Source organism: Thalassospira sp., assembly GCF_002709775.1.
In the GTDB taxonomy this organism is placed as follows: domain Bacteria; phylum Pseudomonadota; class Alphaproteobacteria; order Rhodospirillales; family Thalassospiraceae; genus Thalassospira.
In genome coordinates this window covers 1-43093 of the sequence record NZ_PAQR01000056.1, presented here as the reverse complement: position 1 = coordinate 43093, position 43093 = coordinate 1, and the positions used below count along the sequence as shown (strand labels likewise).

42 protein-coding genes and 1 tRNA gene are annotated in these 43093 nt (G+C 53.9%); 15 read left to right on the top strand and 28 right to left on the bottom strand.

Annotation, left to right across the window (positions count from 1 at the left end; translation table 11 throughout):
- The 3 genes from CMO10_RS17735 to CMO10_RS17725 form a co-directional block, all read right to left on the bottom strand.
- Positions 1–368: Gfo/Idh/MocA family oxidoreductase (locus tag CMO10_RS17735; protein WP_297024674.1), on the bottom strand; the 368-nt coding region annotated here is incomplete at its 3' end.
- A gap of 122 nt (positions 369–490) precedes the next feature.
- A complete protein-coding gene (locus CMO10_RS17730; protein WP_297024673.1) occupies positions 491–1732 on the bottom strand; it encodes an LL-diaminopimelate aminotransferase in 1242 nt (413 codons plus the stop codon).
- 330 nt (positions 1733–2062) lie between these two features.
- On the bottom strand, positions 2063–3307 hold the full coding sequence (locus tag CMO10_RS17725) for an OmpA family protein (RefSeq protein ID WP_297024672.1): 1245 nt from the start codon (positions 3305–3307) through the stop codon (positions 2063–2065).
- A 331-nt stretch (positions 3308–3638) separates the two neighbouring features.
- Here CMO10_RS17725 and CMO10_RS17720 point away from each other — a divergent pair, with 331 nt between their 5' ends.
- Positions 3639–5441 (top strand): PHA/PHB synthase family protein, encoded by a 1803-nt coding sequence (locus CMO10_RS17720; RefSeq protein ID WP_297024671.1) that lies wholly within the window; start codon positions 3639–3641, stop codon positions 5439–5441.
- 86 nt (positions 5442–5527) lie between these two features.
- Here CMO10_RS17720 and CMO10_RS17715 read toward each other — a convergent pair whose 3' ends face one another.
- Positions 5528–6370, bottom strand: a complete 843-nt coding sequence (locus CMO10_RS17715) for a hypothetical protein (RefSeq protein WP_297024670.1) — start codon at positions 6368–6370, stop codon at positions 5528–5530.
- 133 nt (positions 6371–6503) lie between these two features.
- Here CMO10_RS17715 and CMO10_RS17710 point away from each other — a divergent pair, with 133 nt between their 5' ends.
- Positions 6504–7376, top strand: coding sequence for an NAD(P)-dependent oxidoreductase (locus CMO10_RS17710; RefSeq protein WP_297024669.1), 873 nt, complete (start codon positions 6504–6506; stop codon positions 7374–7376).
- Between the two features lie 3 nt (positions 7377–7379).
- On the opposite strand, the gene CMO10_RS17705 is transcribed toward CMO10_RS17710, so the two are convergent.
- From CMO10_RS17705 to CMO10_RS17695, 3 genes are all read right to left on the bottom strand, one after another.
- Complete coding sequence (locus CMO10_RS17705; protein ID WP_297024668.1) at positions 7380–8660, bottom strand: cytochrome-c peroxidase; 1281 nt, start codon at positions 8658–8660, stop codon at positions 7380–7382.
- A gap of 150 nt (positions 8661–8810) precedes the next feature.
- A complete protein-coding gene (locus CMO10_RS17700; RefSeq protein ID WP_297024667.1) occupies positions 8811–9617 on the bottom strand; it encodes a substrate-binding periplasmic protein in 807 nt (268 codons plus the stop codon).
- A 220-nt stretch (positions 9618–9837) separates the two neighbouring features.
- Entirely contained in the window at positions 9838–10365 is a 528-nt protein-coding gene (locus CMO10_RS17695) for a gamma carbonic anhydrase family protein (RefSeq protein WP_083952754.1), read from the bottom strand.
- A 128-nt stretch (positions 10366–10493) separates the two neighbouring features.
- Between CMO10_RS17695 and CMO10_RS17690 the strand changes: the two genes are divergently transcribed.
- The gene (locus CMO10_RS17690; protein ID WP_297024666.1) at positions 10494–11363 is read left to right on the top strand and encodes a substrate-binding periplasmic protein; all 870 of its coding nucleotides are present in this window, start codon (positions 10494–10496) and stop codon (positions 11361–11363) included.
- Positions 11364–11457: 94 nt separating this feature from the next.
- On the opposite strand, the gene argC is transcribed toward CMO10_RS17690, so the two are convergent.
- The 9 genes from argC to CMO10_RS17645 form a co-directional block, all read right to left on the bottom strand.
- A complete protein-coding gene (argC, locus tag CMO10_RS17685) occupies positions 11458–12504 on the bottom strand; it encodes an N-acetyl-gamma-glutamyl-phosphate reductase (RefSeq protein WP_297024665.1) in 1047 nt (348 codons plus the stop codon).
- 162 nt (positions 12505–12666) lie between these two features.
- Positions 12667–14013, bottom strand: a complete 1347-nt coding sequence (locus tag CMO10_RS17680) for a hypothetical protein (protein ID WP_297024664.1) — start codon at positions 14011–14013, stop codon at positions 12667–12669.
- A gap of 11 nt (positions 14014–14024) precedes the next feature.
- Positions 14025–14876, bottom strand: a complete 852-nt coding sequence (locus CMO10_RS17675) for a CgeB family protein (RefSeq protein ID WP_297024663.1) — start codon at positions 14874–14876, stop codon at positions 14025–14027.
- Between the two features lie 51 nt (positions 14877–14927).
- Entirely contained in the window at positions 14928–15581 is a 654-nt protein-coding gene (locus CMO10_RS17670) for a sulfotransferase family 2 domain-containing protein (RefSeq protein ID WP_297024662.1), read from the bottom strand.
- A gap of 109 nt (positions 15582–15690) precedes the next feature.
- Positions 15691–17040, bottom strand: coding sequence for a hypothetical protein (locus tag CMO10_RS17665; RefSeq protein ID WP_297024661.1), 1350 nt, complete (start codon positions 17038–17040; stop codon positions 15691–15693).
- Between the two features lie 47 nt (positions 17041–17087).
- Positions 17088–17819, bottom strand: coding sequence for a WbqC family protein (locus tag CMO10_RS17660; protein ID WP_297024660.1), 732 nt, complete (start codon positions 17817–17819; stop codon positions 17088–17090).
- Positions 17816–19039 (bottom strand): DegT/DnrJ/EryC1/StrS family aminotransferase, encoded by a 1224-nt coding sequence (locus CMO10_RS17655; protein ID WP_297024659.1) that lies wholly within the window; start codon positions 19037–19039, stop codon positions 17816–17818. The genes CMO10_RS17660 and CMO10_RS17655 overlap by 4 nt, the downstream gene beginning before the upstream one ends.
- On the bottom strand, positions 19039–21237 hold the full coding sequence (locus CMO10_RS17650; RefSeq protein ID WP_297024658.1) for an aminotransferase class I/II-fold pyridoxal phosphate-dependent enzyme: 2199 nt from the start codon (positions 21235–21237) through the stop codon (positions 19039–19041). Before CMO10_RS17650 ends, CMO10_RS17655 begins: the two co-directional genes overlap by 1 nt.
- Complete coding sequence (locus tag CMO10_RS17645) at positions 21237–21935, bottom strand: methyltransferase domain-containing protein (RefSeq protein WP_297024657.1); 699 nt, start codon at positions 21933–21935, stop codon at positions 21237–21239. Before CMO10_RS17645 ends, CMO10_RS17650 begins: the two co-directional genes overlap by 1 nt.
- 128 nt (positions 21936–22063) lie before the next feature.
- On the opposite strand from CMO10_RS17645, the gene CMO10_RS17640 reads away from it, so the two are divergent.
- The gene (locus CMO10_RS17640) at positions 22064–23062 is read left to right on the top strand and encodes a hypothetical protein (RefSeq protein ID WP_297024656.1); all 999 of its coding nucleotides are present in this window, start codon (positions 22064–22066) and stop codon (positions 23060–23062) included.
- Between the two features lie 56 nt (positions 23063–23118).
- Here CMO10_RS17640 and CMO10_RS17635 read toward each other — a convergent pair whose 3' ends face one another.
- The gene (locus tag CMO10_RS17635; RefSeq protein ID WP_297024655.1) at positions 23119–24000 is read right to left on the bottom strand and encodes a GNAT family N-acetyltransferase; all 882 of its coding nucleotides are present in this window, start codon (positions 23998–24000) and stop codon (positions 23119–23121) included.
- A 381-nt stretch (positions 24001–24381) separates the two neighbouring features.
- Between CMO10_RS17635 and CMO10_RS17630 the strand changes: the two genes are divergently transcribed.
- Entirely contained in the window at positions 24382–25545 is a 1164-nt protein-coding gene (locus tag CMO10_RS17630; RefSeq protein ID WP_297024654.1) for an alpha-hydroxy acid oxidase, read from the top strand.
- Between the two features lie 168 nt (positions 25546–25713).
- Here the strand turns inward: CMO10_RS17630 and rpsI are convergent, their stop codons facing one another.
- The 5 genes from rpsI to CMO10_RS17605 form a co-directional block, all read right to left on the bottom strand.
- On the bottom strand, positions 25714–26202 hold the full coding sequence (gene rpsI, locus CMO10_RS17625; protein ID WP_044828688.1) for a 30S ribosomal protein S9: 489 nt from the start codon (positions 26200–26202) through the stop codon (positions 25714–25716).
- Positions 26202–26669, bottom strand: a complete 468-nt coding sequence (gene rplM / locus CMO10_RS17620; protein ID WP_008890948.1) for a 50S ribosomal protein L13 — start codon at positions 26667–26669, stop codon at positions 26202–26204. The genes rpsI and rplM overlap by 1 nt, the downstream gene beginning before the upstream one ends.
- 155 nt (positions 26670–26824) lie before the next feature.
- Complete coding sequence (locus tag CMO10_RS17615) at positions 26825–27265, bottom strand: PaaI family thioesterase (RefSeq protein ID WP_297024653.1); 441 nt, start codon at positions 27263–27265, stop codon at positions 26825–26827.
- Between the two features lie 134 nt (positions 27266–27399).
- Positions 27400–27687 carry a hypothetical protein gene (locus CMO10_RS17610; RefSeq protein ID WP_297024652.1) on the bottom strand — a complete coding sequence of 96 codons (288 nt, stop codon included), beginning with the start codon at positions 27685–27687 and terminating at the stop codon, positions 27400–27402.
- A gap of 251 nt (positions 27688–27938) precedes the next feature.
- On the bottom strand, positions 27939–28910 hold the full coding sequence (locus CMO10_RS17605; protein WP_044828684.1) for a hypothetical protein: 972 nt from the start codon (positions 28908–28910) through the stop codon (positions 27939–27941).
- Positions 28911–29078: 168 nt separating this feature from the next.
- Between CMO10_RS17605 and CMO10_RS17600 the strand changes: the two genes are divergently transcribed.
- Both CMO10_RS17600 and CMO10_RS17595 read left to right on the top strand, forming a co-directional pair.
- Positions 29079–29873: an enoyl-CoA hydratase gene (locus tag CMO10_RS17600; protein WP_297024651.1), complete on the top strand. Its 795-nt coding sequence runs from the start codon at positions 29079–29081 to the stop codon at positions 29871–29873.
- Positions 29874–29969: 96 nt separating this feature from the next.
- Positions 29970–30605, top strand: coding sequence for a LysE family translocator (locus CMO10_RS17595; RefSeq protein WP_297024650.1), 636 nt, complete (start codon positions 29970–29972; stop codon positions 30603–30605).
- Here CMO10_RS17595 and CMO10_RS17590 read toward each other — a convergent pair.
- Entirely contained in the window at positions 30577–31455 is an 879-nt protein-coding gene (locus CMO10_RS17590; protein ID WP_297024649.1) for a protein-methionine-sulfoxide reductase heme-binding subunit MsrQ, read from the bottom strand. The two genes, CMO10_RS17595 and CMO10_RS17590, sit on opposite strands and share 29 nt — an antisense overlap.
- A 213-nt stretch (positions 31456–31668) precedes the next feature.
- Here CMO10_RS17590 and CMO10_RS17585 point away from each other — a divergent pair, with 213 nt between their 5' ends.
- Complete coding sequence (locus CMO10_RS17585; protein ID WP_297024648.1) at positions 31669–32091, top strand: CoA-binding protein; 423 nt, start codon at positions 31669–31671, stop codon at positions 32089–32091.
- Between the two features lie 80 nt (positions 32092–32171).
- Here CMO10_RS17585 and CMO10_RS17580 read toward each other — a convergent pair whose 3' ends face one another.
- Positions 32172–32825, bottom strand: coding sequence for a hypothetical protein (locus CMO10_RS17580; protein WP_297024647.1), 654 nt, complete (start codon positions 32823–32825; stop codon positions 32172–32174).
- A gap of 170 nt (positions 32826–32995) precedes the next feature.
- Complete coding sequence (locus CMO10_RS17575; RefSeq protein WP_297024646.1) at positions 32996–33892, bottom strand: OmpA family protein; 897 nt, start codon at positions 33890–33892, stop codon at positions 32996–32998.
- 225 nt (positions 33893–34117) lie between these two features.
- On the opposite strand from CMO10_RS17575, the gene CMO10_RS17570 reads away from it, so the two are divergent.
- From CMO10_RS17570 to CMO10_RS17560, 3 genes are all read left to right on the top strand, one after another.
- On the top strand, positions 34118–35101 hold the full coding sequence (locus CMO10_RS17570; RefSeq protein ID WP_297024645.1) for a mechanosensitive ion channel family protein: 984 nt from the start codon (positions 34118–34120) through the stop codon (positions 35099–35101).
- Positions 35102–35290: 189 nt separating this feature from the next.
- The gene (locus CMO10_RS17565; RefSeq protein WP_297024643.1) at positions 35291–35872 is read left to right on the top strand and encodes a DJ-1/PfpI family protein; all 582 of its coding nucleotides are present in this window, start codon (positions 35291–35293) and stop codon (positions 35870–35872) included.
- Positions 35873–35990: 118 nt separating this feature from the next.
- Positions 35991–36305, top strand: coding sequence for a ribbon-helix-helix domain-containing protein (locus tag CMO10_RS17560; protein WP_297024641.1), 315 nt, complete (start codon positions 35991–35993; stop codon positions 36303–36305).
- Between the two features lie 37 nt (positions 36306–36342).
- Here CMO10_RS17560 and CMO10_RS17555 read toward each other — a convergent pair whose 3' ends face one another.
- The 3 genes from CMO10_RS17555 to pyk all read right to left on the bottom strand — a co-directional run bounded on the left by CMO10_RS17555 (position 36343) and on the right by pyk (position 40645).
- Positions 36343–37326 carry a hypothetical protein gene (locus tag CMO10_RS17555; protein WP_297024639.1) on the bottom strand — a complete coding sequence of 328 codons (984 nt, stop codon included), beginning with the start codon at positions 37324–37326 and terminating at the stop codon, positions 36343–36345.
- Between the two features lie 5 nt (positions 37327–37331).
- Positions 37332–38861, bottom strand: a complete 1530-nt coding sequence (locus tag CMO10_RS17550; protein ID WP_297024637.1) for a DUF2336 domain-containing protein — start codon at positions 38859–38861, stop codon at positions 37332–37334.
- A gap of 362 nt (positions 38862–39223) precedes the next feature.
- The gene (pyk, locus tag CMO10_RS17545) at positions 39224–40645 is read right to left on the bottom strand and encodes a pyruvate kinase (protein WP_297024636.1); all 1422 of its coding nucleotides are present in this window, start codon (positions 40643–40645) and stop codon (positions 39224–39226) included.
- Positions 40646–40931: 286 nt separating this feature from the next.
- On the opposite strand from pyk, the gene CMO10_RS17540 reads away from it, so the two are divergent.
- The 4 genes from CMO10_RS17540 to CMO10_RS17525 all read left to right on the top strand — a co-directional run bounded on the left by CMO10_RS17540 (position 40932) and on the right by CMO10_RS17525 (position 43093).
- Entirely contained in the window at positions 40932–41405 is a 474-nt protein-coding gene (locus tag CMO10_RS17540; protein WP_297024635.1) for a deoxycytidylate deaminase, read from the top strand.
- A 285-nt stretch (positions 41406–41690) separates the two neighbouring features.
- A complete protein-coding gene (locus tag CMO10_RS17535) occupies positions 41691–42185 on the top strand; it encodes a response regulator (protein ID WP_297024634.1) in 495 nt (164 codons plus the stop codon).
- Positions 42182–42736, top strand: a complete 555-nt coding sequence (locus CMO10_RS17530; protein WP_297024633.1) for a transcriptional regulator — start codon at positions 42182–42184, stop codon at positions 42734–42736. The genes CMO10_RS17535 and CMO10_RS17530 overlap by 4 nt, the downstream gene beginning before the upstream one ends.
- Before the next feature lie 283 nt (positions 42737–43019).
- Positions 43020–43093: transfer RNA gene (locus CMO10_RS17525), tRNA-Asp, on the top strand.

The following is a 43093-nucleotide window of genomic DNA, read 5'->3' as shown; positions in this document are numbered from 1 at the left end:
GCATCGGCAACCTGGGCCAGTTCCGCGCCCTTAAGTGCGATCAGCGCCTTGTTGGCGGTCACAACATGCTTGCCGTTTTCAAGGGCCGCCTTGCAGGTGTCATAGGCAATGCCATCCGATCCACCAATCAGCTCGACAAGAATGTCGATATCCTTGTCCGCAGCAAGATCACGGGCATCGTCGTACCAGGTCAGACCTTCGGTCGAAAAACCACGGTCCCGAGTTCGATCACGCGCCGATACCGCTGTGACGACGATCTGGCGACCCGAACGGTCGGTCAGAAGGTCGCGATGTTCACTCAGCAGTTTAACGGTTCCGGCACCGACCGTACCAAGGCCTGCCACACCGATTTTGACGACGTCTTTCACGATAACTCCTTGTCGCGTGGTTACATCTTACGCTTCGCCCGTGGTCAAAAAAGGCCACAGCGTCCTGATAACAGAACGCCCGGGACATGTCCCGGGCGAAACACAGAATGCTTTATGAGATATCAGACGGATTTCTTCAACAGTTCACGTGCAGATTCTGCATCAGGACATTTGGCAAAGAACTGTTTGATGTTGCGGTTGGCCTGACGGATGCGGTGTTTGTTTTCCACCAGCGCAATACGCACATGGCGATCACCATACTCGCCAAAGCCAAGACCCGGCGCGACGGCAACGCCTGCTTCCTGCAAAAGAAGCTTTGAGAAATCAAGCGACCCCAGTTCGGCAAAGGCATCGGGGATCGGTGCCCAGGCAAACATGGTTGCCGCCGGGCTCGGGATTTCCCAACCGGCACTTTGCGCGCCTTCGATAAAGATATCGCGGCGTTCGCGGTACAGGTTGCGGAATTCCTCCACACAATCCTGCGGGCCATTAAGGGCGGCTGTTGCCGCCACCTGGACCGGGGTAAAGGCGCCGTAGTCAAGGTATGACTTGATCCGGGTCAGCGCATTGATCAGCTTCTTGTTGCCCGTGGCAAAGCCGATGCGCCAGCCCGCCATCGAATAGGTTTTTGACAGCGAATAGAATTCAACGGCGATATGCTTTGCCCCCTTGCACTGCAGGATCGAGGGCGGCGGGTTGCCATCAAAATAGATCTCGGAATAGGCGATATCCGACAGCACATAAATCTCATGCTTGCGGCAGAAATCGACGACTTCCTGATAAAACGCCAGATCGACCACAAGGGCAGTCGGGTTGGCCGGGAAGTTCAGCACCACGGCACTTGGCTTCGGTACCGAGTGTTTCACCGCGCGATGGAGCTGCTCCATAAAGCTTTCGGTATTGAACGCGCCCTGATCATCATGGCCAATCGGAATATGGCGGAGTGCCGCGCCTGCGATGATGAAACCAAATGCATGGATCGGATAGGACGGGTTGGGCACCAAAAAGATATCGCCGGGGCTGGTGATGGCGGCCGCCAGGTTTGCTAAACCTTCCTTAGAGCCGAGCGTGACGACGGTTTCGGTTTCCGGATCAATATCCACGCCAAAACGACGATCGTAATAAGCAGCCAGCGCCTTACGCAGGCCCGGAATGCCGCGCGACATAGAATAACCATGGGTGCGCGGGTTCTGCACCGTTTCAACCAGCTTGTCGACGATATGCTGTGGGGTCGCCGGGTCCGGGTTTCCCATGCCGAAGTCGATAATGTCCTCCCCCGCTCGACGCGCTGCCGCCTTCATCGCATTTACTTCTGCGAATACATAAGGCGGAAGACGTTTTATGCGGTGGAACTCCTGAGACATTATCCTGTTTCCTCGTCAAATTGCCGAAATTCGAATTTTATGCGAAAAGCACATCCTTGAATTTCCAAAAGTTGCGTTAAGGCCCGATATTCAGGCCATTAATAGCGTACAATTCGAATGATCTACCGTTTCTTGAAATCGGACACAACGAATTAATGTGCGGAAACTACGCATAAACGCGATTTGCGGCATCCGCGGGACCGAGTGACGACAGATTGACGGCACAAACCGGGTCTTTTCCGCACACGCTCGGCCCCAAACGCAAAAACGCGGAAGGAGAAATCCTTCCGCGTTTTGCTGTAAGGCCCTGAATTCGTCTGATCGAGGTGATCAGTAATCCAGATAAATCTCGACACGGCGGTTACCGGCTTCACCGGCAGGAACGCCTTCATAGTAGCGCGGATCGGCCGAGCCATCGGCACCGACAAAGATCGCATCCGGGCTGACACCCAGCGACAGCAGGCGCGATACCACAGCCGCAGCACGACCTTCGGACACGCGACGGTTAACCGCCAGATGCTGTTCAAGCGACATATTGCCAGTGCGCATCGACGCATGACCGATCACGCGGATAAAGCCGCTGGTCTGCTGCCAGGTCGCGGCAACCTGTTCAAGAACATTGTAATCCGCACCGCCAAGGTTGGTCGAACCATGACCGAACTGGATCTGTGCGATCTGCACTTCACTGACAGCCGGGCCAGCCTGATCGATCGAGTGCACACCAAGGCGCGATGCCAGCGCATCATTGGTGACCGTCATGTCATAGGATGCGGAGTCGCCATACATCGGCTCTGCACCGCCAAACTGGCTTTCATCGACAATCACGGCGCCATTGTCGGAATACACGGAATAATCAAATTCCTGTGCCGATGGGGTTGCCGGTTCGTTGGCAAATACGCCCTGACCTTCGGCCAGACGGCGCTGATACTGATCCATGACCGGATCACCAGACGGCGTTACATCGGCCCCTTGGGCTGCTTCATAAACGGCAAGCTGCTGCGCGCGTGCATCACCCTGTGCTGCGCTCGGTGCGGCAGGCGGGGCTTCCGGTGTCGGAACCGGGCCGCTTGCAGCCGACTTGGCATTCCATTCATCGGCAATCGAAGAACCGCTTGGTGCAGAGGTTACAGCACTGGTGGTTGCCGTCGCAGCGGCAGCGGTTCCGGCATCGGCCATCGCACTGCTTGTGACCGGTGTGGTCGGGGCCGGATTGATCACGGGCTGCGACGCCGGTGCAGCAGGTGCGGTCTGAAGCGCATTGACAGGCGGGCTGCTTTGACGGCGGCCACCCTGTTCATACTGGGCATTCTGGCGGTCGGCTGCCAGACCGGCAACCAGCGCATCACGTTCGGCATCGCCGGTGACAACCGGTTTGGCTGGCGTGTCTGAAAGGCTTGGGTATTCCCCGTCTTCCCCCGGGATCGCTTCGTCGGATTTGACGGCGGCTTCTTCGTCTTCGCCATCAAACATGTCACCGACGGATTTGCCCCACTCAACCGGGTTGATCGCATCAGGAACAGAAGAACAGGCGCCAAGTGTCAGCACCACAGCCAGGGCAGACCCCGTCTGCAGCAATGCCCGCAGCTTTCCCCTTGCAGTCTCCTGCCACGACCCCTGCCCGGTCGTTGATTTCAGAACGCCCATTTGTTTTCGCTGCTCCAAATTCAGTTGGACGACGCCTGCATCAAAATATTCCGCAAAAACGTCACCTTATAATTCTTGTACTACCCCTAAACGACGCGCTAGGCTAAGGCCATGATAAGCTTGGGATCAAGCAAAGTTTCAACCCGGAACGTCAATCGGATACCCGGAACATAAAACGTCAAAAGTCTTGCGATATTGCAAAGACGCCAAAACGTTCTGAAGTTACGAAGTATCCTGCGGCGGTATCATAAGGGAATGCCCCATGAGCGATCAACAGGCCATCGAAACTGAAAACAAACATCCGGATCCCGAAAAGCTCTCTGCAGCAATGGCAGAAATTGCCGAAAGAAGTCAACGACTTGTCTCTGACTTCCTTGCAAAACAGGCAGAAGACCCGGAAATCTCGGACCCGGATCCGCTTAATATCGGCTCCGCCTTCGCTGAATTGACCACGCATATGATGCAAAATCCGGTCAAGCTCGTCGAAGCGCAGATGGAACTCTGGCAGCAATATTATACGCTTTGGCACAACACGACGCTGCGTATGCTGGGCGAAGAAGCCGAACCGGTCGTCTCCCCGCAAAAGGGCGATCGTCGATTCCGTGACGAGGCATGGGAAAACAACGAGCTGTTTGATTTCATCAAGCAGTCATATTTGCTGTCCTCTCAATGGATGCAAAACGTTGTCCATGACGTCGACGGGCTTGATGACAAAACCGCCCAGAAGGTCGAATTCTATCCCCGCCAATTCGTCGATGCGATTTCGCCAACCAACTTCCTGATGACCAACCCGGAAGTGCTGCGCACCACGATTGAAACCGGTGGTGAAAACCTGCTGAAGGGTTTGCAGAACCTGCTGGGTGATCTTGAACGCGGCAAGGGCAAGCTTCAGATCCGCATGACCGACCTTGATGCTTTCAAGGTTGGCGAAAACGTCGCCACCACCGAAGGATCGGTGATCGGCAAGACGCCGTTGATGGAGCTTCTGCAATACACGCCCAGCACCGACAAGGTCGCCAAACGCCCTCTTGTGATCGTTCCGCCATGGATCAACAAATATTACATTCTTGATCTGCGCCCGGAAAACTCCTTCATCAAATGGGCCGTTGATCAGGGCCACACGGTGTTTGTGCTCTCCTGGGTCAACCCGGACAGCAAACTGGCCGAAAAATCATTCGAAGATTACGCCAAGGAGGGCATCCTTGCCGCCCTTGATATGATCGAAAAGGCCACCGGCGAGAAGGAAGTCAACGCGATTGGCTATTGCCTTGGCGGTACGTTGCTCAGCTCGACCCTTGCCTATATGGCCAAAGTCGGGGATGAACGGATCAAGTCGGCAACCTTCCTGACCACGCTGACAGACTTTGAAAAACCGGGCGAGCTTTCTGTCTTTGTTGATGATGAACAGATCGAAAGCCTGGAACGCAACATGTCGAAGGAAGGCTATCTGGATGGCCGCGACATGGCGATGTCGTTTAACATGCTGCGCGCCAATGACCTGATCTGGTCGTTCGTGGTGTCCAACTACATGCTGGGCAAGGATCCGTTCCCGTTTGATCTGTTGTACTGGAATTCCGATTCCACCCGCATGCCCAAGGCGATGCACAGCTTCTATCTGCGCAACATGTACAACAAGAACCTGCTGCGCGAACCGGGCGGCATCAAGATGTTCGGCGAGCCGATTGATCTGCGCGATATCAAGGTACCGGTCTATTTCCTGTCCACCCGCGAAGACCATATCGCGCCATGGCAGGCGACCTATGCCGGCACCCAGTTGATGTCGGGCCAGGTCAAATTCGTCCTGTCGGCATCGGGCCATATCGCCGGTGTCGTCAATCCGCCGGCCGCCAAGAAATATTGCTACTGGACCTATAACCGCAATCCGGCCAACCCCGAAGACTGGATGGCCAAGGCCGCCCAGCATGACGGGTCCTGGTGGACCGACTGGCAAAATTGGGTCGGCCGCCGTGCCGGTGGCAAGGTCGATGCCCGCAAACCGGGCGATGGAAAGCTCAAGGTGCTTGGTCCGGCACCGGGCGAGTATGTCAAGGTGACCCTGTCGTAACGACAATTGGCCACCGCACCGGACAAACCAAAAAGACGCGCAGCGATCAAACTGCGCGTCTTTGTTTTGTAGCGGGCTTTTCCGCCCTATGGCACCCAATAGGTGCTGCAGTCGTCAGCCGGAATGTCGATCTGATAGGTCCGCGCATCGCTATCAAAACCCAACACCCGATCAAAGCTGCAATCCGGGTCCGGGGCTGCGACCAGATCCTGTGCCTCAAGTGGTGGCATGGTCGTTGAGTCTTTCGTCAGATCAGCCCATCGCGGGAATTTCGATGCGCGTGCCTGATACTGCAGGGCTGGCAAGTCATCCATCCCTTCCCCATCGCCCAGCCGGATCGGCGTGATATCGGCATCAAACTCATAGACATCATGGCAGTGTTCCTGGCGGTCCAGCACGTCCTGCTCGCTAAAACAGGCGCGGATCATTTTCGATGACTGGATCGGCAGCATCCCGACCACGTCAAAGCTTGGCGGGCGCTGTGTTTTCGCGTCCATGGCACCGGGATCAACCCGGACAAGGGACAGCATCGAAACAGATGCCCCACCACCGGAATATCCAACCGAGGTGGTCCGCGTGATGCCAATCAGAAAAGGTGCGCTCTGCGCGGGACCGGAAATCCATGCTTGCCAGATGGCGGTTTTCTGCCAACCAAAAACTTCCTCCTCGCTGGCATCGGCAAGAACAATTTTCTGCCGGGCAATTTCGTTGCCTTCATGTATGACGACCAGAACAGGCGCGCTTTTGCCCTCCGCATCTTCTTGCACGGACGCCAGCCCGAAACACCAGTTCTTCGCAGCCTCGCAATAGAACTGGCCACTGTCATCGGCGGTTAGTGCGCCGCGCATATAATCCGCCGACGCGCCTTGGGACCACAATGACATGCCCGCCATCATGATTGCGGCATAAACAACCTTGCTTCTCTTCACATGCTTTCCCTGTTTTCAATCGCGGCACCATAATCCCTTTAATTCAGGACAGGACAATGGTGTATTGATGGCAAACTGCTGCTTTAATCAAACACCACATTATCAGACACCAGACATCGGAAACGAATTCGGCATGCAACAGACAATCGGTTTTCTCGGCGCGGGGCGTATGGCATCAGCAATGATCAAGCGCCTGCTTTCACATGGCTTCACAGTCAAAGTCTGGAACAGAAACCCGGTCAAGATTGATCCGCTTGTTGCACTGGGCGCCACTGCCTGCGCAAGCCCGGCCGAGGTCGCCAGAAACTGCGATACCGTGATTTCCTTTATGGCCGATGACACCGCTGCCGAAGCTGTCTGGCTGGGTAATGAGGGTGCGTTGGCAGCAATGGATAAAGGCGCGCTGGCGATTGAATGCTCGACCCTTTCGCATGCGTTTGTTTTGGAACTATCCAAGCAGATCGAAGCCGCCGGCTGCCGATATATCGATGCACCCGTGATCGGCGTTCCCGCCGACGTCGAGTTGGGCAACACCATTTTCCTGATTGGTGCGGCCAATGATGACCTCGAACGTGCCCACCCGCTTATGGAAGCAACCGGCCGGAAGATCGTTCATTTCGGCCCGGTTGGTGCGGGGACGGTTTACAAACTGATGCACAACCTTTTGGGCGCTGTTCATATCGCCGCTGCCGCAGAGCTGGTCGCGGTTGCGCAAAAAGCCGGACTGGATGGCAACAAAGTCGCAGAAACCTTTGAAATTGGCGCCAATGCCAGCCCGACCGGCCTTATGGTCATGCCCGGCCTGCTCAGTGGCAACCACAACGAAGGCATTCACTTCACCACGGGCCTGCGCAGCAAGGATGCCAGCTACGCCATGAAACTGGTCGAGGAATACGGCCTTTCCCTTCCGGTCGGAAAGGCCGCCAGTGGCGTATTTGAAACAGCCACCAAAGAAGGCTTCGGCGATCTGGCACAAAGTGCGGTGATCGAAACCCTGAAACGCTAGGACCTAGTTGCTGCTTGCGGTTTCCTGCTTGTCCAGCAGCGGCTCATAACGCGCATCGGTCAGTGTTTTCAGGAAGGCCACAATCGCATCAATTCGCTGGCTATCAAGCGCATCGCCCTTTTCAAGCTCGGTCAGCGATATGGTTTCCAAAACTTCCGGCTCACCCCACGGCGCGCCCGTTTCCGGGTTGGTCTGATTGATCTCGGCCTTGCTGTTATATTTGTTATAGAACCTGACAACTGTCTCAAGATCGGCAAAGACGCCGTTATGCATATAAGGCCCGGTCACCGCGACGTTGCGCAGTGACGGGGTTTTGTATTTGCCGCGATAGGCCGGGTCTTCTATGGCAGCATTATCAAGCAAGCCGTTATCGGTAAATGCGACGTCCTTCTTCAAAACATCACGCGTCGCAACGTTGCGCGGCACCCCGATATTGTGGAACTCGTAATTGGTGAAGGTTTCGCCTTCTGCCGTCGGGCTGGTTTTAAGCATGTGGCAGGTGTTGCAGTTGGTGAATTGCTGCGAAAAGAACAGGACACGGCCAAGCTCTTCCTGCGGCGTCATTTTGTATTCACCGCGCAGGAACCAGTCATATTTGCTATCGAATGGTGCGAACTGATCGTCTTCCTCGAAGGCGGCAATTGCCTTGGTCATAGCGGCATAGGCCTGATCGCTATCCGACCAGACATCTTCGCCAAACAGCGCCTTGAAGCCTGCAACATAATCGTCGTCCTCGCGCAGGCGCTCAACCACGCTGGCCTTATCAGGCATGCCCATTTCAATCGGGTTAAGCGGCGGCCCACCGGCTTGCTCGGCCAGATCCATCGCCCGCCCGTCCCAGAACTGCCCGCCTACGGCAACGCCATCTTCACGGACATGGAATGACGGGGAAAACTTGGCGTAGGCCGCTGTCGGCGCATTCCGGTCCCCAAGGCTTTTGCCGTCATCACCCAATGAAAACGCGCCGCCTGCGACATCAATCCGCGGATCACGAAACGCCAGTGACGGATCGTGGCAGGTCGCGCACGACATGGTGCGATTAGCCGACAGGTTGGTATCGAAATAAAGCGCCTCGCCAAGCTGTGCCTTGGTCGCAAACGGTGTCTCGGCATCTGATGCGGCGGCGATTTCCGATATTCCGGCTTTCGCCAACTCATTCGCATGCGCAAGACGCTGCAGCATTGCCGATGCATCTTCGGCCATGGCAGGACTGCCTGCGCCCGCCCCCAAAAGGACGGTCAGAACGGCAAAACGAATTCGGGTACGGCTTAGTTGGTAAGGCATCGGAAAAACTTTGATCTGGTCATGCGCGCGAAAAATGTGACAGCAACATTCACGACAGCACTGCAATCGCGAACGCTATGCATTTACACCCACACAGTTGCGCTTCGCCTTGATAAAAGTCAATGCCAAGCTGCCCGTCCGCGCACCGCCCTAGTTCAGGTCGACACCCTGATTACCGTAAATCTTTTTGTATTCGGCGGTTTTGGTTTCTTTCCAGATCGCCTCACTGATCTTGCGCGCCAGTTCCGGGGCAATGGTCTTTGCCGAAAACATAAGGCGCACGGGTTCTCGTGCCAGAATAAAGGGATGTTCTTCGACGGTGCTGCCAAGGCCCTGCTGTTCGGCCTGCGCAACATAGGCCGCCGGAATGCCGAGCAGCAAATCCACCCGGTTGGCCAACAGCAACTGCAAGCCGTGCGGGCCGACCGAGACGTCGCTGACATGTTTGGAACCTTCGGGGCTGTTCTTGAATTCCTCAAACGCTTCACCGCGATAGGCACTGCGCACATGCCCGATCACAAGGTTCTGGGCAATCACATCATCCAGACTGGAAAGCCCGATCCGCCCGGCATCGCCATTGCGCACGACAAAACCGATCACGTCATTGCGGTAAGGTACTGAAAACAGACCGTACTTTGCCCGCTCCTCGGTGTAGGAAGCCGATGGCAGGATGTCGACATCGCCGTGCTTTACGGCATAAAGAGAGCGTTTCCAAGGCATGAACATAAAACGAATGTCGCAGCCGAGTGATTTCAAAACCTTGGAAATAAAGACATTGTCGATGCCAACCGCGAAGCCGTTCTCATCCTTCATGCTAAACGGACTATAGGTTTCCGAAGCACGAACAAGCAGCGGTCGCGAACAATCGCTAATCGGCTCTGCCTGCCCTGTTTGCATACCCCCGGCAAACAGAACGAGCATCACGACCATGCATGGCAATAATCGCCAGGCCGTCATATGTTTAACCCCACTCCAAGTCTGGATCAGCACACCTATTTTTGTCGCGTTTTGCCGCGCTTATCGGTGGTGTGTCTGATGATCTTCATACGTCAGAAACGACGCTTCATACCCTCATATCATAAGATGATGCGTAAAATTGCCCCGCTGTCAAAGAGTTCCGCGAGCGCGCCTCGGTCATTTCGCCATGGCGATGGGCGTTTGAAAGCGCTTTCGCGCCTCAGGCCAGATCCTCGGGGATGGATTTGACATATTCCTGTGCCAGATCGGCATAGCGATCAGCCGATACCTTGAAGAACTCGATTTCTTCCTGCGTCAGGTCGCGCACCTTGCGCGCCGGTACACCGGCCCAAAGCTCTCCCGCCGGAATGCGTTTGCCCGGTGCGAGAAGCGCATTGGCGCCCAGCATACCGCCCTGCTCGATCACGCAGCCATCCATGACAGTCGCCCCCATGCCGACAAAGCTTCGATCTTCAAGCGTGCAGGCATGAATGATGGCGGAATGGCCAATGGTGACATCATCGCCGATGTAGGTGCCAAACTTGCCCTTGGCGACATGCACCATGGTCAGATCCTGAATATTGGTGCGCGACCCGATGCGGATTTCATGCACATCGCCACGAATGACACAACCAAACCAGATGCCGGTCTCCGCCCCGATTTCGACATCGCCAATGATGGTCGCATTGGGGGCAATGAAGGCAGTTTCATCGATGGTGGGCTTCACCCCGCGATAGGACAGGCGCATGGTTCGGGACCTTTCAAATTCAGCAATTCCGCGATGCGCCCCCGAAACCCGAGGGCGTCGCGCATCTTGATTTTCAAGTTTAAGTTCTAACATGTCAAAAAGGAAACCCATCAAAAAGAAAGATGCTCATGCCTTCCCCTGCAACGGCACGCATCCCTTTCAGACGACATAAAACCTGCTGGCTGTCACTTCTTGCAGCAGCAATCCTTTACGCTGGCTTCCTCGTCTCCCCATCGAGTTCGCGCAGCCACACACTTGATATGGCGCATGATCATGTTCGCAGCACGCTGCGCGTGACCTTTTCCATCTGGGAACCGTTTGCCATCGAAGGTCGGAATGGCAAACAGCACGGCATTGACCGCGCCATCATGACCGAAGTCGCCAAACGACTTGATCTGGAACTCCAACCAGTGACCTGCCCCTGGCGGCGCTGCCTGAGGATGCTTGAAACCGGCGATATTGATATCATGACCAGCATCGCCTACACGCCGGAGCGTGCCGAATATGCGCATTACATCAAACCACCCTATAGCCGCGTCACACCGGTCTTTTACTATAACCGCAATAACCCGGTGACGATTTCCGACTATGGCAATTTGACCGGCCTGACGGTCGGGGCTGTGGTTGATTCACGTTATTTCGAACCGTTCGACAGCGATGATCGCCTTGAAAAGGTCGAAGCCAACAGCGAAGTTCTTTTGATCCGAATGCTGGCCGCCCAGCGGGTCGATGCCATTGTCGGCTCTGACGCCAATGCGGATTATCAGATCCGGCGTGCCGGTCTTGGTAATATCATCGCCAAGGCACCCTATCGGAGCAGCAACCGCAACGATATCCATCTTGCAGTATCGCGGCGCTCCCCGTTGATGGATAGACGCGATTATATCAGCCAGATCATGACCGACCTTCACGCCGAGGGCTTCATTGCGCGCGTCCACAAGGAATACTGGCCGGCAGCCGATCTTTACGACATCAATCCGTCGAGTGAGCTCAACTAGAACCGATTGAACGGTTTTGGCGAGTTGGCCTTGCAAACGAAAAAGGGCACCATCACGAAATGGCGCCCTTTTTGAATGATGTATTCTTTGGCTGTTACGGGAACAGCGGTTCGATCTCAAGCCCCATGGTTTCGGGCAGACCCAGCATGACGTTCATGTTCTGAACCGCCTGACCGGATGCGCCTTTGACAAGGTTGTCTTCGACCGCAACGATGATCACCCGGCCCGGCACACGGTCCTTGACCACCCCCATCAGAACATAGTTCGAGCCACGCACGTGGCGGGTCTGCGGCGTGACGCCAAATGGCAGAACACGGACAAACGGCTCATCCGCGAAACGTTTTTCAAGGGCTGCCTGAATGTCTTCAGCCGTGGTGCCATCGGTCATTTTGACATAGATGGATTCAAGGATGCCGCGGCTCATCGGCATCAGATGCGGGGAAAAGTTCACCACAACATCACTGCCGCAGGCCCAGGCAAGACCCTGCTCAATCTCGGGTGCGTGGCGGTGCCCACCGGTGCCATAGGCATGAATGCCTTCGGTCACTTCGGCATACAGCGTCATTTCCTTGGGCGCACGACCAGCTCCGGTCACACCGGATTTGGCATCAATGATGATATCTTCCGCATGCACCATCTTGCTTTCAAGAAGCGGTGTCAGCGCCAGTTGCACCGGCGTCGGATAGCAGCCCGGATTGGCAACCACACGGGCCGACTTGATTTTTTCACGATGCAGCTCGGTCAGGCCATAGACGACCTCTTTCTGAAGGTCCTGGGCTGCGTGTTCTGCGCCATACCATTCCTTATAGGTCGCAGCATCAAACAGGCGGAAGTCAGCCGACAGGTCGACGACCTTCACATGTTCCGGCAGCCCGGCAATGACCTCCTGGGTCGTGCCATGCGGTAGCGCGCAGAAAATCAGATCGACGGTCGACCAGTCTGCGTCCTCGATCTTGATCATGGTCGGCAGATCAATATGGGCAAGATGCGGGAAAACTTCCCCGAACGGACGTCCGGCGCGTCGGTCTGCGGTCAACAGGGTAATTTCCGCGGCGTTATGATGCGCAAGAATGCGAACCAGTTCCGCCCCGGTATAGCCACTGGCACCGAGAATTCCGACTTTGACCTTAACGTCGCTCATTTCAATTCCTACTCCATATTAGACACCTGCTCATAAGCAGGCAGTGATAACGCGCGGATGTTGGCAAACAAGCCCCGGAGATGCAAGCAATTAGGCGGCAAATATCCCTGATAATCTGCAACTTCCCCATGCGCTTTGCTCATGGGTTCAGATCATCATAGCCTATTTTTTGCGGGCACGGCGCACTGTGTCGGGGCAGGCGCGCTTATCCTCGGGCAAAACGGTATAGAATTTCTCGATCTTCTCGTACCCGGTCGGTGGGGCCACCGGATAACTCGCGACATGCCGGCTGTCAGAAAGGCCAAAGTCACTCGCCTTCAAACCGGACCGTTGCAACCACATGCGGTGATGGGCGTCCGACACGACCACATCGGGATCATCAACCAGAAAAATCGCATCGCGTGCGAGCCGATCATTGTATTTGTGGTGGGTCGGCAGCCAGGCCGCCAGTTGTTTGCGAAGCTCCCCCGGGCTTGGCACATCACGCGTTCGCGTGGCGAACTTCGTCATGCGATCGACAAGGTCGCTGATATTGCCCGGCGGCACCGATCCGTGGGTTGCGCGGTCGATGAAAAACGCCAGATCAATCTCGGTCGGATCACGCTTTATCACCGGCTTTAAGGAGTTATATAGTTTGAAAAATCGCGCAATCTTGCCGCCATCGGCATTGGCCGCGTCATAGACCCGGTGATAGGCGGCCTGTACTTCCGGCCGCGCGCCATAGGCAGCAAACCGCTTTTCAAAGGCGTTCCGTTTCGCATCATCAACCCAGATCGCACATAGCACATCAAAGGCCGCATCGTTATTGCCAAGTGCCAGACGGTGCATATCTTCGGTAAACGGTCCGAACGCGTTTTGCAGCAAGCCGGGATTGGCGCGCTCGGCCGCAAAAAGGATCTGCTGGATCTCCGCCCCTGCCCCGGCGGTCGCTCCGCGTGGCCCCCATGTCAGATAGGCACGTGGATCATTGGTATGGCAATAAGGATCACCTTCAAGAAAGGTCTTGCCGCTCCGCGGATTTTTCGACTGACAGAAATTAAACTGGATGACGTCATAGTCCGTGCCCTCCAGTGCAAAGGTCAGGTGGTTGGCGCGTGTGGTCGCATCGGGCGGCGGCAGCTGGGCAGGCATCAACAACCGCCAAATCCCGATAGTGATTGCCCCATAGCTCTCAGTCCCGACAGCGGCGCGCACGGACGCGTTCAGACAGGGTTGAAGATCAACAATCGCCTGCCGCGTCTTCGCCCCGACAATCCCGTCAGGCGGGCCGTAGGTGCTGCCCGATTTCCCTGCACAATTCGCCGCCTTTGCAAACAGCCGCTCCTGAAATACTGCCACCGCGCCATAGCGACCCAGTGTCAGCGCCCGGTTTTCAAAGCGATATAGAACTTGCGAGAGATCCTGCGCAAATGCAGGATGAACTGATGTAAACGCGATGACGCAGACAAGCACAGCCATTGCACCGGCACGGCACGCAGCAAATTTCAAACGCGTGTGTGCTCGGGCCATGTCGGTCAGCCTTAATGCGTGTATTCCAGAAGCGGTCTGGTGAAGTCGACCTGCGGATATTTGATGATGCTGTTGAGCGCGCGACGCTGCTGCGCCTTGCGTTTGGTGGTATCTCCCACCAGATCACACACTGCATCGACCAAGCCGGCATAGGGTACGTCAACCACCCCTTTGCGGAAGCGGTCATCAATAACGGTTTCCGGATTAACCTCGGCCACCACGGCCTTGGCATTGGTCAAAAGGTAGGAAACGCGCACGATTTCGAAAATCTGGCTTTCGTAGTAATGGTGGTTCAGGACGACTTTCGATCGCGCAATCCACTGATCACGATCCTTGCCATAAACCCCCATCAGAACCTTAAGATTCAGGCCTTTGGCTTCGATCTGATTGAAAATCTCGCGCCGGCGTTCATTGAGCGAACCGTAAAACAGAACATCAATATCCTGCTCGACCGTAATGTCGATGCGCTGAAGTTCCTTCTGATAACCGATAGGAAGATAGCGCACATTTTCGACGCCAAGGGCCTTGATGACCTCGATATTGGCCGGGCTGTAATCCCAGACCTCCAGACCGGACTGGAACCACCCGGTGAGCTGCTCGCGCCAGTTCTCACCAACGCCTGTGAGCTGCTCGGTATTGAGGACCACAGTCCCTTCCGGCACCGCACGCAACGCCGAAACATCAAGCAAATGCGCCCCGACAATGACGTTGACGCCACCTTGCACAAACTGATTGGTCTGGATCTGCGCCGGATGCCCCGCCTCCCGGATAGAATACATCAAAAGCTCAGCCAGTTCTGCAAACGCCAGAGAATGAATATAGCCCGGAGGTTGGACGATGCAGATGTTGTAAGGCGTATTCATTAAACTAATGGTCCTGTTAAATTGATATACGGATCAACCAAGGTTGAATGATTAGAGCCCCGTCTCATAGCCGAACAACTCGAAGTCCAGTTTGTATAGCTTAGAGACAACTTCACGCATCTCAGGATCCCAAGACAGATCCTCATCAACTTTGATGCCTCGCTTGGAAAAGTCATTAACAACCCCAATTTCATACGGTTGTTCTTCACCGAAAAGGTGGAGATCCAGCCATTTTTTTACAGGTTCCAGACCTTCTTCCAATTTGAACACCATGTACGGTGCCTTCGGATAGAATAACCTGTATTGCGGCAAGAAATGGTTATCATTCAGACCGATGGTATTAATCGCCCCCTCATCAAGTGACAAAACGAACTTTTTGAAGTCCACGTCCGCGGTAATTTTACGCTCGACATATTTTTGAAACTTGTATGCGCTTTTCAAACGATCATATGGATTGCGTATTACCGCAAAAAACAAATCAAAGAATGATGCTGACGGAAACAGCCGTGCCAAAGACACCCCATCCACATGCTGCGGAGAAGACTTTGTCCATAGAGTTTGAGGCTGATGAGACAAAAAACGGTTATCCAAAAAAGAAAGCTGAGCTTTGCCAGATTTATGTATATAGGCCTCAATTGCCGATCCAGCACATTTAGGAATGTGTGAAAAATAAGCGACTTTATTTCCCGAACGAATGATTGGCATTCATAGTATCCTCAATTAACAGACATGAATCGACTTTTCCTAAAATCAACTGTGCTCCGACTTGCCTTAACAAATAACAGTATAACTGAAAATTCAATCGATCCCGGTATTAATCAAGCACAGCGGCCGGATCGAATTTTTGAAGCACATCTGCATGACCTAGCGCTTTGTAGTAAGCGCCAAGCCCACAATTTCGAACAATTGATTCTGCATATATTTTAAGCCACGGCATCGGTCCCTGACGGTCCAGAACCCAGATATTCAATGCCTGCCCCATATCCATGAAGGTCGCTTCAGGAAACTGACGCTGTAAACGCGTAAGCAACCAAAATGCAAAAGAGCCACCCGCCTGAGAAATAACCACAGGCGAACTGTCAAAACGTTGCTTCATGCCCTCGATTGCTTGACAAAGGTGGTTGAACACTTCGTATCTGTGGCTGTGGATATTGCTTGGCGGGATCTTGTAGTGCCCCATCAGCGGCATATTCAACCGCTGGGGCAAAACATCGAGCTTTTGTGACGCGATAAGGATTGATGGGCGTTTTCTGACCGCGTCCATAATCGCCGGAAGACTGCCGCTGATTGCGTAACGCTTGAAAAGCGTCCCGTCCCAAAACCGGTATCCATCCTCAAAATATTGACTAATTGAAGAAAATCTCGCCGCGAGTTTATCCTGATGGTCTCCTGGAATGTGCCACAAACGGCCATCATGGGTTGGAAACCCTTTTAGAGCCAAGCCGATATAAGCATTTTCAGGTCGATTTTTTTCAGAAAGAACAGAGAACAGATCGTCAATAAACCCTTCGACCAGGCAGCCGTTGTTCGGCGTCAACTTTCTTGCCCAACGCCGGCCAAGGTAGCGAATTTGAGTATAGGTAAGACACTCGAAATCCTTACTGTTGCGCAGTGCTCCCCCAAGACGTTCTGAAAACGCAACTGCGTCCCAAAGGCCATGCGGCAATTTGACACTGGAAAATGGTTCTCCACTTTCCAGTTTCTGCAATAGCACACTGACATCGGGGCAGATCAGCTGGTAACCAGCGTCTCCGATTTCAACACTTTGCGTCTGGGCTTTGCCAAACTGATTGGCGGCAGCGCGATTTTTACGAACTTCTTCGGCAGAGAACATGTCAACGGCGCCACCACCACCAAAGTCCACGGGACCTGTTTCAGAATGCGATGGCAAAAGCCTGGCCAACTGATTAACTGTATAGGCACTGCCAATGGTGTTTTCATCAAGGCTATCAAGCCCTTCGGCGACGTCACCCGCGCTCTTTAGTACCGCAAGCGCACAAGGATCAACGTTGGCCCTTGGCATCCACCCCCGTTTAGCACCGAACCTCGAAAAGTGCACATCTGCAGGTAATGCTGTTTGGTCCAATGCAAACTGATAGCAAGAGGCGTAGAATGCCGGATCAACCAAGTTAGAATAATTAATGGATTTCTTTCCTTCGTTCACTGAACAATAGACCCTGCAAGTTCTTAAACAACTGCCAATTTGACGGCTTACTGCAGCGCATCAGGGTGACGAAACGTTGGTAGGTTTTGCAAGTACTCGACAACCGTTTCTGGCTTATTCCACATTAAGGTATCAATAATCGAAAGATTAGGCTTAAACTTGAACGGATGCGGAACATCGAACGTCAGGCTGGGTAAACGGGTAAATTCAATTCCAATATTGGCAGACTGCCACTCTTGATAATCAAACAAATCGACACCCCCCGACGGGTTTATATAGGTCGATGCTCCCAGTTGCTTGGAAATCTCAAGAGCCCATTGTCCGGCATGCGTGACGGCGGAAAAGTCTAAATCCAGCTCTGAACAGACATCATACGAAAATGGTATGTCCAGAAACCGGCATACATTGCGCAATCCAGAGATATTCAAGCTGCACAACTTATCATCTGCACACTCAGAAAATACGTTGGCGACCATCTCCCGAACCGCATCAAAATATGGTGCCTTATTGCAATAAACGTTGAGCTGTCTCAGCAACTTTTCAGCAGTCCGATTGAAATCAAGAACCTGCATTTCAGATATAGTGTGCCCTGACTTCTTGATGATCGGGGCACTGATGAATTGCTCACCTTTGTTAGGTTCCTGAATACGGTTCCGGTTCATCCATGATTTCGATTGATATTTGACAACGTCAAACACCACCCAATGGTCTGTTTTCACGATCAGGTCGAAATAGCCCATATACGGGAAGAAATAAGGCTGCATTATTCCGAGCTTCATTGAGACCCCGCCTCACATACGGGGAAGTCTTTTATTTGCTCTGCAACCTGCCCGGCATTGTTAAGAGTTAACCTGAGAATCTCAATAATCGCTTTGGTGTCTTCAAGGGAAACTTGGGCACCAGATGGTAACTGGAACACCTTCTCAGCCAGTGCTTCGGAGTTTGGCAAAAACGTACTCGTGGCATTATGCGCATCACGGTACGGGTCAAGTCGATGCACACAGGGGTAAAAATAGCGTCGGGCGTAAACACCTTCTGCACGCAGGATCGTTACAAGTTGATCGCGTGAAAGTGGGCAATCTTCGGAAAGTTCAAACACGGAATACTGGAAATTGTTTTTTCCGTTCTTGTCCAGATATGCAGGCTTCAAATAAGCTAAGTCCGCAAGACCATTGATGTAGGAATAGTACAGAGTTTTGTTTCTCTCTACATTCTGCTCCAGCTTTCCCAGCGCCATCAAGGCCATTGCTGCCTGCAGTTCGCTCATCTTCCCATTCATCCTCATCTCCACCTCGACATCCGCGGGTGTTCGATGAAAATTGCGAACAGTGTTAATTCGGGCAGCCAACGCATCGTCACGGGTGACAACGGCCCCGCCCTCGGCGGCATTAACGACCTTTGTTGCATGCATGGAATAGACAGAAACATCGCCAAATCTCGCAAGACTTGTCGAGTTGTAGTCGCATGCAAAGCCATGACAGGCGTCGTAAATCAGCTTGAGCCCTTTTTCCTTACACAAGGACTGCAAGCCTTCCGGATCACATGCCCTGCCCCACACATGCACACCGAGTACTGCTGAGGTTTCCGCGTTGATATGCTCCTCAACGGTCTTGCGCGATATCATGTGTGTTCGCGGATCAACGTCCACAAAACGGGGCGTTAGCTTTGCCCATTTCAAAGCCTCGACCGTGGCAGGAAAAGTGAAGGATGGAACGAGAACTTCGCCCTTGATGTCCAACGCCACCAACGCGACCATCAATCCTACCGTGCCATTCGTCACCGTATAGGCATGCTCAACATCAAGGCGCTCTCGCAACACTTCTTCGAGTTTCCCGACCAATGGGCCGTGGTTGGTGAAGTACCGTCGTTGCATCACCGACTTCATCCAGACATCGAATTCACTTCGATCCGGGATATGGATTTGCCCTACCGGTTTTTCTTGCTCAAACTGTTTTTGACCACCAAGAATCTTCAAATCGTCAATTGTTCGCTTCAGCATTATGCTGAGCCCTCCAGCTGACCAAGACCTTGTCGTATTGCGTTTCCGAGTGTGGATACTGATTCAAACCACTCACCTATTATCTGGCAATCATTGACAGATACCAGATCACCAACAGGCAACTGGATCATGCTCCGGGCCAATCGATCAGTAACAGTCAAACTTTCCGGGACCTGAAGCCCCCTCGGCGTATTTGGCTTATCCGAAGGACTGGATGGTGGGTAATCTGACAGCCGGTACAAAACTTCATTGTAGTAAGGCACGGCGAGTGCATTTTCTGCTCTTAACAGAAATACAGTTTCCTCCCGTGACAGAGGCCACACTTCACTATCAAGCAAAATCACAGCAAACTCATAATTGTGCTGAGAGTAATGATCAGCATAAGGGATCAGATTGATGCCCGGAACATTTGCCAGTGCCGCCTCATAGGCCTCAAAGCGCGCTTTGTTTCCCTTGGAAACGTCATCAAGCGTATCAAGTGATGCAAGGGCCATGGCAGAATGAAGTTCGTTAAGCTTGCCATTCAGCCCGATACAAGAAATACGGCTGGCCTCGACATAACCAAAATTTCGAAATTCGCTTAGATACGCAACCAGCCTGTCATTATTTGTCGTAATGTAGCCGCCCTCTGTCCCATTTAGCATCTTGGTCGCATGAAGGCTGAATATCTCCATCTCACCCCGGCCACCGGACGGCATGCCATTTGGCATCTTGCAACCAAGAGCATGAACCGCATCATAGAACACGGGAACACCTGTGGCCTCGCTCAGCTTTGCAAGCTCTTCGCAATCACAGGGGGCGTTCACTTGATGCACCCCCATAATCGCCAAGGTATCTTCATCAATGAGTGCTTTGGCAGCAGAAGGATCAATCGTATGACGCACAGGATCGACATCACAATAAACCGGCTCGAACCCCGCCCATCGGATCAAATGCGGTAAACCGACATAGGTAAAACCTGGAAACAGCACGTTCAGCCGACGTGATTTGAGCGCGGGGTCATCTGCAACACTCTGCTCATACAAGACCTGCATCGCAGCGATCAGCGCAACGCAGGCGTTCGAATACATCACAACGTGCTTAACTTGATGATACGAAGCCAACGCCTCCGCTAGTGCACGCGTATTCGGGCCGTCATTGGTAAATCTTTTGGCTTCAAATGCCGCATCAATACAGGCTTCGAAACGTACCCAATCCGGCACAGCGAGCTGCCCTTTAGGACGCGGTTGATTTTTAGGGAACAACGGGCTCCCGCCAAAAACAGCCAATTCACTCAGACTGCTCTTGGTTCCACTATCTGCAAGCGGCAAACGCTCTGTGTCGCCAATTATCTGACCCGGCTTCCAGGCAGCTCCAAGAGCAAGCGTCTCATGGTCGACAAAACCCGACAATCGCCTCCCAACCAACTCAGAACCGATTGTAAATCTGATATCGCCAACGGCCTCGGTTTTCCAGCGCACGACATCTTCAGGCTTTTTATAAACAGCCCGCACGTTATCGATTGTCTTGGATTGAGAGCTCTTGAAAAATTCGAGTGTCGCCTCCGTGAGGGACAGTCCTAACCAGTCAAAAAGGTCCTCAAGTACAGGCTGGCCTTGTTCGACAAGATCTTCGTAACGGAGAATTCTCACCCGATCCGGATATTCTTCGGCCAACTGAATCTGCTCTGTTGTGATTTGTTTCCAGTCATCAAATCCCCAGAATTCGCCCGTGATCGGATTGCCATCCTCAAATTTCCTGCATGCGCCAGTCCGCCATTCTTGCATCGGGTCTGCCGTCGCTGGAAATTCTTTGGGGTTCTGTATCCAGGAATGGATGGTTGCAACAGGGTTACGAACGAGGGCGACAAACTTTACGTTATCACACTTCTCAACAATCGACCGCGTAAGGTCATGATACCGTGTTGATTTGATACACAAAAGAGACGGCGCATCCGCTTTATTCTTAAAAGATGGCAGTAGCCCTTCATCTCTGAGGTAGTGCTGATCAAGATACGCGCCTTCGCGTTCATACACCGCCTCAAACAATTTTTGCCAATCATCACCCGTGGAATTTATCCCGCAAGCGTTCTTGAACTCATAGGAAAACAGCGGACAGAACTTTAACCGGATATCTGAATGCGAAGCCAAAATTTGAGAGACCCAGTTACTTCCAGATCTCGGCATACTGCTAAGCCAAATCACTGCTCGCTTTGACATCAAACACTTCCCCGCACCAAAACAGCATCATAACGGTAGTGGTGGGCATGATGCCCATCGGGCATCTGATGAAATTCAACATCCCAGCCACACTCGCTCGCAATTTCAAACAATTCCGCCTTTGAATACCAAACCCCTATTGGCGATGCGGGGTCATTTCCAGCATCAGGGCTCAGTGATTTCGAGTTGTAAAAGGCATCTTTTTTCTGACGGTCGGGGACATTCCCCACCATAAACCGCGTCAATTCTGGAAAACGGTCAAACAGAAACTTAAAGAGTTCCACCACTTTTCCCTGCGGTAGATATTGCAGAGAACCATACATATATGCCTTTGATGGCGCACGATCAGGGGCCAAAGCTTTCACCCCCTGCAAAACATCGTCGACAACGTATTCGATGCGCTTGTCGGAGCCGAAGAACTTCCGCGCGGTTGCAATCAAACTGGGTGAAACATCAATCCCGATGACATCTTCCACGTCGTCAAAAACGCGATGCGTCAAAGCACCATTCCCGCAGCACAAATCGAGCACATGATCGCTTTTCTGCAACTGCAAAAGATTGCGCGATTGCTCCACAATCAAAGCTATATTTTCTTCGGATATCGGTTTGCCGTTAACAGTGCGTTTTACCTGTCCCCAGAAGTCCTCTTCATTACAAGAAGCTGCATGAAGCTCGTAAATTTCTTCTGGTTTCGGCATTGTCGCTCCACGAAAGGCAAAGGAACCTATCTGCGATACTTGTTCAGGACCTTGCCCTTAGATAGCAGGGTGACGTTTATTTATCGTTAGAGTATCGTCAGTCCTTTGCAATTAAAAGCACAAATCCAATGCTGAACAAATGCCTTTACATACATCTCGGTGCTCCAAAGACAGGCACAACTTATATTCAAAAGTATTTTTGCGGCCATCAAAAAGAGTTTGCAAACAATGGCCTGCTGTATCCAGATGCAACGATACGGGGGTATGGGCACCATGACGTTGCGTTACTTTTAAATGGCGCATATCCGGACTGGTCGACGAAGCAACCCAAATCACTTGATGAGCTCGCTGGCAAAATCGGCGGCGAGATAGCCTCGTCCAACTCAGACGTCCTGATTTCCAGTGAGAACTTTTTCTTGTTCCCTCAGCCCACCAAGCTCAAAGAGCTGATGGATAGACACGCATGGCTAACCCAACGAAAACTGAAACTGATTGTCTACTTGCGGCGCCAGGACGATTTTATGGAGTCCTGGTACAACCAGATGGTTAAAGCCCAAGGGTTTGCCGGTGACATGTCTGACGCCATCGATGCAATGCGATATCTGTGCGATTACGAAAAACAGCTTCGCAATTGGCTGAACGTATTCGGCGCAGACGAACTCGTCGTCAAAACGTACGAAGACGCCAAAACACACCAATCTGGAATCCTCGGTGATTTGGTCGAAGAAATTCGCCCCGAACTATTACCTCTGATCTCACACAACAAGGATCAGAGAGAGAACATCAGCCTTTCACGCGACCTTCTCGAAGTCCAAAAGATACTTAATCGATTACCCGTATCGATCGAAGAAAAGCGCATACTCCACAAAGATCTGATGACGCTAACGCGACACAATCAAGAACCAAACAAATACAGTGTCCTCAGCCCGCAACAGGCCGACGACCTCATGCAACCCCACAAGGAAGGCAACAACTGGGTGGCTGAGACTTTTTTGGGAAGAAAGAACCTCTTCCCGGAACGGCCCAAGCAAGAGCACATACCCTACCCGGGATTGTCGAAAGAAACCGCTGTTCAAACAATGGGTATGCTCATCATGGCGCTCAAAAAGAATGAAAAATCATCCTGAGAGGCCTGAAATTCGGAGCCTGAAAAGATCATGACCCCGAATTTCAGTTCGCATGCTTAACTCGCCACCTTCATATCCGGCTTCAAAAGCGCCAACCGATAGCGCCCGACCTTCTCAAACCCAAGCGCCTCATAGGCCTTGGCGGCCGCTTCACTATCCGTTGACAGGATCGCGCGTTCAACACCCCTTGCCCGCACTGCCAGAAGGGTTTTGGCAACCAGGATGCGGGCATAGCCGTTTGAGCGTTCTTCGGGCGGTGTCCAGACCGGGCCGACTTGAACCATATCGGGCAAGGTTGCGTTGAAACCCGAAAGCGACACCGCCTTGCCATCAACGATCAGGCCCCACATCGTCCGCGCATCAAGCGCATGCACAAGCTTTGAGGCAATCTTGCTATCAAGGCTTGGCGTGTCTTCTGCCCCCAATGCCTCGATCTCATAGGCGCGCAGCCAGCGCAGCAAAGTGTTGCGCTCGATCTTTTCGGCATCGACCATCTGAAAATCATCGACCCGGGCATTTTGCGGCACGATCAGTTTGGCAAGATCAAGCTCATAGAGCACGTCGGACGCATTGATCGCATAGGACGCATCCTTTAATCCAAGCTGAACCAGCATATCCTGTGCCGGGTCGGCATCGCCAAACACCCCTGCTACCGGCTTGAGCGGATCAGCGACAAACGCCTCTGTCAGGGCCTTCGGGATAGATGGTTGATCACCGGCCTCGACAAAGACGTTGCCATTGCCAAATTGCGCAACGATCGCACTGATGCTGCCATCATTGGCCACCTCCCCGAACCAGCTCCCAGAAAGCGGATGACGGCGTCGTTCGATACCGGCAGTTCGCAGGTTCCCGCGCAGCACCATGCAGGTCGCTGCATGGTTGGCAAGGAATGCGGTTGCGGCATCAAAATCGGCGTCGTGCAGCTTTCTGTACTGCATATCGGGGGGTCCCTTTCCTTGGGCTTCAGGTAGTTGCCAACCTTCCGAATTGGCATAAAAAAAGACCGCTCCATTAGCGGCCCTTCACATATCGCAAGGTAATCCAACAGAGGTTCAAACGTTTATGTTTTGAAAGCTCGTCGCACTGTTCCAACCATCGGATCACACCTTGAATTTAAAAATTATCGTCTCAATGCTTTGTTATTAGCACACCCGTTCGAATTTGCGATCCTTCTTTTTAAAATTCTTTGCCGCCAACATCATCGCTCGGATTCCGGCATATAAAAACCGCAAGTCAGAAGCTGATTTTCAATTCGGTTTGCGATAACCTCCGAAACTGGTATTACCATTACCAAGCGTATCTTATTCGGAGTTAACCTCATGCCAGTGATTACCTGCGTCGAAGACCTGAAACGTATCTATAAACGGCGCACGCCGCGCATGTTTTACGATTACGCAGAATCCGGAAGCTGGACCGAGCAGACATTCCGTGAAAACACCACCGACTTTCAGGATATCCACCTGCGTCAGCGTGTCGCCATCGACATGGACGGGCGCACCACCAAAAGCCAGATGATCGGTCAGGACGTCTCCATGCCTGTCGCCCTTGCACCGGTCGGACTGACCGGTATGCAATGTGCTGACGGCGAGATCAAGGCCGCCCGCGCGGCTGAAAAGTTCGGCGTTCCCTATACGCTGTCGACCATGTCGATCTGCTCGATCGAGGATGTCGCCGAAAGCACATCCAAGCCCTTCTGGCTGCAGGTCTATACGCTCAAAGACGATGACTTCATGAAGCGCCTGTTTGATCGCGCCAAAGCTGCCAAATGTTCGGCCGCGGTCATCACGGTTGATCTTCAGATGCTTGGACAGCGCCACAAGGATCTGAAAAACGGCCTCTCCGCCCCGCCCAAGCTGACGGTCAAATCGGTAACCAACATGATGACAAAGGTCCAATGGGGCCTTGGCATGCTTGGCACCAAACGCCGCTTCTTTGGCAACATTGTTGGTCACGCCAAGGGGGTTGCCGACGCGTCATCGCTGACCACCTGGACGGCCGAGGCATTCGACGTATCGCTTGATTGGGACCGCATTCGCGAATTCCGCAAAATGTGGGATGGCCCGCTGATCATCAAGGGGATCATTGATCCACGCGATGCTCTGGAGGCGCTTAATGTCGGTGCCGATGCCATCATCGTTTCCAACCATGGCGGTCGCCAGCTTGACGGTGCCCTGTCATCCATCCGGGCATTGCCTGCGATCATGGATGCGGTTGGTGACAAGATCGAAGTCCATCTTGATAGCGGTATCCGCTCTGGTCAGGACGTACTGAAGGCCTTGGCACTTGGCGCAAAGGGCACCTATATCGGCCGCGCTTATGTCTATGGCCTGGGGGCGATGGGCGAAGCTGGTGTCACCAAGTCGCTGGAGATCATTCAAAAGGAACTTGAAGTGTCCATGGCGCTTTGTGGACGGACGGACGTCACCAAACTTGATCGTGACATCCTGATGATCCCGCGCGATTTCTCGGACCGTTGGCAGTAACACCACCGAAACGGTTCTGCCTTCCGGCATAAAACAAAAGCGGCGTCCTTCGTTTTGAAGGCGCCGCTTTTTTTGTTGGCTTGGAAGACAAACTCGCAAAAAGAAAAAGCGCCACCCGAAGGTGACGCTTTTCCAAACAGTATCGCGAGCCTGTTGCCCGAAAACGAATTAACGTTTCGAGAACTGGAAGCTACGACGAGCTTTGGCGCGACCGTATTTTTTACGTTCAACTGCACGCGAGTCACGGGTGAGGAACCCACCAGCTTTGAGTGACGGACGCAGTGCCGGCTCGAACATGGTCAGTGCACGGGAGATACCGTGACGAACGGCACCGGCCTGACCGGAAAGACCGCCACCGGAAACGGTGCAGACTACGTCGAACTGATCTTTGCGATCGGTTGCGCCGAACGGCTGGTTGATCACCATGCGCAGAACCGGACGTGCGAAGTAGTCTTCGAACTCACGGCCATTGACGGTGACTTTGCCCGAGCCCGGTTTGATCCAGACGCGTGCAATTGCGTTCTTACGACGGCCGGTTGCATAGGAACGGCCCTGTGCGTCGATCTTCGGCTCCGGCAGAGTGCCTTCTGCAGCTGCAGCAACTTCGCCGCCCTGTGCCAGATCCTTGAGATCTTCAAGAGTTTTGGTGTCGGCCATTATTTGCCACTCCGCTTATTCTTTTCGTTCATAGCCGCTACGTCGAGGACTTCCGGCTTCTGAGCTTCATGCGGATGCTCGGTACCAGCATAGACGTGCAGTTTGGAAAGAACCTGGCTGCGCAGCGGGCCACGGCTCATCATACGCTCAACAGCTTTGATGATAACGCGTTCCGGATGCTCACCGTTCAGGAGCTTGTCCATGGTACGTTCTTTGATGCCGCCCGGGTAACCGGTGTGCCAGTAGAACTTCTTGTTCTGAAGTTTACGGCCAGTCAGTTTGACTTTTTCGGCATTGACGATGACGATGTGATCGCCACAGTCCATGTGCGGGGTAAACATAGCTTTGTGTTTACCACGAAGACGGTTGGCAACAACGGCTGCAAGGCGGCCAAGGACGACGTCTTCTGCGTCGACCACGAACCATTTGCGCTCGATGTCGCTCGGTGTCGCAGTGAAGGTTTTCATTATTTCTATACTCGAAAACTGGGTTCCACGGAGGGATTGCTCCCTCGTTGAAAGTCGGCGCATTATGCCAGCATCCAACAGGAAAACAACAGGAATATTTCGTTGTAAATCAACGACTTATTTTGCGCGGTATTATTTTACCACACAATATCGCATTATTTTGCGGTCGGCGGCATCGCATAGGTTCCAATCACATGTGCACACAGGCTGTCATCAACTGCGGATCGAATATGGCATTCCGCAATCAAAAGCCGCCTGCCCGCCTTAAGGATTTTGGCCTCTGCAATCAGATCGCCCGGCTTCGCCCCGGACAGGAAATGTACTGTTGCCTCGGTGGTCACCGCCAGATCGGCCTTGGGTACCACAAGCCAGGCCACGGCATAAAGCGCAATATCGGCCAGCGCAAAGATCGCAGGCCCGGTCACGACATTGCCCGGCCGCAGATAGCGTTCCTTGAATGGCAACCGCAGAACGGCAGTGTCTTCAGACAGGCTTTCGGTGATCACCCCCATATCACCGACAAATGGCACCTTATCGCGCATGATGGCGTCAAAATCGGCCGGCGTCACACCGGTCGGCGTTGCGGAACTGTTCATGGCTTGGTTGGCCTCCCTCTGATGCTGCTTGCTGCAGCATTAATTGTTTCAGAAAGACAGCCTGACATAACGTTTACGTTAACGTCAATAATTTGCGCATAGGCCGTATGACAAATGGCACCATCTGCTCGCCCCTAGCGGGTTACGATCCCGGCCACATCGGTATAGATCGCCACCACCACACACAGGATCACAATCGCCGCAATCGCGGTTGCCCCGATCCCCGGCAGATTTTCCTTCATCCACTCGGTGATGGAGATGCGCGGTGTATCATCGCTCGGGCGTTTGAACCGCGCACGGACGGGCCCGCGCGACAGATCGCGCACAGGTTTGTCGACTTCATCATTGGATGCCCAGTGATGACGGTTTTCAGGTAGGTAAACAGGTTGACGGTCTTCCTGACCGGTTTCGTCATACATCATGGCGATTTCACAGCGTCATTCGCTGGCTCCTGCAACAGGGTGATTTTCACGTCACCTTGATCCCGACCCGCTTTATGCAATGCCGCGATCCTGGCGCCCCCGCCTTGGATAAATTCGCTCTGACGTCCCCAAGCCTTGTCATTCTCGTCATGCAACGTGCCCGCCTGCTCTGGCCTCGCCGTCACATGATTGATTGCCTTCGTATTATATGGGGATTAAGGCAATCGTTCGGCAAGAGTTTGACATCTGCCTTAACGGCCAAGAATTGCCGAAAACTCGTTAAAGGTCAGCACCAGCACATATCCGACTGCAACAGCGGCAATCATATAGGCCGCCAACCGCGCGATCATCTTGTTCCAGCTCAGTGGCTCGCCGGCTTCCTTGCGCGCCTTGGCGGACTTTCCGCCTGATTTGCCCTGCTTTTGCAAATGCGCCCTGCGCTTGGCATCCAGATCCTCGCGGATGGCCCAATCAGACTCGCTATCGGGCAGATTAATCCGCGATGTCCGCACCTCGGCTTCCTTAAGGTCATCTACCCGGCCGCTAATATCATTCTGACCGCCATGGCCGTCTTGCGCCCCCTCCTTGCCCTGCGCAACATCAAGCAAGGTCTTCCCGCCATTGAGGCTTTCGACATATTCCTCATAGGCGCTGCGTTCTTCGGCAATGGCGGCCTTTTGGGCCGCGGCATGGGCCGCCGGGTCCTGCGCACGATTGGTCTGAAGCGCGTTCGACGCCGCAGTTGACGTGCCCGCAGCCTGCCCGTCCTCGGGCAGGAACATCGACATCAGTCCACCACCGGCATTCTGGCCATAGACATAACGACGTGGATTGGCCTTTGCCGCCGCCACGGCGCGCTCCTGCTTGGCTTCAGCAAGCTTGTCGTTACGGAGCGACATTGTCGGCTTTGGCCCGGTCATGGCTGGCGGCCGCAGATCAGCCTCGATCACTGGATCGGGATTTTCATCGCCGTCTTCGTCATCAGGATTTTTTTTGAGCTTGGGCATCAGAAAGGCCGGGATATCAAAGCCGTTCTTGAGAAGACGCGCACGTGCATCTGCGCGATATCTTTCAAGATCGCGTTCCATCATATCCTTGCTGTCAAAACGCTTGATTGGCGTTTCACGCACAGGCCTTGTCAGCTTGGCGGCTTCCCGGACTTTACGGGTCGAAACAAAGCGACCCGGTGCTTGTCCGCGCCGACGCGGTAAGTTCTCACTCATCCACAACCACTTGCCGAATACTTGTTATCAATCAGGCATAGAAACCAGGAAATTCGGCACATCTCGAGGGTTTTATTTTTAACCCATTACGTGCAATTCTACTACGATCTACCGTGTTTTAAAAATCAAAAAAACATCACGTTCATACAGTCAGCCGGGAGGAACACGATGACTGATGCCGCAACAGATACCCCGCTTGTCACCCGCACAGATCATGACGGGGTCGTCACCCTTACGATGAGCAATCCCAAGCGCCGCAACGCGCTTTCCAGCGCGATGATGACGGCCCTTCAGGACGCATTTGATCGCATCGCCAATGAAAGTAATGTCCGCTGCGTCATCCTTGCGGCAGAGGGACCTGTCTTTTGTGCCGGGCACGACCTTAAGGAAATGAGCGGCATCACCGAATGTGATCAGCATGCCAGTCTGTTTAATCAATGCAGTGATTTGATGATGACGATTGTCAGCCTGCCACAGCCGGTGATTGCCCGCGTGCGTGGCATGGCGACGGCGGCCGGATGTCAATTGGTCGCAAGTTGCGATCTGGCGGTTGCCGCCGACACGGCCAAGTTCGCAACACCGGGGGTCAATATCGGCCTGTTCTGTTCCACACCGATGGTAGCACTGAGCCGCAACATCGCGCGCAAGCACGCCATGCGCATGCTGCTAACTGGTGATCCGATCAGTGCCGATAACGCCTTTGCCATGGGGCTCGTGTCCGACGTGGTGACGGATGACGATCTTGTAGATCACACCAATGCACTGGCGGCTGGAATTGCTGCACGATCTGGCATGACCGTCCGGCTTGGCAAGCAGGCCTTCTATAAACAGGTCGAAATGCCGCTATCACAGGCCTATTCCTATGCGTCCGATGTTATGACGGCAAATATGCAAAAGCATGACGCCCGCGAAGGGATCGGTGCCTTTGTCGAAAAACGTCACCCCAGCTGGCGCCACGAATAATCTGCCCTATATCAGGCGCATTACCTTATGATGGTATATGCAAACGTCCCGGAATAACACATTCCGGGATCAATACCGTGTTTTGGAGTCCGACCCATGTCGTTCGAAATCTGGCTTGCCTTTGCTTTTGCCTGCGCCGTTGTTCTTGCCATCCCCGGCCCGACCATCATGCTTGTCGTGAGCTACGCACTGGGCAAGGGCAAGCAAACCGCATGGGCGACTGTTCCGGGCGTTGCATTGGGTGATCTGACGGCGATGACTATTTCGCTTGCCGGCGCTGGTGCCCTTTTGGCTGCCTCGGCAGAGGCCTTTACTGTGCTCAAACTCGGGGGGGCGGCCTATCTGATCTATCTCGGGATCAAAATGTGGCGTGAAAAACCCGAAGCCCTGCATGACAAGCCGGATGCCAAACGCAACCGCCCGTCACGCATGTTCCTGCAGGCGTATATCGTGACTGCGCTAAACCCCAAGGGCATTGTCTTCTTCATTGCCTTTGTCCCGCAGTTCGTCACTGCTGGCGATCCTTTGCTGCCGCAGTTTATCATCATGACTGCGACCTTCGTCATCCTGGCTGTAATCAATGTCGCGATCTGGGCAGTGATGGCAAGCGCCCTGCGCGAACGGTTCCGCCATCCATCGGCTCTGCGTCGCCTGACCCGCGTCGGTGGCGGCGTCATGATCGGGGCTGGCTTGCTGACCGCGCTTACCCGCCGCGCGAGTGCTGCGGTCTAAGGATCATTCCAAACAGATTGCCGATCTTCACACGGAAGAACCCGTCCTTACCAAATGGAAGTGTTGCTGCCACCAGAATTCCCGCCAGCAACACATTCCATGCCGGGCGGAGCGGCCACATCCATTCCAGGTTGGCCGCAACCACGCGATCAGCCGGAATACCCGTTGCCAAGGCATACCATGCGTATTCGATGCCAGCTGTCGCCAACCCGGCAAGTACCGCAATCGACAGCAACGTGGTGCTCGAGCGCAGCGACCAGCCGCGCCAATGAGCAAAGCGATAGAGCATAAGCCCGACAAACATCCCGGCCATCAGGGTGGCTTCGCTGACATCGATTTTTGACTGCAAAAAGAAATGCACCACGCCAAGCACGGCAATCGGATAGACCAGCTTGTGCAGGCGCACCCATTTTGCCCCCAAACGACGCATGGCCGATTTGGTCGAGGTTGCGGTCAAAACCGCCAGCCCGATAACGGCAACAAAACCGATTGTCAGATAAATCCGCAAAACGATCTCGCTGGCGATACGGATGACATCAAGGTTCTGGCTGATGGCATAAAGCCCGAAATGGATCATCACATAGCAAAATGCCGCCACGCCAATCTGTCGGCGGACCTGCACCAGCTTTGAAAACCGTGTGATGCGGCGAAGCGGTGTCACCAGAAGCGTGATCAGCAAAATGCGGATCGTCCATTCACCGCTTTCAAGAATGGCTTCCTTGACCGGTATGGTCGCTCCACCCTGCGCAATCACCGGCCATAGCAAAACCATGCCCGGCACCAGAAGGGTGACAAAGACGATAAGCTTGAAAAACGAAAACCGTCCGGATGGGTCAAGCCAAGGATACATTCAAACCAAATCTGTGTGCTGTCAGCGATCCCATAGTCAAAGCGCATCCAAGCGTCACCGTCACCTAAAATGCCTTCAACTTTCCGCGAGTTGCTCCCCACTCCTGCCCAGTAAAACATCTGATGACGCATATCAAAGTTGCAGGACGGCGCAGACAATATAACATTCCTATAACAATCATACGTATCGATCACCGAAAGCGGATGAAACCGAATGGCTGAATTTCAAAATCCCTCTGATCCGGAAATCAAATCCCTGCTGGATACCACCAAAACCATCGCCCTTGTCGGTGCAAGCCCCAAGCCGGAACGCCCATCCAACCGGGTGATGAAGTTCCTGCTCGATCACGGTTACACGGTTATTCCGGTCAATCCTGGTCAGGCGGGCAGCACCATTCACGACCAAACCGTTGTTGCAGACCTTTCCGAGATTTCGGTGACCGTCGATATGGTCGATATCTTTCGCAACAGCGAAGATGCAGCTGGCGTGGTCGATGATGCGATTGCCATCGGCGCCAAATCGGTCTGGATGCAGCTTGGCGTGATCAACCCTGATGCCTGTGCCAAGGCCGTTGCCAACGGTATGACTGCGGTTATGGATCGCTGCCCGGCGATTGAATTACCGCGCCTGTCCTAACTCCCTGCCGCTTGCCCCAGAAACTAATAAAGGCACCGGACGATCCGGTGCCTTTATTAATTCGATATACTGAAACGTGCTTAGCCGCGGCGGCACTGCGCCATCAAATCCGGGACAAGTCCCTGATTGCCCATAAAGATCGGCTGAACAGCACTGGTCACGGTGTAGGCCGTGGTGTGTTCTTCGACAAGTGCGTCAAAGTGACCCGCCGTTTCAAGCACCAGCGACATCACGCCGTCCGGCTTGATACGAAGGGCAGCAAAGCCGTTGGCATATTCGGTACGTGCGCATTCATGACCAAGGATGGTGTCGAACCGCTCAACCAGCGCATAGCGCGGGTTTTCAACCAGATCATCACGCGTTTCTACCTTGGTCGGCTGTACGCCGATTTTCGGGACATATTTCGCGAAATTCGCCTGAGACTGAACGATATACCCATCCGGGAAATAAACCGCGACATCTTCGGCAAGAAGAATGCGATCACCGATGACCGCACCGGAACGCAGAAGTTCCTTGATGCGCTTGCCCGGGATTTCGCCTGAGAACGCGTTGAAGCGCAGGGTTTTGCCATCACCACGCAGGTCGGCAAAATAACGCTCGAACGGAACGATAGGAGTTTTGTCTGCCGCACGCGCGGTCGGCAAGAAGGCGGTGGTCACTACCGCCAGTGTCGCAACTGCAAGAGCAACGCCCCCCGAGCGCTGCGAAAAGACCGACTTGATGGCCTTCAGCATATGTCCCCGCCTCTCACTTACATCAGGAATACAATCCAGAGATTATTCACATTAATCCCAAATTCAACACCTGTTTCCGCGAAAAATCGCCGGATGGTCAAAACCACATATAAAAACAACGAGGTGGCATAATGCCACCTCGTTGCCAAAGATTTCGTAAATGTCGGTGATTAGTCGACAGAAATCGTCACACGACGGTTACGCGGCTCGCGAACACCATCCGGAGTCGGGATCAGAAGATCACCTTCACCAACGGCATCGCTTTCGATCATGTCACCTTTAACGCCACGACCGGTCAGCTCGCCAAGGGCAGCTGCAGCACGACGCTCGGACAGGCCAAGGTTATAGGCAGCCGAACCCGAGGAGTCGGTGTGACCAACAACGGTGATGTCACCCATCGAGGTTGCCCACTGCTCAGCAGCGGCATCAAGAACTCGCTCGGAAACCGGGGTGATTGCAACGCTGTCGAAATCGAAGAAGATGGTGAACAGACGCGGCTCAGCAGCGGCAACCGGTGCCGGTGCAGCCGGCTCAACAGCGCGGAGTTCTGCCATTGCAGCTTCGAAGTCTTTCCAGCACTGGCTGATCAGCTCGGTCTGCCAGCCTTCTTCGCTTTCCTCAACCCAGCAGTCAAAGCGGGCCTGAGCAACAGCAGCAGTTGCCGGTTTCTCTTCACGTTTGCCATCGTCCAGAAGTGCGAGCAGTTCGTCACGAACAGCACGTTTCTGTGCGATTTCTTCATCCGAGAAACGCCAGTTTGCCGGATCTTCCGGAAGAACAATGGTGTCACCGCTTACGCGACCGGCTTTCTTCGCAAAGAAGTCGGCGTCGAAGAAGTCATACCATTCATCAGCTTCACGCTGTGCGTAAGCAAGATATTCGGTTTTCAGCGCTTTACCGAAATCGGTGGTCGGCTCCTGCGACGCAAGCGCAGAAGAAACCGAGCTGCTGTAGGTGAATGGGTTACCACCATAAGGAACGGCGGTACCGCTGTTCTCGACGGTGCTACATGCACTCAGAAGCGCTACGCCACCAAGAGCAAAAAGAATTTTCGGACGGATCTGCATGTCTTACCCCTGTCTTTAGGTTGTTATTCACAAACTAACTTAACACCAATGATGGTGATAATATGGTCTTTAACGAACAGAAATACGGTTTGTTCCATACACCTAGAAAGAATTGGTGATTGCATCACACTTTTCAAGCACACTCAAACCTGTAATGTTAATCCTCTCATACAGAAGTATGGTTGGCAATCAACACAATTATGACACGGAGCGAACGAGGTTCAAATGATTGAAACCGATGTAGCGACCATCACAGAAATGCTAAAGGGCTTTGCGCTTGGGTTTGGCCTCGACCTTCTCGGCGCCATCCTGATACTGATCGTGGGCTGGTGGATCGCCGGTCGGGCAGCCGCATTGGTGCGCCATTCCCTTAAGAATGCAAAATTTGTTGATGCGACTCTGAAACCGCTGGCCTCAAGCATTGTCCGCTATGCCATTCTGATTTTTGTCCTCATCGCCGTCCTGTCGAACTTCGGCGTTGAAACGACCAGCATCATTGCCGTTCTCGGTGCTGCCGGCCTGGCGATTGGTCTGGCCCTGCAGGGTACGCTGTCAAACATCGCTGCTGGCGTCATGATCCTGATCTTGCGTCCGCTCAAGATCGATGAATTTGTCGAAGCCGGTTCGATTTCAGGCACGGTCGCTGAAATCACCCTGTTCACCACCCTGCTCAAGACGCCGGATGGTGTGTTTATTTCCGCCCCGAATTCGCAAATCTGGAACAGCGCGATCAAAAACTACTCGCGCAACCCGACCCGCCGTCTCGATATCAAGGTCGGTATTTCCTATGACGACGATGTCGACGCAGCGCTCGAGTTCCTGAAAAACCTCGTCGCTTCCGACGAACGCGTTCTCAAGGACCCGGAACCGATGAGCTTCGTCGCCACCCTTGGCGAAAGCTCGGTCGACCTGACCGCACGTGGCTGGGTTGCCACCAGCGAATTCTGGCCGACCTTCTTTGATTTGACCCGCAAGTCGAAAACGGAACTCGAAGCTGCCGGCTTCTCGATCCCGTTCCCGCAGCGCGACCTTCACATCATCGAAAGCCCGGAAACCGCAAGTGCTGCAAAGTCGGCTGCCAAACCGGCGACCAAAACCGCTGCGAAACCGGCTGCTGCCAAAAAACCGGCAACCCGTTCGCGTGCAACCGCATCGAAATCAACCGCCAAAACCACGGCGGCGAAAAAGACACCAGCTGCGAAAAGCTGAGCTCTTTTAAAATCATCATCTTTCCTAAAGAGGCCCATTCGGGCCTCTTTTTTTTGTGCCGAATACGCATGACACTCAGGTGAAGCTTTCGACGTAGTACCCGGCTGTTACCCGTCCCATCGTCATCAGGCGTATAGTTCCCTGCCCTTGCCCATAGACGGCAAATCAAAACAAGCGGGAGGATAAAATATGTCTGCGAAAAAAATTCTGATGATCACCGGTGACTACGCGGAAGATTACGAAACCATGGTGCCGTTCCAGACCCTTTTGGCGGTCGGTCACCATGTTGATGCCGTCTGCCCGGATAAGAAGGCTGGCGATACGGTAGCAACCGCCATCCATGATTTCGAAGGGGATCAGACCTATAGCGAAAAGCGCGGTCATAACTTCGCGCTTAATGCCGATTTCGCAACCGCGCGCGCCGATAACTACGACGCGCTGGTGATCCCCGGCGGCCGCGCACCGGAATATCTGCGCCTGAACGAGGATGTCATTCGTCTGGTGCGCGACTTCCATGACGCGGACAAACCGATTGCCGCTGTCTGTCATGGTGCACAGATTCTGGCGGCGGCTGATATCATCAAGGATCGCAAAATCTCGGCCTATCCGGCCTGCGCGCCGGAAGTCAAACTGGGTGGCGGCATTTACGCTGACATCGACATTGACGATGCCTGCACGGATGGAAATCTGGTAACCGCGCCGGCATGGCCCGCCCACCCGAAATGGATGGCGGCCTTCCTGAAGGTGCTTGGCACCGAAATCAAGTTGTAATGCATCTGCGCCCAAACGTTCATTGCGTTTGGGCGCCATTTGATTGACCATTGCGCCAACCAAAAAGAAGACCGCCGGACATGACGTAACGGTGGCACCAACAGGAAAGGCCGTCCAAATGTGTCAGATCTATTCAGGAACCGATCCCGAACTTTATCAATCTGTCAGCCGCTCCATCCGCATAAACGGCGTGGTGACCAGCCTGCGTCTTGAACTGCGTTTCTGGCAGATCCTTGATGAAATCGCTGCTGGTGAGGGTTTCACAACCCCGCAGTTCCTTGGCAAAATCCATGACGAGGTCGTCGCCCAACGCGGTGACATCCCGAACTTTGCGTCACTGGTACGTGTGATTTGCACCGTCCATCTGGAAAAACAGGCAGGCCTGCACGTTCACGTACCGAAAGATGCGGCCACATCCGCGCTGCACAACTAGTCACAGTGAAAACGGCCACCAAATAAGGTCTATCTGGTTAGTTCAGCCAGGAAGAAAGCTCGCGGGTGCTGAACCCGCCGCTGGTCATGATGTTGGGCGTAGCATTACGCCGCAAGGTCGGCTCAGCCGGCTTGATGATGGTGTTGCGACGATGCATGCCCGCAGCTGCGCCGAAATCAATCTGCGAACGACCGACAAGGTCGGCTGCAGTGATCTGCGGACCGGATGATTTGCCCGGGTTGGAAGCATTGATCGGCGTTTGCGCCGCCTGCGGCAATTGCTGCTTTTGCTTTGCCTCGTAAATCCAGCGCAGTTCCTGCTTAAGCGTCTGGTATTCCGGCGTATCAGGCGCGGAATTGACCTCATTGACGATCTGAAGCTTGACCATCTGCGGGAAACGATCAAGCCGTTCCAGCAGCATGAATTTCACACTCGGCCGCACGGCATCGGACCGCATCAGTTTCATCACCAGACGGCGATAGATATCGATGCGCAAATTGCCGTTCGATGCCAGCTCGATGAATTCTTCGACAAACGCGCGGGCTTCCATTTTGCCATCGAGCAACGCCCGCAGGTTATTGCCCATTGCGCGACGATATGCTTCGCGGATTTCCACCACATGATTGGATGCGCGCGTGCGCACAAGGTGAAAGGCTTCCGGGCTGAACGCGTTCTTGGTCAGAAGTTTGGCGCAATCGGCAACCAGTTCGTGTTTGGTGGCTTCTGACACGACTTCAAAGACGCCCGTGATCAGCTCCTTGCATTTGGCGTGCGGCCCCATGCGGATCGCAGCAGCCAGCGCCATCGGGCTTTCCGGGTCCTTGGTCGCAATAACGGCCAGTGCCAGCGGATCGTCATACTGCATCAGGGCAAGATCATTGCTCAGCAAATGTTCCGGCATCAAAAGACGCTGCTGCTTGGCCGCACCGGTAACGGTGAGAGGTTCGCCAGACAGATAACTTTCCTTGATGGTAAGGGCGTGTTTCAGCCCGTCATATGAGATGCCGAGATTGCTGCTCATGGCACTCAGTCCTCTTTGCGACCTTTGGATCGCCGGTCCGAGACCAAGCCTTCTAGCCCGCCGCTATTGCGGCTGGAGCGCGGACGCAGACCATGACTGCGCGCAGAGTTACGAACCGAAGAGCGTGCCGTCGGTGTTTCAGCCGGGGTTGGTTCGCTTTCTTTTTCGACTTTCGTGCGCGAAGCCACCGGCTTCATGTCGCTAAAGAAATCGATGTACCAGTCCATATCGGCCGCAGCCATTGCAAAGCGGCCACCGGCCGCCGGGCTTTCAATCGCCGATTCCGGAATGCCATTGCTGATCTGCAGAACAACCGCCGCAGGTGCGGTCATCCCGGCACGCCATGCAAGGGCGGTAATCGCCCGGGCACTGCCGGAATCAAGAATCTTCGAAACCGCATTGGCACGGATTTGCGCGTAATGGGCCAGTGCCTGCACGACCAGTGCATCATCATTACGCGACAGCGCATCAAGCACATACTGGTCGATCGTCATCTTGGCATCAGATGCCTCGACCACGTCGTTTTCGACCATTTCATTATCGGCGATCTCGATATTCATCTCGCTATCACGCGATGGCATCGGCGCACGGTTTTCAAAACGGGCCTTCTCGATCCGCTGACGCACCGACTGACGCAAGGCGCGCGCAACTTCGGTGCGCATGCGGCCTTGTTCGACCAGAGTGTCAAACAGGGATGCCATGATGAAATGCGCGATACGGCGCTGGGCCTGTCGCGAAATACGGTTCTGACCGCCGAGAATATCGTTTTGCGGCGCTTTTGGCTTGGCAGCAGCCTGCTCGGCAAAATGTGGCGTCATCGGCACGACATTGCGTGGCGCATCGTCAGATGACAGCAACCGGTTCAGCAACCCGCCCTTTTCCTTTTCGGCCTGCTGCTCGATCAGGCGGGCCTTTGCGGCGGCTTCAAGCTCGGCGCGTTCACGTTCGGCAGCGGTCTGAACGAATTCGCCGCGTCCGCGCATGATATCAAGGAAGTCCGAGTCACTGAGAAGTTCGATATAATCGGCAATCGATACCCGGCCAATCGACTGGATATCCTGACGCAGACGGGTCGCCGCCTGACGTGTCATATAGGGGGTATGGCCCAGTTCCTGTTCGATCAGAGAAATCACCTGCGGGCGATAACAATCGCCCATATTGGTGATTGCCGCGACGAACTCGTCAACCATATCGAGACGTTCGGACGGGCTCAGATCAGTCAGATGCCGACGCAGGCGACGCGCCACATCCATGCGCACGTCGCTGTCGAAATCAGGCACATCCTCGACATCGTCAAGCGCGTCCATTTCGGTCGAAAGGCGCGCGGCATGTTCGAGGCCTGCGGCATCGGCGGTATTTTCGGAAACATGTTTACGGGGAATCGCGCGTCCCTGAGCGCGACCTGCTTCAGATCCAAACGTCTCAGGTGCGATGGTGCGAACAGTGTCGGCCAGATCACGCAGCTTTGCCGAGGCTTTATCATCAAGCCCCTCATTGCCCGCATTCTTCTGCCGATTGAACATCCAACTCAGCATTATCGCAGTAATTCCCCTGGTCCCGTGTCTGGCGGCATACCGGTATCGACAATGCGATACCTTATTTTTGTGTTTTGTCAGAGCAGCTTAACCGAAACTGACAGCGATACACAACCAGACAAGACGTCTAAATTTGATAGCCCAACCTCAATGGCTTCCATCCCCAGACAGAGCCTTGATTACAGAATGACTATCGACGCAAAGACTCAAAAAAACATTAACGATACAGGGTGCTATGCGCCCACAAGCCCGTTGCGCAGAAAATACCGGGCAAAGGCCACCCTACCCTGGACAAATCCAAACAAAAACGGGCGCCCAAAAGGACGCCCGTCTTCGAAAATCGTTTAACGCGGTACTCTGCGTTAATTATTGCTGACCCATGCGATGCGAAGGATGTTGGTTGCCCCCGGGGTCCCGAACGGAACACCAGCAGTAATCACAAGCGAATCCCCCGGACCGGCGAACTCTTCGCGCTTTGCCACCTCGGTCGCAATCCCGACCATTTCGGCAAAGTTCGTCGCATCACGGGTAAAGACCGGATGCACGCCCCAGCAAAGCGCCAGGCGACGTGCGGTCTGAATCCGCGGCGTCAGGCCAAGAATCTGCACTTCCGGACGCTCACGTGCTGCACGGAATGCGGTTGAGCCGGACGAGGTATAGTTCACAACCGCTTTCGCGCCGATGGTGGTTGCCACCTGACGGGCGGCCGCACTTATCGCATCCGGGGCGTTATGCTCCGGATCCGGGCGGTTGGCGTCACGCATGCGATAATAAAGCTCATCCTGCTCCACACGGCGCAGAATACGATCCATGATCGATACGGTTTCAATCGGGTATTTACCCACCGCACTTTCGGCCGAAAGCATCACCGCATCGGCACCGTCATAGATCGCGGTCGCAACGTCCGATGCTTCAGCACGGGTCGGTGCCGGGTTGGACACCATCGAGTCAAGCATCTGGGTCGCAACAATCACCGGCTTACCGGCTTCGCGGCAGGCCTTGATGATGCGTTTCTGCAGGATCGGAACATCTTCCGGCGGGCATTCAACACCAAGGTCACCACGGGCAACCATGATCATGTCCGACAGATCGACAATCTCATCCAGATGATCAATTGCCTGCGGCTTTTCCAGTTTGGAAACGATCGCGGCACGGCCCTGAATGATCTTGCGGGCTTCAGCAACGTCTTCCGGGCGCTGAACGAATGAAAGGGCCACGAAATCAACGCCCATTTCCAGACCGTAATCCAGATCGGCACGGTCCTTGTCGGTCAGGGGCGACAGCGGCAACATCACATCGGGAAGGTTAACGCCCTTGCGGTTCGACAGCGGACCACCGGTAATGACGGTGCATTCCGCCGACTTGTCGTCGCATTTGTCGACCTGCATGCGCAGCTTGCCATCATCAAGCAACAGGTTCGCACCCGGCTTGAGGGCGGCATAAACTTCGGGATGGGGCAGCGCCACACGGTTCTTGTCGCCCGGCGTCTTGTCCATGTCGAATTTGAACTTGTCGCCGGCGGCCAGTTCGATCTGTTCGTCAGCAAAGGTCCCGACACGAATTTTCGGGCCCTGAAGGTCCATCAAAATACCGATCGGGCGCCCGAGTTTTTCTTCGACGGCGCGGATCGCTTCAAAGCGGGCCAGATGTTCTGAGTGTTCCCCGTGCGAGAAGTTCAGGCGGAAAACATCCACACCTGACTGCACGATCTTTTCGAGGATTTCTGGCTTTGAACTTGCCGGCCCCAGGGTCGCGATGATCTTCGCCTTACGTTGACGGCGCATCGGCTACTACCTCTTGTTATTCGGTTTACACGTGATCCTTCCCGCTTCGGCCTGCATCTGCGGCGAGGCGAAAAGGGTCCTGATCTGTTTCTGGGGGTATCCCCTTAATAATCAATCAGCCCCTATTTGAACAGGGACTTTTCATTAAATGCCTTTACAAAAATGTGATTTTTCACTGGACAATTACAAGAAGGCCCTTCTTTAAAGAACGCATACCGGTGAAACATGCCGGTCATATGAAACGATCAGACCGACCGATCCTCTGGCCCAGACAGGACCCATTTTGATGAGCAAATGGCACCACCGCTTTCTTGGACTTGCCGCCCATATTGCAGACTGGTCAAAAGACCGCAGCACGCAGGTCGGTGCGGTTGTTATCGGCCCGAAAAAGGAAATTCGCGCGGTCGGCTATAACGGATTTCCGCGCGGTGTGGATGACGAAGTCGAAACCCGCCATCAGCGTCCGGAAAAATACGCCTATACCGAACATGCCGAACGCAACGCGATTTATAACGCCAGTTATACCGGCACGTCACTTGATGGCTGTGCGCTTTATGTCACGCATTTCCCTTGCTGCGATTGCGCGCGTGCCATCATTCAGGCCGGCATCGCCGAGGTCTATGTCGACAAGTCAAAACTCACGCCTGATTTCCTCGAACGCTGGGAACAGGATATGAAGATATCGACGGAAATGTTCGAAGAGTCCGGTGTTGCCGTTAAGGTCATTGATGATGACGGCACGACCAAGCCCATGAAATAAAAACGAACTTACCCTTTACTCTGAAAAAAAATGCCCAATATTGGGTGGGTCCGAACCGGGCACGAGCACCAAAAACAATAAGACGCAAACGTCGTCTGTTCTACATATCGCACTGGCTTCGGGTCAGTATTTGTCAGATTTCCGGGCCGGAATCAAAGCGGTTTGGCCTTGCTGGAAACCAGACAAAGGTATAAGGATTTACAGATCAGCAACGGGGTATGATTTGCTGCTGTATCCTCCTGAACAGCGACGCATTTCGTGATGATGCTCAGGAACCGAGGCCGGATGAACGCGAAAATAGATTTTAGTAAGATTAGTTTTCTGATCGTTGATGGGGACAAGATTTCAGCTCAGGTGGTCTATGACACGCTCGCCTATCTGGGGGCCAGTCATATCCAGCGTGTGAAAACGCCGAATAATGCCTTTGATGTACTGCGCACGGAAAAGATCGACATCGTGATTTGCGAATGGCGCCTGCATGGTATGGATGGGCTAGAATTCCTTGATGTCATGCGCAATTCGACCAATTCGCCCAACCGGTTTATTCCGGTGATTATGCTGACCGCACATTCCGAGCTTCGCTACGTAACAACAGCGCGTGATCTGGGAATTACGGAATTTCTTGCCAAACCCTTCAATGCCAAGGCACTTTACAGCCGTCTGGTCTCGGTGATTACCCGACCGCGTGTCTTTGTAAATACCGGGACGTATTTTGGCCCGGACCGACGTCGCAGACAGGTCCAGTTCGACGGTCCTGATCGCAGGAGCACGGACGAATGAGCCATTTTGACTGGGGAAGCGGAGCAATCGTGAAGCCGGAACAACCGAAAAAGAAAAAGAATGTGCAGATCATCCCTGCACAGACCGATCTGAAGCGCCGGGCTGTAAACTTCGTCAAGGGATTTGACATCAACCTGTCCCCAGAGCAGCTCGAAGAACTCGAACAAGTCGTTCAGCGCAGTTCAGAAACCTTTGTCCGCGACATCGGCAAGGATCTGATGGACTGCCGCAAAACCGTAATCGCGGCCCTTGGTGACAAATCCAAACGTCCCGACGCCATTACGGCTGCAGGCGACCTCGCCTATTCGGTCAAGGCACTTGGCGGGACCTTCCAGTATCCGCTGATGACCCAGATCGCCAAATCGATGGAAACCTTCGTTGCGGACCGCACCACGGCCAACGAAAAACAGCTACTTGTTGTTCAGCTTCATATCGACTCGCTCTATGTCATTCTGGCGGGCCGCGTGACCGGTTTTGGTTCAACCGTTGAACAGGCAACCGTCGCCGCACTCACCAAACTGACCGAGCGCTACGAAGACCCGCGCGAATAGCCCCTCACCTCTCTGGCGTTAAGCAGCAAGCTTTGCGGGCGGCAAACACGCCCCTAAGAACTGCTTGCCCTGTACGCTTCATTCTTCCGTTTTTTCAAGCCGACAGTCCTGTTCTTTTGCCCCGCATTCGGTGTTGCAAACGCGTTCGAACGTGCAAACTTTTGCGCGCCCGGAACGCGACCGGTTTCTACCGGCAGAAGAACCGGTTTTAAAATTGAAAAACTTGGCGAAAAACCGCTTGCGCCACCATGAAGTGACTGCTAAAAACCGCGCCACGCACCATGCGGGTGTAGCTCAGTTGGTTAGAGCGCCGGCCTGTCACGCCGGAGGCCGCGAGTTCAAGTCTCGTCACTCGCG

Coding starts and splice junctions, on each gene's coding strand:
- CMO10_RS17705 (WP_297024668.1), bottom strand. CDS start 8,660: ATGCCTTACCAACTAAGCCGTACCCGAATTCGTTTTGCCGTTCTGACC.
- CMO10_RS17605 (WP_044828684.1), bottom strand. CDS start 28,910: ATGAGTGAGAACTTACCGCGTCGGCGCGGACAAGCACCGGGTCGCTTT.
- CMO10_RS17585 (WP_297024648.1), top strand. CDS start 31,669: ATGGCTGAATTTCAAAATCCCTCTGATCCGGAAATCAAATCCCTGCTG.
- CMO10_RS17680 (WP_297024664.1), bottom strand. CDS start 14,013: ATGGCCCGAGCACACACGCGTTTGAAATTTGCTGCGTGCCGTGCCGGT.
- CMO10_RS17560 (WP_297024641.1), top strand. CDS start 35,991: ATGTGTCAGATCTATTCAGGAACCGATCCCGAACTTTATCAATCTGTC.
- CMO10_RS17600 (WP_297024651.1), top strand. CDS start 29,079: ATGACTGATGCCGCAACAGATACCCCGCTTGTCACCCGCACAGATCAT.
- CMO10_RS17700 (WP_297024667.1), bottom strand. CDS start 9,617: ATGACGGCCTGGCGATTATTGCCATGCATGGTCGTGATGCTCGTTCTG.
- CMO10_RS17575 (WP_297024646.1), bottom strand. CDS start 33,892: ATGCAGATCCGTCCGAAAATTCTTTTTGCTCTTGGTGGCGTAGCGCTT.
- CMO10_RS17555 (WP_297024639.1), bottom strand. CDS start 37,326: ATGAGCAGCAATCTCGGCATCTCATATGACGGGCTGAAACACGCCCTT.
- CMO10_RS17650 (WP_297024658.1), bottom strand. CDS start 21,237: ATGTCAAAGCGAGCAGTGATTTGGCTTAGCAGTATGCCGAGATCTGGA.
- CMO10_RS17530 (WP_297024633.1), top strand. CDS start 42,182: ATGAGCCATTTTGACTGGGGAAGCGGAGCAATCGTGAAGCCGGAACAA.
- CMO10_RS17670 (WP_297024662.1), bottom strand. CDS start 15,581: ATGCCAATCATTCGTTCGGGAAATAAAGTCGCTTATTTTTCACACATT.
- CMO10_RS17630 (WP_297024654.1), top strand. CDS start 24,382: ATGCCAGTGATTACCTGCGTCGAAGACCTGAAACGTATCTATAAACGG.
- CMO10_RS17615 (WP_297024653.1), bottom strand. CDS start 27,265: ATGAACAGTTCCGCAACGCCGACCGGTGTGACGCCGGCCGATTTTGAC.
- CMO10_RS17640 (WP_297024656.1), top strand. CDS start 22,064: ATGCTGAACAAATGCCTTTACATACATCTCGGTGCTCCAAAGACAGGC.
- CMO10_RS17645 (WP_297024657.1), bottom strand. CDS start 21,935: ATGCCGAAACCAGAAGAAATTTACGAGCTTCATGCAGCTTCTTGTAAT.
- CMO10_RS17550 (WP_297024637.1), bottom strand. CDS start 38,861: ATGCTGAGTTGGATGTTCAATCGGCAGAAGAATGCGGGCAATGAGGGG.
- CMO10_RS17655 (WP_297024659.1), bottom strand. CDS start 19,039: ATGCTGAAGCGAACAATTGACGATTTGAAGATTCTTGGTGGTCAAAAA.
- CMO10_RS17540 (WP_297024635.1), top strand. CDS start 40,932: ATGAGCAAATGGCACCACCGCTTTCTTGGACTTGCCGCCCATATTGCA.
- CMO10_RS17730 (WP_297024673.1), bottom strand. CDS start 1,732: ATGTCTCAGGAGTTCCACCGCATAAAACGTCTTCCGCCTTATGTATTC.
- rplM (WP_008890948.1), bottom strand. CDS start 26,669: ATGAAAACCTTCACTGCGACACCGAGCGACATCGAGCGCAAATGGTTC.
- CMO10_RS17610 (WP_297024652.1), bottom strand. CDS start 27,687: ATGATGTATGACGAAACCGGTCAGGAAGACCGTCAACCTGTTTACCTA.
- CMO10_RS17660 (WP_297024660.1), bottom strand. CDS start 17,819: ATGAAGCTCGGAATAATGCAGCCTTATTTCTTCCCGTATATGGGCTAT.
- CMO10_RS17565 (WP_297024643.1), top strand. CDS start 35,291: ATGTCTGCGAAAAAAATTCTGATGATCACCGGTGACTACGCGGAAGAT.
- CMO10_RS17710 (WP_297024669.1), top strand. CDS start 6,504: ATGCAACAGACAATCGGTTTTCTCGGCGCGGGGCGTATGGCATCAGCA.
- CMO10_RS17590 (WP_297024649.1), bottom strand. CDS start 31,455: ATGTATCCTTGGCTTGACCCATCCGGACGGTTTTCGTTTTTCAAGCTT.
- CMO10_RS17595 (WP_297024650.1), top strand. CDS start 29,970: ATGTCGTTCGAAATCTGGCTTGCCTTTGCTTTTGCCTGCGCCGTTGTT.
- CMO10_RS17690 (WP_297024666.1), top strand. CDS start 10,494: ATGCCTTCCCCTGCAACGGCACGCATCCCTTTCAGACGACATAAAACC.
- CMO10_RS17635 (WP_297024655.1), bottom strand. CDS start 24,000: ATGCAGTACAGAAAGCTGCACGACGCCGATTTTGATGCCGCAACCGCA.
- CMO10_RS17570 (WP_297024645.1), top strand. CDS start 34,118: ATGATTGAAACCGATGTAGCGACCATCACAGAAATGCTAAAGGGCTTT.
- CMO10_RS17580 (WP_297024647.1), bottom strand. CDS start 32,825: ATGCTGAAGGCCATCAAGTCGGTCTTTTCGCAGCGCTCGGGGGGCGTT.
- CMO10_RS17720 (WP_297024671.1), top strand. CDS start 3,639: ATGAGCGATCAACAGGCCATCGAAACTGAAAACAAACATCCGGATCCC.
- pyk (WP_297024636.1), bottom strand. CDS start 40,645: ATGCGCCGTCAACGTAAGGCGAAGATCATCGCGACCCTGGGGCCGGCA.
- CMO10_RS17675 (WP_297024663.1), bottom strand. CDS start 14,876: ATGAATACGCCTTACAACATCTGCATCGTCCAACCTCCGGGCTATATT.
- CMO10_RS17535 (WP_297024634.1), top strand. CDS start 41,691: ATGAACGCGAAAATAGATTTTAGTAAGATTAGTTTTCTGATCGTTGAT.
- CMO10_RS17695 (WP_083952754.1), bottom strand. CDS start 10,365: ATGCGCCTGTCCTATCGCGGGGTGAAGCCCACCATCGATGAAACTGCC.
- argC (WP_297024665.1), bottom strand. CDS start 12,504: ATGAGCGACGTTAAGGTCAAAGTCGGAATTCTCGGTGCCAGTGGCTAT.
- rpsI (WP_044828688.1), bottom strand. CDS start 26,202: ATGGCCGACACCAAAACTCTTGAAGATCTCAAGGATCTGGCACAGGGC.